General features: G+C 38.2%; 49 protein-coding genes and 1 pseudogene. 11 read left to right on the top strand and 39 right to left on the bottom strand.

The annotated features are described in order from the left end of the window. Positions 1-94 precede the first annotated feature (94 nt). The 3 genes and pseudogenes from HC000_RS06825 to HC000_RS06835 form a co-directional block, all read left to right on the top strand. Positions 95-853, top strand: a pseudogene (locus tag HC000_RS06825) (RidA family protein); the annotation flags it as partial. Positions 854-1,262: 409 nt separating this feature from the next. Then, on the top strand, positions 1,263-2,750 hold the full coding sequence (locus tag HC000_RS06830) for a bifunctional 2-methylcitrate dehydratase/aconitate hydratase (protein WP_179807275.1): 1,488 nt from the start codon (positions 1,263-1,265) through the stop codon (positions 2,748-2,750). A 106-nt stretch (positions 2,751-2,856) separates the two neighbouring features. Next, positions 2,857-3,060: a hypothetical protein gene (locus tag HC000_RS06835; protein ID WP_011328442.1), complete on the top strand. Its 204-nt coding sequence runs from the start codon at positions 2,857-2,859 to the stop codon at positions 3,058-3,060. A gap of 59 nt (positions 3,061-3,119) precedes the next feature. On the opposite strand, the gene HC000_RS06840 is transcribed toward HC000_RS06835, so the two are convergent. The 4 genes from HC000_RS06840 to HC000_RS06855 form a co-directional block, all read right to left on the bottom strand. Beyond that, positions 3,120-4,094, bottom strand: coding sequence for an aldose epimerase family protein (locus HC000_RS06840; RefSeq protein WP_179807276.1), 975 nt, complete (start codon positions 4,092-4,094; stop codon positions 3,120-3,122). A gap of 135 nt (positions 4,095-4,229) precedes the next feature. Then, entirely contained in the window at positions 4,230-5,792 is a 1,563-nt protein-coding gene (locus tag HC000_RS06845; protein ID WP_179807277.1) for a sodium/sugar symporter, read from the bottom strand. A gap of 41 nt (positions 5,793-5,833) precedes the next feature. Beyond that, positions 5,834-6,979: a galactokinase gene (galK, locus tag HC000_RS06850; protein ID WP_179807278.1), complete on the bottom strand. Its 1,146-nt coding sequence runs from the start codon at positions 6,977-6,979 to the stop codon at positions 5,834-5,836. Beyond that, a complete protein-coding gene (locus tag HC000_RS06855) occupies positions 6,979-8,022 on the bottom strand; it encodes a UDP-glucose--hexose-1-phosphate uridylyltransferase (protein WP_011328446.1) in 1,044 nt (347 codons plus the stop codon). Before HC000_RS06855 ends, galK begins: the two co-directional genes overlap by 1 nt. A 145-nt stretch (positions 8,023-8,167) precedes the next feature. Between HC000_RS06855 and HC000_RS06860 the strand changes: the two genes are divergently transcribed. Further along, on the top strand, positions 8,168-9,184 hold the full coding sequence (locus tag HC000_RS06860) for a LacI family DNA-binding transcriptional regulator (protein ID WP_179807279.1): 1,017 nt from the start codon (positions 8,168-8,170) through the stop codon (positions 9,182-9,184). Positions 9,185-9,274: 90 nt separating this feature from the next. On the opposite strand, the gene prpF is transcribed toward HC000_RS06860, so the two are convergent. From prpF to HC000_RS06885, 5 genes are all read right to left on the bottom strand, one after another. After that, positions 9,275-10,441: a 2-methylaconitate cis-trans isomerase PrpF gene (gene prpF, locus HC000_RS06865; RefSeq protein ID WP_041454466.1), complete on the bottom strand. Its 1,167-nt coding sequence runs from the start codon at positions 10,439-10,441 to the stop codon at positions 9,275-9,277. 14 nt (positions 10,442-10,455) lie between these two features. Continuing rightward, a complete protein-coding gene (acnD, locus tag HC000_RS06870) occupies positions 10,456-13,065 on the bottom strand; it encodes a Fe/S-dependent 2-methylisocitrate dehydratase AcnD (RefSeq protein ID WP_011328449.1) in 2,610 nt (869 codons plus the stop codon). Positions 13,066-13,199: 134 nt separating this feature from the next. Continuing rightward, positions 13,200-14,324, bottom strand: a complete 1,125-nt coding sequence (gene prpC / locus HC000_RS06875; protein ID WP_086994992.1) for a 2-methylcitrate synthase — start codon at positions 14,322-14,324, stop codon at positions 13,200-13,202. Between the two features lie 22 nt (positions 14,325-14,346). Beyond that, complete coding sequence (prpB, locus tag HC000_RS06880; protein ID WP_011328451.1) at positions 14,347-15,219, bottom strand: methylisocitrate lyase; 873 nt, start codon at positions 15,217-15,219, stop codon at positions 14,347-14,349. Positions 15,220-15,290: 71 nt separating this feature from the next. Next, positions 15,291-15,989 (bottom strand): GntR family transcriptional regulator, encoded by a 699-nt coding sequence (locus HC000_RS06885; protein WP_011328452.1) that lies wholly within the window; start codon positions 15,987-15,989, stop codon positions 15,291-15,293. Positions 15,990-16,252: 263 nt separating this feature from the next. On the opposite strand from HC000_RS06885, the gene rsmF reads away from it, so the two are divergent. Then, positions 16,253-17,701: a 16S rRNA (cytosine(1407)-C(5))-methyltransferase RsmF gene (gene rsmF, locus HC000_RS06890; protein ID WP_041454719.1), complete on the top strand. Its 1,449-nt coding sequence runs from the start codon at positions 16,253-16,255 to the stop codon at positions 17,699-17,701. Positions 17,702-17,929: 228 nt separating this feature from the next. On the opposite strand, the gene HC000_RS06895 is transcribed toward rsmF, so the two are convergent. From HC000_RS06895 to HC000_RS06960, 14 genes are all read right to left on the bottom strand, one after another. Further along, a complete protein-coding gene (locus tag HC000_RS06895) occupies positions 17,930-18,652 on the bottom strand; it encodes a VpsP family polysaccharide biosynthesis protein (RefSeq protein WP_179807280.1) in 723 nt (240 codons plus the stop codon). Then, positions 18,645-19,373 carry a CpsB/CapC family capsule biosynthesis tyrosine phosphatase gene (locus HC000_RS06900; RefSeq protein WP_179807281.1) on the bottom strand — a complete coding sequence of 243 codons (729 nt, stop codon included), beginning with the start codon at positions 19,371-19,373 and terminating at the stop codon, positions 18,645-18,647. The genes HC000_RS06895 and HC000_RS06900 overlap by 8 nt, the downstream gene beginning before the upstream one ends. 3 nt (positions 19,374-19,376) lie before the next feature. Beyond that, a complete protein-coding gene (locus HC000_RS06905; protein ID WP_011328456.1) occupies positions 19,377-21,590 on the bottom strand; it encodes a polysaccharide biosynthesis tyrosine autokinase in 2,214 nt (737 codons plus the stop codon). Between the two features lie 20 nt (positions 21,591-21,610). Continuing rightward, complete coding sequence (locus HC000_RS06910; RefSeq protein ID WP_041454467.1) at positions 21,611-22,132, bottom strand: polysaccharide biosynthesis/export family protein; 522 nt, start codon at positions 22,130-22,132, stop codon at positions 21,611-21,613. Beyond that, positions 22,129-23,346 carry an outer membrane beta-barrel protein gene (locus HC000_RS06915; RefSeq protein WP_179807282.1) on the bottom strand — a complete coding sequence of 406 codons (1,218 nt, stop codon included), beginning with the start codon at positions 23,344-23,346 and terminating at the stop codon, positions 22,129-22,131. Before HC000_RS06915 ends, HC000_RS06910 begins: the two co-directional genes overlap by 4 nt. Beyond that, complete coding sequence (locus HC000_RS06920; protein WP_011328459.1) at positions 23,330-24,733, bottom strand: undecaprenyl-phosphate glucose phosphotransferase; 1,404 nt, start codon at positions 24,731-24,733, stop codon at positions 23,330-23,332. Before HC000_RS06920 ends, HC000_RS06915 begins: the two co-directional genes overlap by 17 nt. 1,112 nt (positions 24,734-25,845) lie before the next feature. Then, the gene (locus HC000_RS06925) at positions 25,846-26,802 is read right to left on the bottom strand and encodes a phosphoribosyltransferase family protein (RefSeq protein WP_011328461.1); all 957 of its coding nucleotides are present in this window, start codon (positions 26,800-26,802) and stop codon (positions 25,846-25,848) included. 197 nt (positions 26,803-26,999) lie between these two features. Beyond that, positions 27,000-27,728 (bottom strand): WecB/TagA/CpsF family glycosyltransferase, encoded by a 729-nt coding sequence (locus HC000_RS06930; RefSeq protein ID WP_089368434.1) that lies wholly within the window; start codon positions 27,726-27,728, stop codon positions 27,000-27,002. Between the two features lie 12 nt (positions 27,729-27,740). Continuing rightward, positions 27,741-28,538: a glycosyl transferase gene (locus HC000_RS06935; RefSeq protein ID WP_011328463.1), complete on the bottom strand. Its 798-nt coding sequence runs from the start codon at positions 28,536-28,538 to the stop codon at positions 27,741-27,743. A gap of 36 nt (positions 28,539-28,574) precedes the next feature. Further along, a complete protein-coding gene (locus HC000_RS06940; protein WP_011328464.1) occupies positions 28,575-29,762 on the bottom strand; it encodes an EpsG family protein in 1,188 nt (395 codons plus the stop codon). A gap of 53 nt (positions 29,763-29,815) precedes the next feature. After that, positions 29,816-30,730, bottom strand: coding sequence for a glycosyltransferase (locus HC000_RS06945; protein WP_179807283.1), 915 nt, complete (start codon positions 30,728-30,730; stop codon positions 29,816-29,818). Between the two features lie 34 nt (positions 30,731-30,764). Continuing rightward, on the bottom strand, positions 30,765-32,042 hold the full coding sequence (locus HC000_RS06950; protein ID WP_011328466.1) for a flippase: 1,278 nt from the start codon (positions 32,040-32,042) through the stop codon (positions 30,765-30,767). Positions 32,043-32,261: 219 nt separating this feature from the next. Next, positions 32,262-33,290, bottom strand: a complete 1,029-nt coding sequence (locus tag HC000_RS06955) for an acyltransferase (RefSeq protein ID WP_179807284.1) — start codon at positions 33,288-33,290, stop codon at positions 32,262-32,264. A gap of 61 nt (positions 33,291-33,351) precedes the next feature. Then, positions 33,352-34,218 carry an ATP-grasp fold amidoligase family protein gene (locus HC000_RS06960; protein ID WP_179807285.1) on the bottom strand — a complete coding sequence of 289 codons (867 nt, stop codon included), beginning with the start codon at positions 34,216-34,218 and terminating at the stop codon, positions 33,352-33,354. A gap of 594 nt (positions 34,219-34,812) precedes the next feature. Between HC000_RS06960 and HC000_RS06965 the strand changes: the two genes are divergently transcribed. Genes HC000_RS06965 through HC000_RS06980 form a run of 4 tightly spaced genes read left to right on the top strand, consistent with a single transcriptional unit; the run spans position 34,813 to position 39,448 of the window. Next, positions 34,813-35,511 (top strand): transglutaminase-like cysteine peptidase, encoded by a 699-nt coding sequence (locus tag HC000_RS06965; RefSeq protein ID WP_011328470.1) that lies wholly within the window; start codon positions 34,813-34,815, stop codon positions 35,509-35,511. Next, positions 35,495-37,501, top strand: a complete 2,007-nt coding sequence (locus HC000_RS06970) for an EAL domain-containing protein (RefSeq protein ID WP_011328471.1) — start codon at positions 35,495-35,497, stop codon at positions 37,499-37,501. Before HC000_RS06965 ends, HC000_RS06970 begins: the two co-directional genes overlap by 17 nt. Before the next feature lie 25 nt (positions 37,502-37,526). After that, positions 37,527-38,069, top strand: coding sequence for a hypothetical protein (locus HC000_RS06975; RefSeq protein WP_011328472.1), 543 nt, complete (start codon positions 37,527-37,529; stop codon positions 38,067-38,069). Between the two features lie 53 nt (positions 38,070-38,122). Continuing rightward, complete coding sequence (locus tag HC000_RS06980; protein ID WP_179807286.1) at positions 38,123-39,448, top strand: O-antigen ligase family protein; 1,326 nt, start codon at positions 38,123-38,125, stop codon at positions 39,446-39,448. On the opposite strand, the gene HC000_RS06985 is transcribed toward HC000_RS06980, so the two are convergent. The 14 genes from HC000_RS06985 to yceD form a co-directional block, all read right to left on the bottom strand. Next, positions 39,445-41,304, bottom strand: coding sequence for an alkaline phosphatase D family protein (locus HC000_RS06985; RefSeq protein WP_179807287.1), 1,860 nt, complete (start codon positions 41,302-41,304; stop codon positions 39,445-39,447). The two genes, HC000_RS06980 and HC000_RS06985, sit on opposite strands and share 4 nt — an antisense overlap. A gap of 4 nt (positions 41,305-41,308) precedes the next feature. Beyond that, complete coding sequence (locus HC000_RS06990) at positions 41,309-42,088, bottom strand: YchF/TatD family DNA exonuclease (protein ID WP_011328476.1); 780 nt, start codon at positions 42,086-42,088, stop codon at positions 41,309-41,311. A gap of 9 nt (positions 42,089-42,097) precedes the next feature. Further along, a complete protein-coding gene (locus HC000_RS06995; RefSeq protein ID WP_011328477.1) occupies positions 42,098-42,424 on the bottom strand; it encodes a PilZ domain-containing protein in 327 nt (108 codons plus the stop codon). A 10-nt stretch (positions 42,425-42,434) separates the two neighbouring features. After that, complete coding sequence (locus tag HC000_RS07000; protein WP_179807288.1) at positions 42,435-43,349, bottom strand: AAA family ATPase; 915 nt, start codon at positions 43,347-43,349, stop codon at positions 42,435-42,437. Position 43,350: 1 nt separating this feature from the next. Beyond that, positions 43,351-43,977: a dTMP kinase gene (tmk, locus tag HC000_RS07005; RefSeq protein ID WP_179807289.1), complete on the bottom strand. Its 627-nt coding sequence runs from the start codon at positions 43,975-43,977 to the stop codon at positions 43,351-43,353. Positions 43,978-43,983: 6 nt separating this feature from the next. Continuing rightward, positions 43,984-44,970, bottom strand: a complete 987-nt coding sequence (mltG, locus tag HC000_RS07010) for an endolytic transglycosylase MltG (RefSeq protein ID WP_179807290.1) — start codon at positions 44,968-44,970, stop codon at positions 43,984-43,986. Further along, the gene (pabC, locus tag HC000_RS07015; RefSeq protein ID WP_089368443.1) at positions 44,964-45,788 is read right to left on the bottom strand and encodes an aminodeoxychorismate lyase; all 825 of its coding nucleotides are present in this window, start codon (positions 45,786-45,788) and stop codon (positions 44,964-44,966) included. The genes mltG and pabC overlap by 7 nt, the downstream gene beginning before the upstream one ends. 59 nt (positions 45,789-45,847) lie before the next feature. After that, positions 45,848-47,086: a beta-ketoacyl-ACP synthase II gene (gene fabF / locus HC000_RS07020; protein WP_179807291.1), complete on the bottom strand. Its 1,239-nt coding sequence runs from the start codon at positions 47,084-47,086 to the stop codon at positions 45,848-45,850. A gap of 208 nt (positions 47,087-47,294) precedes the next feature. Further along, a complete protein-coding gene (gene acpP, locus HC000_RS07025; RefSeq protein ID WP_006792304.1) occupies positions 47,295-47,531 on the bottom strand; it encodes an acyl carrier protein in 237 nt (78 codons plus the stop codon). Positions 47,532-47,781: 250 nt separating this feature from the next. Continuing rightward, positions 47,782-48,528: a 3-oxoacyl-ACP reductase FabG gene (gene fabG, locus HC000_RS07030; RefSeq protein ID WP_011328483.1), complete on the bottom strand. Its 747-nt coding sequence runs from the start codon at positions 48,526-48,528 to the stop codon at positions 47,782-47,784. 11 nt (positions 48,529-48,539) lie between these two features. Then, positions 48,540-49,466 (bottom strand): ACP S-malonyltransferase, encoded by a 927-nt coding sequence (gene fabD / locus HC000_RS07035; protein WP_011328484.1) that lies wholly within the window; start codon positions 49,464-49,466, stop codon positions 48,540-48,542. A 57-nt stretch (positions 49,467-49,523) separates the two neighbouring features. Next, complete coding sequence (plsX, locus tag HC000_RS07040; RefSeq protein WP_011328485.1) at positions 49,524-50,561, bottom strand: phosphate acyltransferase PlsX; 1,038 nt, start codon at positions 50,559-50,561, stop codon at positions 49,524-49,526. Between the two features lie 11 nt (positions 50,562-50,572). Continuing rightward, positions 50,573-50,743, bottom strand: a complete 171-nt coding sequence (rpmF, locus tag HC000_RS07045; protein WP_011328486.1) for a 50S ribosomal protein L32 — start codon at positions 50,741-50,743, stop codon at positions 50,573-50,575. Positions 50,744-50,752: 9 nt separating this feature from the next. After that, on the bottom strand, positions 50,753-51,277 hold the full coding sequence (yceD, locus tag HC000_RS07050) for a 23S rRNA accumulation protein YceD (protein ID WP_011328487.1): 525 nt from the start codon (positions 51,275-51,277) through the stop codon (positions 50,753-50,755). Between the two features lie 131 nt (positions 51,278-51,408). Between yceD and HC000_RS07055 the strand changes: the two genes are divergently transcribed. Continuing rightward, positions 51,409-52,017, top strand: coding sequence for a Maf family protein (locus tag HC000_RS07055; protein ID WP_058373622.1), 609 nt, complete (start codon positions 51,409-51,411; stop codon positions 52,015-52,017). Here HC000_RS07055 and HC000_RS07060 read toward each other — a convergent pair. Both HC000_RS07060 and rluC read right to left on the bottom strand, forming a co-directional pair. Next, complete coding sequence (locus HC000_RS07060) at positions 52,014-52,682, bottom strand: HAD-IA family hydrolase (RefSeq protein WP_244181032.1); 669 nt, start codon at positions 52,680-52,682, stop codon at positions 52,014-52,016. The genes HC000_RS07055 and HC000_RS07060 overlap by 4 nt on opposite strands. Continuing rightward, positions 52,679-53,638, bottom strand: a complete 960-nt coding sequence (gene rluC, locus HC000_RS07065; RefSeq protein WP_011328490.1) for a 23S rRNA pseudouridine(955/2504/2580) synthase RluC — start codon at positions 53,636-53,638, stop codon at positions 52,679-52,681. Before rluC ends, HC000_RS07060 begins: the two co-directional genes overlap by 4 nt. Positions 53,639-54,412: 774 nt before the next feature. On the opposite strand from rluC, the gene rne reads away from it, so the two are divergent. Continuing rightward, the gene (gene rne / locus HC000_RS07070; RefSeq protein WP_179807292.1) at positions 54,413-57,628 is read left to right on the top strand and encodes a ribonuclease E; all 3,216 of its coding nucleotides are present in this window, start codon (positions 54,413-54,415) and stop codon (positions 57,626-57,628) included. Positions 57,629-57,671 lie beyond the last annotated feature (43 nt).

Raw genomic sequence — 57,671 nt, forward strand, 5'->3', positions numbered from 1 at the left:
AAGATACATCTAAGTCAGCTAGTATGGCGAGGAAAAAGAAAATGGCAGGGCTAGACGATGATTACCGCTCAACCCTGTTAGAGTCTGGGATTAAAATGCGCTAGCCGTGCCTGTCGATCCTAAATCGGGAGAAATAGTAACAGGTGGTATAAAAAATCAAACTAAACAGTGTTTAAGCAATATTAAAGCTATTTTAGAGAGTATTGACGTACCCTTTGACGACATAGTTAAGGTAAATATATTTGTTAAAAATCCGGCAGATATTGACGCAATAAACGAAATTTATACAACCTTTTTTCCAGACTCAGCTATTGCCAGAGCTGTAGCTTACGTACCAGCTAGATCAACCATGGTTGTTGCAGCACTGCCTATGGATGCTTTAGTACAAATTGATGCAGTTATATCCCATGGTGATGGCACACCACCACAAGCAGTTGAGGACAGACACGGCATTATTATTAGAGCAAGTAATACCAAAAATGCCCCAATTAATGCTCTATCTACACAAACAGTGGCGTTTTCGCACTACAACCATATTTCAGCACAATTACCCATTGATGCAAAAACGGCTAATCTTGTAGCTGATGACGTAACAACACAAGCAACACAGTGCTTAAACAATATTAAAGCCATTGTAGAGAGTATTGATCATGTTATGGACGACCTTGTAAAAGTTAACATTCAAGTTAAAAACATTAGCGATATTGCCGCTATTGATAAAGTGTACGCCAGCTTCTTTAAAGGTGATTTGCCAGCAAGAACTGTGGTAGGCGTATCAGCTATCCCTATGAACGCGCTAGTACAAATTGATGCGGTAGTGTCTAACGCTGAAGGTACGCGACCTAAGTTATAATTGTAAACTTGGGTTTATAAGCAATGGTGATTAATCACCAACTAAATACAAACATGACTTTAAACGTTAAGTTTGCATAAATAAGGGCAGCGCAAAATCCACTCGGATCTCTACGCTGCCCTTTTTAATTTTTGCGTCTCCACTATTATCTTGAATTTAGGTAATTAAATACAGATTACACAATATTTAATACAAAAGCGCCCAATATTTCTGTGTACATAATAATTTCACCTAGTCATAAGTGTATTTTAAATATACGACATTATGTTTACCTGCTTCCCTATTAGCTGGTAACGCCTCGTGCTATGGTTGAAACGTAAACTAGTTAAAAATAAAAGTGTTTAATAAATATGTATTAAATACTCAGTGCACATTCTAATCGTTAACATTAAACGAATAAGGATAAAAAATGAGTAATAATGTAGATATTAATAATCGCCCTGATTACGACCATGTAATACAAGATATAGCTGATTATGTATTAAATTATAAAGTAAGCAGCAAGGAAGCACTCAATACTGCCCGTAACTGTTTAATAGACACTTTAGGGTGTGGGCTATTAGCGCTGCGATTTCCTGAATGCAGCAAACTCCTCGGCCCTATAGTAGCAGGTACTATTGTGCCTAATGGTGCACGCGTACCGGGCACATCTTTGGTACTCGACCCTGTAAAAGCGGCATGGGATATTGGCTGTATTATTCGCTGGCTCGATTATAACGATACTTGGTTGGCCGCCGAATGGGGTCATCCGTCAGATAACTTAGGTGCTATTTTAGCCGTTGCTGATCATCTATCTCAAGTGAGACTGAGCAAGGGTGAACAACCTTTAAAAATGCGCGAAGTGCTAGAAGCCATGATCATGGCGCATGAAATTCAAGGCGTAATAGCGCTAAAAAATTCGTTTAATCGGGTGGGTTTATGCCACGTATTATTAGTACGGGTTGCATCTACTGCGGTTGCCACTAAAATGATGGGCGGCAATAAACAACAAATTATGGCCGCTATATCACAAGCTTGGGTAGATGGCTCAGCGCTGCGTACCTATAGGCATGCACCCAATGCAGGCTCTCGTAAATCATGGGCTGCTGGCGATGCAACTTCCCGAGCTGTTCATTTAGCTGATATATCTATGCGTGGTGAAATGGGCATTCCAAGCGTGTTAACAGCCCCGCAATGGGGGTTTTATGATGTCTCTTTTTCTAAAACCAACAAAGACCAAGCACTTAAACCTGAGGCCGAACGGCAGTTTTTACTCACCCAAGACTACGGCAGTTATGTTATGGAAAATATTTTATTTAAAATATCGTTTCCTGCTGAGTTTCATGCCCAAACAGCCGCTGAAGCGTCGGTTATTTTACATCCTCAGGTAAAAGATCGGTTAGCTGATATTGATAAAATTGTTGTGCGTACTCACGAGTCGGCCATTCGTATTATTTCAAAAACGGGTTCCCTTGCTAACGCAGCCGATCGCGATCATTGTTTACAATACATGATTGCAGTGCCGTTAATATTTGGCAATTTAACCGCTGATCATTACGAAGACGAATTTCATAACGCACACCCGATTATTGATGAGCTGCGCAACAAAATGCACATTGTAGAAGATGCACGCTTTACCAAAGAATATTTAGAGGATGATAAACGCTCTATCGCCAATGCTATTCAGGTATTCTTTAAAGATGGCAGTAGCACCGAGGACATAGTTATAGAATACCCTGTGGGTCATCGTCGCCGTCGTGAAGAAGGGATACCACTATTGGAGCAGAAATTTAAAGCTAATTTAGCATCCCGCTTTGAGAATAAACAATGCCACACTATTTTCACGCTTTGTAAAAATCAAACAGCGCTTGAGGCCATGCCTGTAAATAGCTTTATGGACTTATTTGTTATTGAGTAAGTACACCGCTGGCTGGTTTATGAAAGCGCGTAGATTTAATTATATGGCCAAGTAGTTAAGGCCATAACTTTAAAAGTCACAACTCGCGCCAATAAGAGGATTTAATATGACTGAGCAAAATGAACACAGTATCGCAAACTTTGCAGCGTTAAAAACCGCCATAGTAAATGCAGAAGAAGAGTCAGTAAAAGCGCTATTAACAAAGCAACCTATGCAAGATCTTGAAAAAAGTTACCTAATCGATTTAGCCAAATTAAACAGTAATCAGGCTATTTTAAAGATACTCGAAGATATTCCCGTTAAAAAATAGCTCATAGCCCTTATACTAAATAGCGAATAAAGCTGTGCTATCTATTAGCACAGCTTTATTTAAATATTTTCAAAGTGATAGCTAATATATTTATTATAAACTTCGCCCGGCTTTAGTATTGAGTTTTCAAAATCTGGAAAGTTTACTGCATCGCTATAATTTTGAGCTTCTAAACACACCCCCTGATCAGGGCTTAATGGTGCGGCTAAAAATGCACCAGTATAAAGCTGTATAGATGCTTGGTCGGTGTACAACGACACTTTAACTTTATTGCGTAATGAGCTTAATACCGCTGCAGCTTTGTTTGCTTGTGGCTGATTTATAACAAAACAATGATCAAACCCTGTTGGTCCTGTTAGTTGTGGGTGCTGAGCTGACTGCAGACGCTGGCCAATAATAACCGGTTGGTCAAAACAAAAGTCACTATTTTTGACACTTAACACTCTACCAGTTGGTAAGCTGTTATTGTCACGCTCTAAATAGCTGGCCGCATTTATTTGTAACGTGAGTGGCAAGCAATTTTGCTCACCTAAATTAAAGTAGCAATGATTAGTTGCGTTAATAGGGGTTGCTTTATTTGTGGTTGCGCTAAAACTCATAGTCAACTTATTATCATGTGATAAATGATAACGTATTTGCATTTCAACCTTGCCAGGAAAACCTTGGTCGCCATCTTCTGAGCTTAAGCTCAAAATCACTTCGTTGGCAGTACTCGATTGCACTTGCCAAAAACGCAGAGAAAAGTTATCCGCACCGCCATGTAAGCAATTTTCACCATCATTTTTATTCAGTAAATATTGCTCACCTTCAAGCTCAAAACTAGCACCACTAATACGATTAGCAACGCGACCACAGGTAGCACCTAAATAATAAGTATCGGTTAAATAACGACTGCTATCGGCATACCCGACTGTCATTTCTGTGGGTGTATCGTTTACCGGAAATAAAATAGATTTAACCCGCGCGCCATAATTTAATATTTCGACCCGCATGCCTTGCTCATTGCTTAATATATAACTGTGTAATTGATTCATTTACTGTTTTCTTGTTATGTCTATTAGAACACAAAAAAATCAAAGCAACCTAAGCTGCTTTGATTCACTATATTTTGCGTTAAACACGTGAGCAGATAGCTATGGCTGTCATACTCACTGAGTAAGCATTCTGCATTACCACCAAGTAGTATACAAAGCGATTAAGATGATAACTACACCCAATGCCGCTATGTTGAAGTTGCTTGAGGTTTTAAAGTTAACATCGTCTAGGCTAACGCTACTGTCTTGGCCTTTATCTGGCTTAGCTAATGATACAATTACACACAATGCTAAACACAGTAAAAATACTAAGCCTACTCTGTCCATAAATGGCAGCGCTACCCAGTAAACTTTTAACAGGATTGAGAATACAGCCGAGCCAATTGCCGCAGCTAACGCACCCGCTGAACTGGCTTTTGACCAAAACATACCCATTACAAAAATCACTACAATACCTGGAGTAAAGAAACCGGTGAATTCTTGAATATATTGAAACGCTTGATCGAACTTACCTAATAATGGCTCTGCCACAACCAAGGCTATAGCTAAAGATATTAATGCAGCTGAGCGGCCTATAAATACATAATGTTTTTGTGATTTACCTAGTTTTAACTTGCTGTAAATATCCATAGTGAAAATAGTTGAAATACTGTTAGTCATAGAGGCAAGTGATGAAACAATTGCCGCCACTAATGCAGCAAAAATAAGACCTTTAATACCTGTTGGCATTAACGCCATCATAGATGGATACGCTTGATCTGGCGTGGTAAGTTGCGGGTATAAAACAACCGCAGCAATACCTGGCAACACTACAATTACTGGCATTAGTAATTTTAAATAGGCAGCAAAGGCAATACCTTTTTGTGCTTCTTTAAGGTTTTTAGCGGCAAGTGCGCGTTGAATAATATATTGATTAAATCCCCAGTAGCTAATGTTCATTATCCACAGGCCACCAATTAATACAGATAAACCAGGTAAACTCATATAATGCGGGCTATCTGGGCTTAAAATCATATCAAAGTGGTTTGGAAGCTGATCAGTTAAAACGCCAAAGCCTGCTATTATTCCGTCGCCATCTGCTACTGCATCAAGTGCTAAGTAACTTAAAAATAAGCCACCAAATACCAGCAGTACTACTTGTAAAATATCGGTATAAGCAACAGCTTTCAAACCACCATAAAGTGAATAAGCCACTGAAAAGAGTGCTAAAAAGATCATCCCGTACATCCAGTCAACACCGGCAACGGTTTCTATTGCTAAACCACCAAGCCATAAAACAGCGGTTAAATTTACAAATACATATACCGCTAGCCAAAACAGCGCTAACACTGTTTTAACTTTGCTATCAAAGCGTTGCTCTAAATATTGCGGCATAGTAAATATTTCATTTTTAAGAAATATCGGCAGCATATATTTACCTACAATAATTAAGGTAATTGCCGCCATCCACTCATAAGATGCAATAGCTAAACCAATCGCATAGCCCGAACCAGACATGCCAATAATTTGTTCTGCCGATATATTTGAGGCAATTAATGATGCACCAATTGCCCACCAAGGCAGTGCTTTACTAGCAAGAAAGTAGTCTTCGGTATTTTTACTAGCACCTTTCTCCTCTCGCGAGATCCACAGCGCGAGTACTAATAACCCCACCACATAAGTAACAAATATGGCAATGTCGAGCGGTTGTAATTTCATAGCTTTAACCTTGTTGTCTTATTGATTTTTATTGTGTTTTATTAATTACTAAAAGCACCTTGAGAAGCCAGGCATACGTAAACGTCTGCTTGAAGCCCTGTTTTTGCATAATAATGTGTATCAATAGTGTTACGTACTTGCTCAACTAAATGATCCGGTGTTAAAGCAACGATACAACCACCAAAACCACCACCGGTCATACGCACTCCGCCTTTATCGCCTAAAACTTGAGCAGTAATATCTACTAAAAAGTCTATTTGAGAGGTAGTAATATCAAAATCATTTTTCATTGATAGGTGCGATTGTGCCATAAGTTGGCTCATGGTTACCATATCATTGACGTTTAGCGCTTTGAGAGCTAGTTCGGTACGGGTATTTTCAGTGAGTATATGTTTAGCGCGCTTATATATTAATGGCGGTAAATTAGCTTGCTCTGCTTCTAGTTCCTCAAGAGTAACATCGCGCAATGCCGGTTTATTAAAGTGCTTTGCTGCAGCTTCGCATTGCTCGCGTCGGGTATTGTATTCGCTGTCGACCAGCCCTCTTTTAACATTAGAGTTAACAATAACTAACGACATTCCCTTTGGAATCACAGCATATTCAAAGGTTAAACTTCTGCAATCGAGCAACATGGCATGCCCTTGCTTGCCCATCGATGAAATTAATTGATCCATAATGCCGCAATTACAGCCGACAAAATTATTTTCAGCACTTTGTCCCATAAGTGCCGCTTTAACACCATCGAGCGGAATATTGTTTAATGTTGCAAACGTTTTTAAAAGAGCAATTTCAAAACTAGCTGATGAACTCAAACCTGTACCTTGTGGCACATTTCCCGATACCACTAAGTCGGCGCCACTAATATTTGGATAGCTTTGCATTAATGCTTGCAGTGTGCCGCGAATATAATTAACCCACATTTGTTGTTGGCTAAATTCTATTTTATCTAGGCTAAAACTATTGGTTTCGCTGTTACAATCAATTGCTAAGACGTTAATGTTGCGATCAGCTCGTGCTTTTGCAGCAATGTCGGTGCCAAAATTAATCGCAGCAGGTAGCACAAAACCATCATTATAATCTGTGTGTTCACCAATGAGGTTAACGCGCCCAGGTGCATGAAATAGCTGTTCTGGCGGGCAATTAAAATGTTGTTCAAATTGGCTAATAAGCATTGTAGTTCTTGGCATTACTTAGCCTCCTTATAATGTACGTTTGGTACATCACGTAATCTTTGTGCTGCTTGCTCTGGGGTTAAATCACGTTGTGATTCAGCCATCATTTCGTAACCCACCATAAATTTACGCACAGTAGCTGAGCGTAATAATGGTGGAAAAAAGCTTGCATGAAGCTGCCATTCACTATGCTCTTGCCCATCATAAGGCGCGCCGTGCCAGCCCATAGAATATGGGAACGAACAATTAAATAAATTGTCGTATTTAGTGGTAATTTGTTTTAATGCATCGGCTAGAGTTACCGCTTGTTCTGGGGTTAAGTCGACCATACGTGTTAACGCAAAACGCGGTAATAATAAGGTTTCAAATGGCCAGCCTGCCCAGTACGGTACAACCACCAGCCAATCTTCATTTTTAACAACAACACGCTCGCCCGACTGCGCTTCACGCTGAGCGTAATCAAGTAATAAGTTACTGTTATATTTTTTAGCATAGTCGCTCAGCGCATGTTGTTTTTTATTTACCAAAGTAGGTAATTGCTGCTGCGACCAAATTTGGCCATGCGGATGCGGATTTGAGCACCCCATCATCGCCCCTTTGTTTTCAAATACCTGCACCCAGTTATACTTTTCGCCTAACTCTAAGCACTGGCTTTGCCATGTTTTAACAATGTCGGTAATGGCGCTAATACTAAGTTGCGGTAAGGTTTTGCTGTGATCTGGAGAGAAGCAAATAACACGACTTTCGCCTTGCTCTGTGGCCATTTTAAATAGCGGATCATCTGTTTTAAATTCTGGAGTATCAATTTTCAGAGCTGCAAAGTCATTAGTAAACACATAAGTTTTTTTATAGTTGTCATTAACCTCACCGTTTATACGAGTATTACCAGCACATAAAAAACAGCTTTCATCATGACTTTCTCTAACGTCTTCATCGAGAGTTTCAACTTGTCCCTGCCAAGGTCGTTTGGCACGATGCGGTGAAACTAACACCCACTCATCAATCAATGGATTGTAGCGACGATGTGGATGCTCAGTTGGGTCAAAAATTGTATCCATAAATATCTCAAATGTGGTTTATGATAAAACCGAAAAGGGTAAACGCTTACCCCATTATTTGCAACCTAAAAAATCAACATATACAGCCCACGTTAAATAGTGTAAATTTTATTATTAACAGGATGTAGAAAACGATTACCCGTCAATGACAACAATAAAAGATGTAGCCAGAATTGCAGGCGTTTCTATCGCCTCGGTATCTCGTGTAATTAATAATGGCCCTAAAGTAAGTAAGGCAACCATAGAAAAAGTAAATAAAGTAATGCAAGAGCTTGGCTACACGCCCAATGCTAATGCACGTGCTTTAGTAACCCGAAAAAGTATGACCATAGGCGTGGTGATCCCCGAACTTAGCGATCCATTTTTTGCATCATTAGCCAGCGGGGTAGATAAAGTAGCCCGCGAAAATAATATGCAATTGTTGTTAAGTACCGCAGGACAAAGTGTAGAATCTGAACGCGCTGCTATCAATTTATTACTTGAGCGCCGCTGCCAAACTGTTGTTATGCATAGTAAAATAATTCCTGACTGCGAACTAATTACTTTATGTGAAAAACTCCCCGGCTTAGTGCTTATCAATAGACACATTGAGCAAATAAAACATAAATGTATTTGGTTAGATAACGAAGAAGGCGCAAAAATAGCAGCGCGCCATCTAATGACGCTCAAACATAAAAACATTGCCTGTATAAGCAGTAAATATCAAATTGAAGATCCTGCGCTACGCCTTAATGGTTTTTCGGCAGAACTAAATATGGCAGGTAATCCAATTAGCCCTGCGCTGATTAAATACGCGGAGCCTACCCTACAAGGCGGACAAAGCGCTGCGCAAAACTTATTAGCCTCTGGGCAGCCCTTCAGCGCTATTTTTGTTTATAACGATGCTATGGCTATTGGTGCTATTTCAACACTTGAAGATAATGGCTATAAAGTACCCGGTGATGTGTCGGTGATTGGTTTTGATGATGTGCTGATTGCGCGTTATTCAAGGCCAAAACTAACCACTTTAAACTATCCCATTGAAAAAATGGCGCAGCATGCAGCTCAGTTGGCGTTAACACACTTTAAAAATGAAATAGTTGAAAGTGTCAGTCACAGTGAGCATAAATATTTACCCCGCTTGGTCAAACGAGAGTCAACGAGTATCAAAAATAGCCCATAAACAAAAAAGTTGATGAGTAATACCCTAAAGTATTACCGCATCAACTTATGCATAAATTATAAATAACTTAATCGTAATTAAAACAATGCTTTATTGCGGTACTCTTACCACGCCTTCCATTAGTACCCGTGCACTGCGGCTCATACTGGCTTTAGTTACTTGCCAGTTACCATCCGTATTTGTAGCGTGTGCGCCTACTTTTAAGGTGCCCGATGGGTGACCAAAGTTAACTTCACTCAATGCCCCGCCACCAGCGGCTAAATTAACTAACGTACCGTCAATTGCCGCAGCGGTACCAATAGCTACTGCTGCTGTGCCCATCATTGCATGGTGTAATTTACCCATAGACATAGCGCGCACTAACAAGTTAATTTCACTGGCGTTAATTTGCTTACCGCTTGACGCTTTGTAATTTTGTGCTGCACCAACAAATGCCACTTTAGGTGTATGTTGGCGTGCTGCTGCCTCATCAATATTTTGTATGAGTCCCATTTTAACTGCGCCATAGGCACGAATGGTTTCAAGCTTTTCAAGCGCTGCTGCATCTGCGTTTATATCATCTTGCAATTCAGTGCCGGTATAACCAATGTCGCTTGCATTAACAAAAATGGTGGGAATGCCTGCGTTGATCATCGTCGCTTTTAAAGTACCGACTCCCGGCACTTCTAGATCATCTACCACATTGCCAGTTGGGAATAACGCCCCGTCGCCATCTGCAGGGTCAATAAATTCAAGTTTTACTTCAGCTGCTGCAAATGTAACGCCGTCTAGCTCAAAGTCACCGGTTTCTTGTACTTCGCCATTAGTCATAGGTACATGCACTAAAATGCTTTTTTTAATATTGGCTTGCCACACACGTACAACAGCAACGCCATTATCGGGTACACGGCTTTTATCAACTAAGTCATTACTAATAGCAAAAGCACCGACAGCTGCGGTTAAATTACCGCAGTTGCCGCTAAAATCAACAAATGCTTTATCTATTGCCACTTGGCCAAATAAATAGTCAACATCGTGATCGGCTTGCTCACTTTTACTTAAAATAACCGTTTTACTGGTGCTAGATGTAGCACCGCCCATACCATCGGTTTGTTTGCCGTACGGATCTGGGCTGCCAATAACGCGCAGTAATAAGTTATTACGTGCCTCACCTGCCACTTGGGCAGGCTTTGGCAAGTCACTAAGGTTAAAAAACACCCCTTTGCTAGTACCGCCACGCATGTATGTGGCTGGTACTTTAATTTGTGGTTTAAACATAATTAACCCTGCCCTTATGCTGTTTTTGTAGCTTCTAAAAAGTCTTGTGCAAAGCGTTGTAATACACCACCTGCAGCATAAATAGACAGCTCTTCTTGTGTATCTATACGACATTTCATTGGTACGTTTAGTACTTCGCCATTTTTACGAGTGATCGACAAGTTAAGTGTGCAACCAGGGGTTGGTTCACCCGTTACATCGTAACTTTCACTGCCATCTAGTTTGAGTGTTTTACGAGTTGTTCCCGCTTTAAACTCTAGCGGTAAAACGCCCATACCCACTAGGTTAGTACGGTGAATACGTTCAAACCCTTCAGCTGCAATTACTTCAACACCCGCGAGTCTTACGCCTTTTGCCGCCCAATCGCGCGACGAGCCTTGGCCATAATCTGCGCCAGCCACAATAATAAGTGGTTGCTTACGCTGCATGTATGCTTCGATTGCTTCCCACATGCGAGTATTTTTGCCCTCTGGTTCTATGCGCGCGTACGAACCTTGCTTAATTTCGCCGCTTTCATCAAGTACCATTTCATTTAGCAATTTAGGGTTAGCAAACGTAGCGCGCTGCGCTGTTAAATGATCGCCCCTATGGGTTGCGTATGAGTTAAAGTCTTCCTCAGGTACGTTCATTTTTAATAGGTATTCACCCGCGGCACTGCTGGCCATTATCGCATTTGAAGGCGATAAGTGATCGGTTGTAATGTTATCGCCAAGTACTGCCAGTGCACGCATACCTGTCATGGTACGCTCGCCCGCTAATGCACCTTCCCAATAAGGAGGTCGGCGAATATAAGTGCTTTCTGGACGCCATTCGTATAGCGGGTCGTTATCTTCACCGTAATCTACGGTTAAGTTAAACATGGGCTCGTATACTTTTCTAAATTGCTCTGGCTTAACGCTTTGCTTAACTACTGCGTCAATTTCTTCATCTGACGGCCATAAATCTTTAAGGGTAACGTCGTTACCTTGCTGATCTTTACCTAGTATATCTTTTTCAATATCAAAACGAATCGTACCGGCAATTGCATAAGCAACAACCAAAGGCGGCGATGCTAAAAACGCTTGTTTGGCGTAAGGATGAATACGGCCGTCAAAGTTACGGTTACCCGACAGTACCGCGGTGGCGTATAAGTCGCGATCAATCACTTCTTTTTGAATTACAGGGTCAAGCGCGCCACTCATGCCATTACACGTAGTACAAGCAAAACCAACAATACCAAAACCTAGCTGTTCAAGTTCAGTAAGTAAGTTAGCGTCTTCTAGGTACGATTGCACGGCTTTAGAGCCCGGTGCTAATGAGGTTTTTACCCAAGGTTTACGCGTTAACCCCTTGGCGTTAGCATTACGCGCAAGTAATGCCGCGGCAATCACGTTGCGTGGGTTACTGGTGTTTGTACAGCTGGTAATAGCGGCAATAATACACGCACCATCTGGCATTAAGCCTGCTTCGTTTTCAACTACGCCTGAAATACCTTCTTTAGCTAAATCGCTTGTAGATACACGGCGATGTGGATTTGATGGCCCAGCAATGTTGCGCCCCACACTTGATAAATCAAACTTAAGCACGCGATCGTACTGCGCTGTTTTTAAGCTATCGCTCCACAAGCCGGTGGTTTTAGCGTAGTTTTCTACCAGTGCAATTTGCTCTTCTTCACGACCCGTTAAACGCAAATAATCTATGGTCATATCGTCGATGTAAAACATCGCCGCTGTGGCACCAAATTCAGGCGTCATATTTGAAATAGTTGCACGATCGCCCAGCGTAAGTGCATCGGCACCTTCACCGTAAAATTCTAAGTATGCTGATACCACACGCTGCGCGCGTAAAAATTCAGTAATAGCCAGTACGATATCGGTAGCGGTAATACCCGGTTGGCGCTTACCTGTTAGCTCAACCCCTACAATGTCTGGCAGGCGCATGTACGAAGCGCGCCCTAGCATTACGCTTTCTGCTTCAAGGCCACCTACACCCACAGCAATAACACCCAGTGCATCAACGTGTGGAGTATGGCTGTCTGTACCTACTAAGGTATCTGGGAAGGCAATACCATCGCGGTTTTGAATTACCGGCGACATTTTTTCAAGGTTAATTTGATGCATAATGCCGTTACCTGGCGGGATCACATCAATATTTTTAAACGCTGTTTTGGTCCAGTTTATAAAATGGAAACGGTCATCGTTACGTCTGTCTTCTATAGCACGGTTTTTTTCAAATGCATCGGGATCAAACCCTGCATGCTCTACCGACAAAGAGTGATCTACAATTAATTGCGTAGGTACAACTGGGTTTACTTTAGACGGATCGCCACCTTTAGCAGCAATCGCGTCACGCAGTCCAGCTAAGTCAACCAGTGCAGTTTGACCCAAAATATCGTGACACACTACACGCGCCGGATACCAAGGAAAGTCTAAATCTTGTTTGCGTTCAATCAACTGGTTTAGTGCATCGGTAAGCATTGCTGGATCGCAGCGGCGCACTAAGTTTTCGGCAAATACACGTGATGTATAAGGCAGTGTTGCATATGCACCTGGTTTAATTGCATCAACAGCTGCTTGAGCATCAAAATAATCAACGTTTGAATTGGGTAAGGGTTTTCGATATTCAGTATTATTTATTATAGTCATTAAAATATTCGCTAATTTGGTGACGGTGGTTGTGCACTACTAGCTTATTTAAGGAGGGAGTGAAAAGTGATGAGCCTTAAAATAGTGTGCAGCAAATAAAAAAGGTGAGCACTTTACGTGCCCACCAAATAATTTTAACGTGATTCGATAGGTGTGTAGCTACGTGCATCTGGCCCAGTGTAATCAGCACTTGGACGAATAATACGGTTATTTGCACGTTGCTCTTTAACGTGTGCTGTCCAACCTGTTACGCGGCTCATTACAAATATTGGCGTAAATAATTTAGTCGGAATATCCATAAAGTGATACGCCGATGCGTGGAAGAAATCAGCATTACAAAATAACTTTTTCTCGCGCCACATTACTTCTTCACAACGAACAGACACAGGATAAAGTACATCATCACCTACTTCTGCTGCGAGCTTTTCAGACCACTTTTTAATAATTACGTTACGTGGATCTGATTCGCGATAAATAGCGTGGCCAAAGCCCATAATTTTATCTTTACGCTCAAGCATGCCCATAATTTCTTGCTCTGCTTGATCTGCGCTGGTGAAGTTTTCAATCATATCCATTGCCGCTTCGTTAGCACCACCATGTAATGGCCCACGTAACGTACCTATGGCACCGGTTACACATGAATGAATATCAGATAGCGTTGATGCACACACACGACCAGTAAAGGTTGAGGCATTAAATTCATGCTCTGCGTATAAAATTAGTGACACATTCATTACTTGAGCAAATAGCTCAGACGGGGCTTTATCGTGTAATAAGGTTAAAAAATGCGCGCCAACTGAGTCATCATCTGTTTGCGTTTCAATGCGTACGCCATCATGCGTAAAGCGATACCAGTAACAAATAATACTTGGAAATACTGCAACCATGCGGTCAATCGCATCATTGGCTTCGCTAAAATCATTTTCCATTTCAAGGTTACCCAGCATAGAGCAACCTGTGCGCATCACATCCATTGGGTGTGCGTCTTTTGGAATGTTCTCAAGCACTGTTTTAAGTGCTTGTGGTAAGCCGCGTAAGCTTTTTAGTTTAGCTTTGTATTCTGCAAGCTCACCGGTTGTTGGTAATTCGCCACGAGATAATAAAAACGATACTTCTTCAAACTGCGCTTTTTCAGCAAGCTCGCTAATATCGTAACCACAATAAGTTAAACCTGAACCTGTTTGGCCTACTGTACATAATGCAGTTTGACCTGCTACTTGACCGCGTAAACCTGCACCCGCTAATACTTTAGTACTCATAATTTATCTCCTTAAATTGTTATTATTTAGTTGATGAAAAAAGGTTATCTAGGGTATTTTCATAGGTGTGATAATCTAAAAAATCATAAAGCTCAGCACGGGTTTGCATATTTTCAATTTGGCTTTGTTGCGAACCTTCATTTAAAATTGAGCTATATACATTATAGGCTGCTTTGTTCATCGCTCTAAATGCGCTTAATGGGTAAAGCACCATTTCAACGCCTACATCGCCTAACTGCTCTTTAGTATAAATAGGCGTTTGACCAAACTCAGTAATGTTAGCCAATACAGGAACGTTAATCGCTTTTGTAAATGCTTGGTAGTCGGCAAGGTCGTGCACGGCTTCTGCAAAAATGGCGTCTGCACCGGCTTCAACACACGCTGCTGCGCGCTCAATAGCGGCATTTAAACCTTCTTTTTGAAACGCATCGGTACGTGCCATAATGTAAAAGTCACTATCGGTTTTTGCATCTACAGCAGCTTTAATACGGTCAACCATTTCACCTTGGCTAACTATTTCTTTATTTGGGCGGTGGCCACAACGCTTTTGCGCTACTTGGTCTTCAATATGGAAACCGGCAGCGCCTGCTTTAGTCATTTCTTTTACTGTACGGGCAATATTAAACGCACCACCCCAACCTGTATCTGCATCTACTAATAAAGGTAAGTCGCTTGCACCGGTAATACGGCGAATATCTTCAAGCACGTTATCAAGGCTAGTCATACCTAAATCAGGCATACCAAAAGAAGCATTGGCAACACCAGCACCCGATAAGTAAATTGCCTGATGACCCATTTTTTCAGCCATCATTGCTGTGTACGCATTAATAGTACCCACTATTTGTAATGGGTGATTATTGGCAATAGCCTGTTTAAACTTTGATCCTGCTGACATTCGTTTCTCCTAACTTTGAACGGTGGCTGCTCTGGGGCAGTTTTGATATTTTAAATACTAAAACGATTTATTTAACTGGCTTTAGTTTGCGCTGCAAGTAAATCAAATTTAGTTTGAATATTGGCTTGTGAAGCACTTATGTGGCGCTTCATCAACATTTCGGCTAATTCACCATCGTGGTTTTCAATCGCATTAATAATAGCTAAGTGCTCATCAAATGCTTTTGATACCCGCGGACCAACCATACCCATTTGTACACGGTACATTCTTATTAATTGATAAAGGTCGTGGCATAGCAAATGAATCAAGTGGGCATTTTTACTGCCTTTAATAATGCGGTAATGAAAATCTAAATCACCTGCTTCTTGATAGTACGACTCGCCTTCTTTTACTCGTTGCGTTTTTAAATGCTGATTAAGTAATTGCTTTAAACCTTGGACTTCATCGGCTGCCATATTGTCGGCAGCAAGACGACACGCCAAGCCCTCTAAGGCACTGCGCACTTGATAAACTTCTATCAAGCGATCTGCTGTTAACGATACAACTCGGCAACCTATGTTGGCTTTACGCTCAACTAAATAACAGCTTTCTAAACGATTTAACGCTTCACGCAGCGTTGCACGGCTCACTCCATAACGCTTTGCCAGTTCTGGCTCAGATATTTTACTGCCTTGTGCTATGCTGCCCTCTACTATTTCTCGGCGCATATTTACAAACACTTGATCTGATGCGGTTGTAATAGGTGTTTCATTTAACAGGCTTTGCGTCATAGGTTACTATTAGATTGTCGACAATTTATAAAGCCACTATGAACTCACTACCACTAAGTGTCAACCCTAAAACAGTATGTAAAACTTAAAAAACACACTTATTGTCGACATCATTAGCCTAAAGTATAATAATTATCTGCTCTAAAGTGATAAACCACTGCTAAGTGTCGACACCAATAAAAACTAACTTTTTACCTGTTAAGCACTGAAACACACTTTAAGAAATGTTATTATTTGTCTTTAATATAACGACTGGCCAAACCGTGGACGCAAATACCTTTATCCCCGAGCACTTTATCGATGATGTAAAAACCTATTTACCTGCACACCTAGATATAGACGACTTTATTAATGCTTGCCGGCGGCCACTACGAAAATCTATTCGTGTTAATACCTTAAAAATATCTGTTACTGAGTTTAAGCAATACGCTAAGCAAAAAAATTGGCTACTCACTCCTATTCCATGGTGCGAGGAAGGTTTTTGGTTAGAGCGCCCTGCCGCAGAAGAGCAAAACCTAGCACTTGGCAATACCGATCTTCACCTTAGCGGTGCTATGTATGTTCAAGAAGCAAGCTCTATGCTGCCCCCCATAGCACTAAAACAAAGTATAGAGCACACTAATTACGTTCTTGATATGGCATCTGCACCTGGTTCTAAAACTTCGCAGCTTGCTGCACTAATGAATAACCAAGGGGTGTTGGTTGCAAATGAGCTTTCGTCATCACGCTTAAAAGTACTTAGCGCTACTTTAAAACGCATGGGAGTAGGTAACTGTGCGTTATCGCATTTTGATGGGGTAATTTTTGGTAATTATATGTTTGAGTGCTTTGATAGCATTTTACTCGATGCCCCCTGCTCTGGCGAAGGCACGGTACGAAAAGATGCAGATGCACTAAAAAATTGGTCAATCGACTCTAATATTGAAATTGCCCAAGTACAAAAAGATCTAATTAAAAGTGCATTTTACGCCTTAAAGCCCGGTGGAACCTTAGTGTATTCAACCTGTACGCTTACTCCACTTGAAAACCAACACGTGTGCGACTTTTTACTCAGTGAATTTGGCGACTGTATAATACCCGAGTCTTTAAGTGATCTATTTCCTGGCGCAAGTAAAGCAACTACGCCAGAGGGGTATTTACATGTGTGGCCGCAAACGTTTGACAGTGAAGGCTTTTTTATTGCCAAATTCAAAAAACAAGCAAGTAGTGACAACCCTAATCTAAAAGTCAAAAAAGGTGCTTTTCCGTTTCAGCAATTTGAGAGCAAAAAAAGTGCTGTTTTTATGCAAACACTTAAGCAACAATTTGGTTTAAATACCTTACCGGGCATATTAATGCAGCGCGATAAAGAGCTGTGGTTATTTCCGCAGGAGTTTGAAGCTGTGCAAAACAAAATTAAATACGCCCGTTTAGGCATTCAACTTGGTGCCATTCATAATAATGGCGTGCGTTTAGCCCACGAGTTTGCAACCGCATTTGGTAAGCAGTGTAAAAGTAATGTGTTGCCTTTAACCGACACTCAAGCTAACGACTACTTTCAGGGTAAGGATATTCGCTTAGCTGATGTAAGCCAAAATACAGGAGAAGTTATTTTAACTTTATGTGGCTGCCCTATTGGCTTAGGTAAATGGCAAAAAAATAAAGTTAAAAACTCACTCCCACGCGATCTAGTACAAAATACGCAGCTAATAACATGGGCACAAAGCAATTAAACAGCGTTTAATGTAAAATGTGAGTATTAAAACATGTATACATTTTTGAATATAATTGGGTTGTTAAAAGTACTTAAATTCGGATAATAAATGTGCGGTTTTAATGATTTTAGCTATACTTATATGTACTTTCTTCTTCTCCCTATAATCAAGAAAGCGTCTTCAGTTAACGTAAGGCTCAACTAAGAGCCATTTTATAGCCCAGAGTTTTTATAACTCTGGGCATTTTTATTTGCCACTACCACAATGTTTTTTAAATATATAACTTTTGCGAACAGAATCGAAATCGCCACCAAATTGTAACGATAAACACAATATGGGTAAGCTATTACTTTGTTTTGCAATATCAAATACTTGATTGAATTTATAGCCATATTTAACTGCTAACTTCAATTCGTTAACATATAAAGCTTTGTATTGTGGAGTTAGCTGCGACCAATGAATCAACGCTATTTGAATAATACCTAAATGTACATCAAGCTTATAAGGTCCTACTTTTTTTGCTTGTTGAATATAATCATAAACCTGCTCTGTGGGCCCATCTTGATAACTCACCACTTGCGCCAATGCTATCCAAGTTTCTGCCCATGTTTGCCTTAATTCAATAGACTTTAAAAGCGCTTGTTCGGCTTGTTGGTAAGCCAGCTGATGTGTAGGAGCATTAATTACAGTCGGCTGATTTAAAATACTTACTGATAATATTTTTATATACGCATTCAAGTGCCAATAATGAGGATGGCTTGGCTCAAATTTAGCCGCTAAAGTAATAGCTTTTTCGGCCTGCTTTAATTCTGAGCGCTTAATTGGAGAGGACAGCTGTTCCAGCGTATTTCTAGCATTAAAATACCAAGCATTGGCGCGTATGCTTTTTATACTGTAATAGGCAATAAACAAGGTTATAAGCGCTAAAACAATAATAGGGATTAACCTATTTAATTTAAAACTAATCACAAAATAGTGACTCAGTTAAGCGCCAAGGGTTAGTTACAAATAACATATGTGCTTTATCCTCCCCTACTAAATTACTCACAATGTGTTTTGCTTTACTAAGTATTGGCGGCCTACGTTTTACCGAATGCGCATCAGAGGCAACATAATTAACTAAATTACCTTTAAGCATGTCATTGCTAATTTGTTTTGCTTTATCCCCCCACCCCCCTTCAATACTTGAAGCGGTTAATTGAAACTCACAACCTAACTGCTTTAAATGTTCTATATAAAAAGGATTAGCCTGAATATCACGGTTACGTTCAGGGTGAGGTATAATCACTTTAATATTTTGTTTTGTTAACCAGCCAATAAACTTATCGTAGCCTGGTGGTACATGAGAATGTGGTAGCTCTAACAATAAGTAATTTGCTCCGGCTAAATTCCCAATGAAGGGCAATTTATTTGCCTTTACCAGTGCCATTAACTCTATATCAAGGCGTACTTCTGCCGCTACTGCTAGCTTTATAGTAATTTGAGCCTGTTTTGCATGCTCTTTTAAATCAGCTAAGTCTCTGCGAAGTTGTACCGCGGAGTTATCAAATCGCCCTATATGAATATGCGGAGTAATCACCATATGTGTTATTCCATCACTTTGCGCTAGCTTTAATAATGCTAAAGATTCATTTAAATTTTTAGCACCATCGTCAATACCGGGTAAAATATGCGAATGAATATCAATCATAATTTAGCCATTAGGTTGAGGTTTTTCTGGCGGTTGTGAGTAATCATAATAATCATAGTATCCGTAGCTATGCTCATCTTTAGTTTTGCTCATATCTACTTGGTTAAGTATAACGCCTGCCACATGTGCTTTTACCTCAAACAAACGCTCTAACCCAGCTTTAATCGGTTTTACTCTTGTTACGTCTGCTCTCACTACATACACTACCGAATCAACACTTTGTGCAATTACTAATGCGTCACTAACCGCTTGTGTTGGGGGAGTGTCAATAATGATGTGATCGTACTTGGTTTTTAAAACCTTTAATAACTCATCAAACCGGGCGCTAGAGAGTAACTCTAACGGATTTGATGGTATTTGCCCACTTGGCATAATAGCAACACCAGAGCGCTCATCTAAATGAACGCACTCAGAAAACTGCTCTGTGCCAGTAATTAAATTGCTTAAGCCTGGGTGAAATACGGGTATATCAAACCGTTTTGCTAAGCTGGGTTTACGTAAATCAGCATCAATCAGTAAAACGCTCCCCATTTGCGCAAGCGATAAGGCTAAGTTAGCTGATGTTGTGGTTTTCCCTTCACCTGGGACGCTTGATGTAACTGCTATTATTTGATGATTTCGGTCTAACTGAGTAAGCAATAAGCTTGTTCTAAATGTACGCACAGATTCTGCAAAACGACGGTATTCATCCTCTAAATATGCGTATATCGGAAACGGATTCTTTCTCGATATTTTAACTTTGGGTAATAAACCTAGCATGCGTTGCGCTAGTTTACTTTCAACGTCATTTTTTGTTTTTACCGTATCGTTTAATGCATCAAATATAAAGCTCATCACTACTGCAAAGGCAAAGCTAGCTATAAATGTAATTATTACAATAAGCTTTTTATTGGGCTTACTGGGATATTTAGGTGTGTATGCTCTATCGGTAAAGCGAGCTGCTGCTGAGGTGAAGTCGCTGGTTACTTCGGTTTCTTTAGAGCGAGATAAAAATGTATTAAATATATTTCGGTTAGTTTCAACTTCACGTTTTAACTGATTATACTGCGTTTCTTTGCGTGTAATATATTGATAATCATCTCGGATTTTTTTTAGATCAGCTTCTAATGTATTAACGGTTCGAGTTGTTCTGTTTAACTCTTTTTCGATACCTGTAACTAGGCCTTTAATTTGCTTATTTAAATTAGCTTTTACAGTTGCAAGTTCAGCTTTAGCAGAAATCATTTTTGGGTGCTTATTGCCATATACTTCGCCCAAGTCACTCACTTTTCGCTCAACAAGTACTAACTCGCGCTTTACATCTTGTACTACTTTATGTGATGTTATTTCGGGCATACTACCTAAAAATTCTATATTATTATTTCCGTACTCCTTGATTACTCTGTTTATACTCTTTAAATTATTTCTTGCGGCTCGAGCATCAACTAACTGCTGAGACATTTGCTCTAGCTCTTGTGTCACTAGCCCCGCAATACCTTCTATATCAACTAATTGCTGCGCCTCTCGGTACGCCTGCAGTCGAACCTCTGAATCATCTAATTGGATCCGTAACTGTGACAAGCGTGTGTTTAACCAGCTTGTTGCCTGTTGCGTTATCCCCATTTTGGCGCGCATTTGGCTGTCTATGTATACCTCACCTACCGTATTTGCTACTAAGGCTGCAAGTTTAGAATCACTCGACTCAAAACTCACCCTAACTAATTGCGTTTTACGAATTGGTGAAACTATTAATGCTTTATTAAATATACTAAGCAAATCTTGCATTTGTTGCTCAACTTGATCTTCATACGAGAGCGCAGCAACTTCTTTTTTATTTAAAAAAGGCAGCAACTCTTTAATTAGTATATTAACTTCATTAAATATTGAAGGTTTTGGAATAAAGTCAGTGTGTGACTGCAGATCTAGTTTCGTAATAACTTCACGTGCAATACTGTCTGATTTTATTACCTCAAATTGAGTTAAATAATATTCTTTTTGGTTTGAGTCTAAACCATATATTTCTTCAAAACTAACCGCTTTAGCCTGCTCAGCTTCAATTAATAACGTTGCACTTGCTTTATATTTAGGTATTAAAGTTAACGTAATCATTATCGCTAATAATGTAATAACTATCGCAAAGCTCAAAATTCGCCACTTTGCTTGCTTAATAACATTAAAGTTAATGCCCAACTCAATTACATCATCATTATTATTTAATTTTTCTGATTTTTGATTCATTCATCACTGCCTTTAACGGCTTAAAACAAGCGCTGTTCTATTTTAATGGTGTCGCCCGCTGCAATTTGACTGTTTAAACTGCCTCTAATTTGTTGCTCTTTGGTTTGTTCTTTAAAAATATATATTTTATCTATCGATGCTCGCTCTGTTAATCCACCGCCAAGTGCAATCGCTTGATTTACTGTCATTGCCGGCTGATAAGGGTATGCACCTGGGTTATTTACCTCACCATGAATATAAAAAGGTCGATATTGTGTAACTTGCGCATACACATTGGGGTTAACTAAATAGTCAGGCTGTAGCCCTCTTATTATTATTTGTTCAACCTGTGATGTATTTAGGCCAGCGAGTTTAACTTTTCCCAAAAAAGGGTAATTAACTTTGCCACTGTTACCTAATAACGCCGTCACATCTAAATCTGGTTGGCCAAAAACTTTTATTTCAATTTTGTCACCTGGCCCTAAAGTATAGTTTTGCGCATTTTGGCTAAAACTATTAAAACTTAATAAAAAAGCCAGGCAAACAAGCATCCAAAATTTCATCGATTAGCCTTTAAAACAAAGGTAAAATTAATCCCGACAATGACACGATCATATTCAATCGTATTTTGATTAGAGTTTTTATCTATAAAATCAACGTAACTAGATACCATCCCAAAGTTACTAACCAAATAGTTTAAACCTAGTCGAGCCGCTGTTGTTTTATCTTGTCTGCCAACATCCCCAGTGTATTGCTCATCTGCATAATTTAAACTTGCCAACGAACTAAAGTAATTACTCCAATTGTGATCCCAGGTAATGTTATAAACACTCTCTTTAATATAATCACCTGCTACTAAGGGATCTTTAGCTGAGCGGCTAGTTAAAAATTGTAACGATGAATAAGTAAGTGGTTGCCAAAGTACTGCGGCTTCCCAGCTTAAACCGGTAAAATCTTCACGTAGGTCAGAAAAAAAATCTTTGTCTTGATAACCGACTTTGAAGGTACCGGATGTTACCGCCGTTGCCTCCCACTCTATTCCCAGTAATATTTTTCTGTCATCTGAATCTCGTGAAATACCATTGGCTTGCAAAACATCATAGCGGTACTTTTCTTGTGTTAGCTCCAAAAAAGTGCGCGTTGCTGCAAGCGTATTGTAGTAACCGGTTATTCCCACTAAAGTTTTATCATAATCGCGATATTGAGATACAGGTCTAAAATTTTGGTATTTTTTATTGAAAAAACCAGCAATAAGCGCAACTTGAGCTTTAGAGCTTTTTGCGCCATATTCATAACGCGTTGTTACATTTTGCTGTTGGTACTTTACTAATTCATTAACAATATCCCCCAAACCTTCGGTTAAACCACTTCCTCTGGGTTCATATAACCAATCTGCATCACCTTTAATATCGAGTCTATGCTGTTGGGTAAACTCTTTATGAACGCTCGCTGCTGTGGTCACTTGAGTGAAGTTATCTGTGGTATCTTTATTATGAAAGGACGTTATTGTTCCAACATTAAGCTTATAATTGTCTGGGCCATCTTCAATTACAGCCGAAATGTTAGGTGATATATTCCATATTAACCGCGACTCCTCATTAGTTGGTGTTCTAAAAAAGTTATTATTAGTACTCACTCCTGTTTGTAGTGTAGGCGTTATTTCGGCACCATCTTTTGTAATAATACTACCTGGTTTTAGGTTAGCCGCTGCATAAGGACTGCCCCCAATACAAACAACGAGTAGGCAAGGGGCAATTGTATTAGTAGGCATTTTCATTCTTAAATCCTTTAAATATTGTTATGATTATTATTTTTATATCAAATAGTAATGACCAGTTCTTAATATAGTGTAGGTCATACTCTACACGTTTCGCCATTTTTATTAACGTATCTGTTTCACCACGCCAGCCGTTAACTTGCGCCCACCCTGTAATGCCTGGTTTGGCTTTGTGCCTAAACATATAAAACTCTACTTTTTTTCTATACTCTTCGTTGTGCGCAACCGCATGAGGTCTTGGGCCAACAATGGACATGTCACCTTCAAGTACATTTAAAAACTGAGGAAGTTCATCAAGACTCGTACGTCGCAAAAATCGGCCTAACTTTGTTATCCTCACATCATTTTTTGTAGCTTGAGTTACCACTTTGCTGTTTTCTGTGACTGTCATTGAACGGAATTTCCAAACTTTTATTTTTCGTCCATCAAGTCCATAACGATCTTGCTTAAATATTACAGGACCAGCTGATGTTAATTTCACTGCCGCGGCAATAACTAATAGTAATGGCGAAATCAATAACAATATAATCATTGAAAACACAATATCCTCTGTACGCTTAATAAACTCATGAGCACCAATGCATGGCGACTCAAACACACTCAAAGTATCAACTTCGCCAACATGTTCAATACGCGCATGTATAAGATTAGAAAGCAAAAAGTCAGGTATTATATGCACATCAACTGTGGTATCACCCAGCTGCAATAAAATGTCTGCAATACGTTTTTCTGCTTTCATGGGAAGAGCAATATATAACACATCAACTCTGCCCTCTCTTGCTAAATCCACAGCTTTTTGTATGTTGCCTGCAACATCATGAGAGGCTAATTTACTAAATAAACGCTCTGGGTTTCTATCATCAAAAAACCCTAAAAACTTAAAGCCTAACTCATCATTTTTCTCAATTTCATCATATAAGTAAGCAGCGGTTTCTGTAGCACCAATGATGGCTACATTGCGTAAATATGAACCAAATTTACGACGATTTCGCTTATACAAGTACACAGCTAAGCGCCATAAATATAAATAAAGCATGCTTAATAAAAACCACAAGCTAATGCCAATCCGAGATAAGGATTCTGAAAACTTAAAAATAAATGATATAAAAAACAAACAAGCGAATGAAACTAATAAAGCGCCCCAAACACACAACATCATTACCCTAAACTTCCCTGCTCGCCACGATCTATAAGTAGAAAATATTTCAGCGCAATATAAGTAAATTAATGCAACACTTAGCACTGATACCATATAAAAAGAGCTTAGATTAAAGTTATAAAATAAGGCGGAGCATTGAAAAGCAAAAAATAATGCAAAAATATCGAAGAGTCTATAAAAGCAGGCATCTGACGAACCTGATAACTTAAATGTCCTTGAAGAGCTCATAACTATTAATTCCTATTAATTGGTCTCAGGTAAGAAGAAGCATCACTAGACTATGGAATTAATACTAAATTAACATCTCAAATTGCACAATTAACATACAGGCGGGTTTACTAATATACAAAAGGTTAAAGCTATTTTATTAAACATATTTCTTAAAATATAAATGTATCTAAACTACAACTCCTCATCTAAACAACAGCCCTTTTTTATGTAATCATGCTTAGATATTTAAATAAACAATGCATGAATCCATCTGGTTAATATTATGAGTAGGGTATACGTAACTTACTCTCTCAGTAAAAACTATGCCGATGAATAAAAGCTAATAGCATAATATTACAATAAATTTTGCACATTTTTGGCTCTGTTCTTGATGTGTAATTTGCCCTACAGCTATTTTTAATTATCATCTACTTAGTTTTAGCAACTACATTCATTTACCAACAACATAATAGCAACCTATTACCTTGGGGCTTAATTACTGTTTACTTGAAGGTTTTAATAGTTTTATTTATAGCCAATAAAATAAACAACTTAATAAAACAAACACAAAATAAACAAACATAAAACAAAAACAAACATAAAAGATCGCTTTATACAGCCTGCTTATCAGTGTTTAGGTTTAAACTGCGACTATATAAAAACTACTATCAACCAAACCCTGTGAAATAGTACATTTTTACCCTAGTGTAATTCTTTAGAAAAATAATAGACTGTACAAAAAGTAAGAGAGCAGACCGCTAACTGGTTTAGATAATAATTAATAACACAACCGAAAACACGTTATAAGTGTTTGCTTCTAGATTTAATACAAGCATGGTGTATCTTTATTATTTGGTGGTTTTAGGGTAGCCTGTGGTCACATAATACTGCACACGGTGGCAATGACTAACCAGTAAGGCTTACACAAACGTTTGGCGTTAGTTAATAAACAAAAAACGCTAAGTACTGAAGAGCTTAAGCGCAAACAATATCAAGCCTAAATACGGTGAATACTGAAAACTTAGCTTTTATATTTTGAGTTGATGGGAGCCCTACACACTTGCAAATTAACAATAATATAAGCTAGGCTCTATTTATCTAAAGAACAAGATAAGTCTTTGTAAATAAAGTTAATATAATTTTTTAATCTGATTTTTTATGCCACGAGGTATAAACGAAGCCAACCGTTCTTTTAAGCTTGTAACTGCTTCATGCTTTAGATTATAAAAGCCGTTGTTAATTATTTGGTTACTAGCTGCACAAAAAACTGGTTTTTTAGTGATATGATTAATTTCAATACTTTGCTTATAGTCGCTTTCAATAAAAAGCTCTGCACTACTTTTTTGATAAAATAAAGCTTTATGCTTTGCATGACTAATTTGCTTTTGTCCTCCTTCTTTACCAGGTAAATCTTGCATAATTAAATACTCGTATTCTACTTTATACTTTTTTAACCATATCTCAGTCTGTTCTCGATACTTTTCTGACCGGCTGGTAACAAGCGCATAAACTTTTCTAGAGGGTATAAATAATGGCTGTGCATTTAAAATAAACTCAATGTACTTTTCGGCATCATTAGTTTGCTCTTCAGTAGGGTCAATACACAAAACACCATCTATATCTAAACAAGCAGTCGTTAAAATTGGATGATGAAAAATGTTCCATTCAAACACCCTTGGTGATGGTAGGTACTCTAGAAAAAAATCAACATCATTTCTTTGTTTTAGCGATGAGTAAATTGCACATGTCGTAATTTTACTGTGTAAATATGTGGGAATTAAAGCCATATCAGCTTTAATCGAGTCACCTTTTGCAATACTGTCATCCACTAATAATATTTTTTGTGCGTTTTGTGGGTATTTTAAATATTGATTTTTACTTTTTCGTGTACTTCCTGTTTTGAGCTCTGAATTATTAATTAAAGAAATCAAATCCGTACAATGAATATTCAAATACAATGCCAGCATATTAGCTGGTGTTAAACCACTTCTTGGAAGGCCTACAATTAAATCAAAGTTTAAACTCTGTATTTTAGGCAAGTGTTCTTTTATATCCTGACTTAAATGACAATAACTTTTATAATTCATTAGAATCACCCTCCCTTAAAAACATTTTACCTAACATACTAAAATTATTATTAATTACATTGCTTTTATTAAGGTTAGTACAATTTATCGCAATAATGTAGATCTCACGTCAAAAATAGCCATCAAATTGTTATTATATCTTTGATTTAAGCGTTAGCTTCACGCTAATAGAAATTAACTTTTACCACTCCCTTTAATTACAAAACTCTTTTAGTACTGGAGCGATATACATTTAAAAAAAACAATGGGATCCCGACAACATAACGAGAAAATAACCTTTTAGGCTCTAGAGCAAATCTGTATAGCCACTCAAAACCAAGCTTTCTAAATATCGTCGGTGCGCGCTTTACCCTACCCGCTTGAAAATCCAATATTGCACCACCACATATTATTATCATTTTATTTTTGCTCTGTAGTTTTAGTTGTGTAGCTATCAGCTCTTGCTTAGGCATACCCATAGCAAGAACGACTACGTTAAGACTCTCAGTTTGATACTGTAAATTGTGCTCAAGATAACAGTCGACATCTTTAAACCCATTTAAACTATAATATTGGGAGGTGTTAAAAAGCGAGGTTGCACCTATATCTAACCAAGGTTGCTGAGTACCGTACGCAAAAAGGGTCATTTCCTTGTTAGATAAATATAATTGCGAGATTAATCGCGGAATAAAGTCTGTACCATTTAAGTTAGATTGAGGGTCAATATTGTTGTACAAGCACGCTAATTCAACCCCTTTACCGTCTCTGAATAAATAATCTAAATCGAAAAAGTTAGCTTTTATAGCATCACTACTACTTATTAAGTTATATGCATACTGATTTAAAAAACCGATCGAAATTGCTTTATCCGTATTTGTGATACGCTCTAAAATACTGGCTAAAGATACCTCATTGACTAAAGTTAATGACTTTAAGATAGGGTCCATCGCTTTAAGCTCCTATTTTATTACTTTAAAGTCAGCAAACTTTATTTTTCTTTGTGAATAATAAAAAATACCAACCATAAGCTTTCGCAAATAGTGATAGTAAAGAGCAGTACTTTTTAGTTTGTGGTTATTTAATACCGCGAAAGAGCCTTGAAAATACTTATATCTAAATTCTGGTAATGGATCACGATGGCCAATAGCTGCAGAGTTCATAAAAAATATAACCTTACTAATAAGTGAAGCTTTTATTGCAAAGTCCAAATCTTCACCTCCATTATTTTTAGCGCCGACGCCAAAGTTTTCATCAAACAGCCCTACTTCATTAAATACTTTAGATGCATAAAATGTAGTGTTAGATGATGCGTATCGTATTAAGTTTGACGAATTATGTTCATTAGAAGTAAAGGGGCTAATACTTGGTGCTGATGAAAATTGAGTATAAAACAATTCAAATCGACTGAGTGCTTGTAGTTCATTAAAGCTATTCCAAAACCCTTCTGGGTACCAACAGTCATCGTCTGGGCAGGACACGAAATCAAAATCATTCAATGAATACCGACTGTTCACTTCTTTAATAAGCTTATTTCTTGCCTTTGATAACGACACAATATGACTTTGACTAATTGTGATTAGCGTATAGTTACTAGCTAGCCCAAGTAAACACTCTTCACTGTAGCCATCTGCACTTTGTAATAGTACATAGTGTACAAATTGAATGTTTCTTACACTATTTATCGATAGTATTAGTCTTTTTAAGTCTTTGATATTTTCGTCATTACATATACATGTTGTTAATAATAAAATTTTCATTACAATCCCTATAAGTAGTTATTACATAATATGAAGTTAAAATTTTATAAAGAAATAATGGTGGAACATTCCGTTAAAATCGAAATCAGAAATATAAATTCTGTACCACAAAAATAAAATAAACGCGATTAAAGATAATGAAAAAAACAGTAGCTTTAGCCTGACAACACGTAGTATTAAAGAAAATATATATACCAAGCCAATCCATCTAAAATAATCAAAGTAGGCATAATAGCGTAGCTGTAAGAAGTTTGTTGTATGCATAAAACAAATTAATACGATAATACCTATATAATAAAACCACATCTTATCAAATGTCGATTTACGCCTAACCATATAGGCGAATATAGAAAGCAGTACGATAGCAACATCTAAAAGCTTAAATAGTATTCCTGAACCTCTATCATCTAATTCTTCATAATTGGTAAATGTGGCGTAATAAACTAAAAGGTATAATATTGATATTGCCGCAGAGCCCATAACGACATATAAAATTTTGTATCTATTACTTCTTTCATCGGAGGCCGTAACATAATAAACAACAAAATAAATTGCACAAACAACCACGGCTGCATTATGTGTTAATGATGCGATGACACCAAAAAAAATGGCGAAGCGTATTTTGTCAAAATATAAAAAAAACAGAGTAATAATTAAGAAAGAACCTGAGCAATAATGCCGTATCATGTTAAACATGTTTGTAAATTTCATTGAATAAAAAATAAAAAACATCAGCGCTAACGCAATTAACACCTCACTAAATTTAGCTGAATCTAATATCTTGTAAATAACAATACATGCTGGTAAATAGATAAATAACGTAATCGTATACGTATAAAATATATAATTGCCATTCGTTAATTTTGAAAAGAAGTAGGAATAGCCATGATAAATCGGCTCCGATATTTTCGGTTGTACTAAAAAGCCATCATTAATAAAAATTGCATAATCTTCATCAAAAATACTCAAAAAACCATATTGATAATTATTGAATGCAAACCATTGGGTTGAATACCAGCCTAAGTCATTGCCTATCCCTAAAAAATCGCCAAATGCCCATGCTTCTTTGTGTAAATTCATATTGCAAAAAAGCAAAATAAAGCTAATAAAAAAAACGTAAAGCCACTCAGATCTTTTAGTTGTTAAATACGTGAATAAAGCAAAAATTCCTATATAAAAAGGCGCTAGCAGTGAAACTAATGATACAAAAACAAGAATCAACATTGTTCTATTTAACAGAAAAGTTTTATTGTGATAGATCAAAATAAAGCTTCCTTTTACTTTGAGTAATATTGATATTTCATCCCAAACTTTACGAGTAACTTAAATGATTCATAAAGTTGTTCGCTTGTTCTTGAGCGCCATACTATTTTTGTGAACAAAAATTTAAATAAAGAGAAATTGCGCCCATGTTCAAGCCAGTAATTATGATAGTCAATTGTGCTCCACCTATAATTCAAATCGTTTTGCTCTGAAGCTGACAACGTGACCTTATTACTTAGCTCTTTTTCTAATTTACACCTGAGCTGTACGCCTGCTATTGGTCGAGTACCTGTGGTAATACTCGCTCCATTGTGGATTGTATGCACAAAGACATTTTCAGCAAATACGCACACACTATAATTTTGAATAAAGGCCTTTAACATTAAGGTATGATCTTGTAAGTAAGGTGTATCATAAAACCCACCTATGGCTTCTAAAACACTTTTTTTAATCATTATCATTGAAGTATAACAACTCCCAGATAGCAAAAAGGTCTTAGCGTCATGGCCTACAAACTTATCATCGTTTGCTAAAACACCTTTACCATTTTCTTCTACTTGCATATGGCTACAACAGACAGCAGGCTGCTCTTGTTGGTGTTTAAAAAAGTTAAGTTTTTCGAGTAATTTCCCATCTATAAAAAAATCATCATCGTCTAAAAAAGTAACATACTCGCCATTGGCTTGCTTAATACCAACGTTTCTGGCAATCCCTGCTCCTGAGTTTTTTTCTAATGGTATGTATTTTATTTTTTTAGAGACAATTAAATCCTCTAAAATAGACTCTGTATTTAGCTGATGCTCTGACCCTTTACCATTATCATCAACAACTATTACCTCACAAAGTGAGTTTATAAGTGCACTTTGTATTGCATTTCTTATTTTTGTGACTCTTCCATAAGTAGGAATAATGATGCTTAACTCAACCATTTAGCTTAATCCTTTTAATTTTTATAAATGAAATTTAGCATAACCAAGTTTTTAACTTTGTTATTTTATATACATCAATCGACATCCAAATATTCCACAGCACTAGACTCATGCTTACAGCTAAAGCCGCCCCAATTGCTTGATAGATAGGCACTAAAATAAATAACAACAACACGTTTATTAATAATGTAGCCAACAATGCTTTTAATGAACGTTTTTCATTTCCTGTCATATTCAGCACTAAACCAACAGAGCCAAAACAAATATTAATTATTTGGCCAATACATAAAATAATAAGAATTGGATGGGAAGCCAGATATTGCTCTCCAAAAAGTATTCTTATAAACCAATCCCCAAAAAAAATTAAAACAACCGCTATTGGTATTGAAAAAGTGGCGCTTAACTTTACACTTTTAGTTAGTAAAGCCTGTGTTGACTGTATATCGCCACTTCTATACAACCTAGCAACTTTAGGGCCTATAATATTGTTTACCGCTGCAAACCCTAAGGTAACTAATGTCACCCCTTGTAAAGCTACCTTAAAAGAAGCGACAGACTCTTTATCATCAAAGTAGCCTAAAAATACGTTTGCAAGCTGTGCATTCATGGTGCTAATAAATATCATTAGCGTAAACGGGAGTAATGCAATATGCCATTTTTTAAAATAGTAAGTAGGTTTAACATGGTTAAGGTTATTCGATCGCTCTTTAAATATTAGCCCTAAGCCTAATAACAGCGTTAATGCCGATGTTATTAACTGTACTTTTATAAGCAGTAAACTGGTGAACTCAGTTTTTGATACAATAAAATATAAGTAAACTAAAATGGCTAAAAATGGCATCAAAATAAACTCTGGAAATAAGCCTAGAATTGGTTTTCTAAAACCGTTTAAAATAGCTCCTTGCTTTGCAGAAAAGCTTTTTATAGGGATCAAAAAAATTGCAAACCAAAGTAAACTAGCAGTCTGGGAACTTATTAAGCCTAAATATAAAATAAGCATGGTCGTAAGCATCACAAGCGCAGAAATACTGATAATAAATGCCGATGACCACCTGAGTAACCCCTTTAATTCTCCCCATTTACCTTCTAATTCAGCATGTGCAATTTCACGGATCAATAATTGTGGTAAACCTGCTATAACAGGTATTGTGACTATGGCAATAATTGATAAAACATAGGTATATAAGCCATATTGCTCAGGTCCTAAATAACGGGCAAGTATTACGCCTGCTATAACGGATAAAGCACGGCTTATCATTTGTAAACCGGCTGTGCCTAAAAACTTATTTAAAATAGCTGGCGATTGGCTCAAAAAACTTACCTTGTAATAATAGAGTCATATTTATAACTTCAATAAATCAAAATTTTAAAATTCAATAACTAAATAAATTAACTGACTGACTGTTTTAGATTTATAAAGATCTCAGTGTAGTAACCATATTAGTAATGTGTACTGCTTTATTAAAATTCACTAATCACTGCTACGTAAAAAATGCGCACATAATTAGTACTCATATACAAACATCGTTTCCTATGTCGACTTTTGTGCATATTTAACAGTACTTTTTTGCCCTAAAAAAATTCGTGATGCGTAATTACTTTTTGATAATACAATTTCAACTGCAATCGGACCAAAGATCCCAAAGAACATGCCAAATACAATATTAAGCTCTGTCGATTGCACACCTAAATAAACTAGTAACATTCTAGATAAAACCAAAAAGTAAACATGGTATAAGTATATTGAAAATGAATATTTACCAATAAACACAAGGGGTATAATCTTTATTTTTGCAAAGTAAAATAATGAACAACCAACAAAGCCAGTTACTAGCCCCATTAGGCTGTTTCTTTCAAAGTTACTCTGGCTTTGTAGTTGTAAAAATTTATACAACATAAGGCCAGCAAACAAAGTTAATAATATTGTAACTAACTTTATATTTAGCTTTTCTTCGCTGTGTCTTTTTGAGCTAAGTAAGCACCCTAACGAGAAGAAAGGTAATAAAAAGAAAAATCCAGATAATGAAAAAAAATAAATTTCTGTAGGCATAAATACGCATAAAATAATCCCCGTAAATAGCGCAAATATGTATTTATTTTGAGTTGTAGTTTTTATAAATGATGATAAGCCATAAAATAAAAACACCAAAAACATTGCTTGTAAAAACCAAAAATGAAATTTACTTTCCCATATCACGCTAAAGTAATAAGTAATATTGGTTATTTCTATTTTTTGATTTGCTCCTAAAGTATGTGCCTGAATAAATAGATAAATTGGGCCTACAAAAATTAGAGGAATGATTAGTCTAAAGTACTTTCCTTTTAACATAGAAAAAAATTGCTCTGATGTCACTCCTCTAAAAGAGAAAATAACGCCGCCTAAAAATGCAAATAATGGCATTCTGACATTTTCTAACATTAAGTTAAAAAAATAAAAGTCGTTATTTTCGGGTAACTTTAAACCTGATATATTTGGTTCACCTATTAAGTGATTAAGTACTAATAATAAACAAGCCCACCCTCTGAGTGTTTCTAGACTGAGAATTTTTTTTATTTTCATCTTCACTCCCTTAAAGTAAAAGCGTGAACCATTTATTAAATATACTTATTCTCTTAATTTATTAACCATTGTTTTTAAAAGCTAATTTCATTTTACTTGCTAACTCCCTATCAAACTGTTCAGGCAGGAATTTAATGTACCCATTCCCAGGAGTAAACGTTAATTCACCAAAATATATTTTATCTTGAATATAGAGATCAACTCTTACAAAAGAAAATGAGCTACTCAATGCTTCTACAATTACAACTGCCTCTGCAAAATTTTTTGGTTTGAGTTCAACTTCTCCAATATCACATCCAGCCCTTAAGATTGGAAGTGGTTGCCATAACCTTGAATAGTAGTTGTGCGTTTGCTTATTGCTTGCCCTTTGTGAAATTACCTGCACAAATTCAATTGCGCCCTCTATACAATAAAATTTATAGTCTTTTAGGCCATCTGTTGATTCAATAAACTCTTCACAAATAACTAGCTGCTCAACGTTTTTATACTGTTTTTCTTTACTTATTGCATAAAAATCAGACTTTAGCCATTGTGTAATTAATTGGCGAATTTCAGCATTACAATGATCATTTTTATTATTGATAACAAGATTATAGCCACTACCGTTATTTAGTTTTATGACAAATTTATCTGGCATTTCGGTTAAATTAAAATCTTCAGCTACGGTACAAGTTTTTAGTAAGGTTGGAAGATATTTTTCACCGCATTTATCAGCGACAAATGCTCTAACTTTATATTTATCCACAAAAATAGAAAAATCAGTTAGTTTCTTACTTAGTTTCCAGGAGAAAATCCTATCGCTAAAAGTAAGCACTTTCTTTTTTGAATAAAATTTACGGTGAAGCTTTAAATATTCATATCGAATATATATAGAGTCAGGTATCAATACCTTTAATTTATTTTTCAACAGTTTCAAAAATAAACCCATCCGTTGACTCTCTTAAATTTACTAAACGTAAAATAATTTTTCTAACTCCAAAATTGGAGCTACCATCAAACTCACTTGGTTTTAAATAGAACAATTCATCTTATAATAGATCAACTTATAAGATTAAACTTTTAATTTACTTAGTAAAACAGATCTCAAAAAACTCGTAAATATTGTATTTTCATGTGCACCGAGATTGTGTTTAATATTAAGCCTCTCATGTATTACTTAAGCTTTAAGTAATTAATATATATGGTTTATCAATGGTATAACTTAACAATGTAGTGTATTTGCTACATAGCACTTTATATCAATTGCCATACAATTTAATAAAGTCAAAATTTAGTGCCAATTTTTATTATATCCAACGAGCAATCTTTAAAACTTTTAACGCATATGTTGGGGTCACTAATCGCGATTTCGTACATTTAAAGTACAAAACAACGCAATTTAATAAACATTAAACCACACCTTTTAATTAGTCAATGCTAACAAATTGTTTCATTAAAACTTATTTAACCTACTTTATTGCTAGTTTCGGTTTTAATGCTAATAATATAATAAGTGTCGCATCTAAATTTTAAGGAACTACTTGTGCGTTTGGGGTGCTGCATTGTTATCTTGTTATCTTTTTATGTTTACTCACAAGACACAATCAATTACTTGCGTAATAGCGAAATAATTGAACGTGCAAAACAACATTATGGTAAAGATGGACATAATCGCATAAAGCAATGGCTTAGGTTTATTGATGCATCGATTGATAAGAATGAATGGCGGCAGGTACATCTGGTTAATAATTTTTTTAATGAACATATAAAATACAAAACAGATAATGAGCTTTGGAATAAAAATGATTATTGGGCTACACCAATAGAAAGCTTGGGTGTAGGTATGGGGGATTGTGAGGATTACGTTATAGCTAAATACTTTACTTTAATTGCGCTTGGTATTCCTGAAGAAAAAATAAGGTTTATGTATGTGCGTCAACACACCATTAATCAGCCCCACATGGTACTGATATACTTTCCTGAAGCTGACCAAGTTCCTTTTGTTTTGGGTAACTTTAATACCCAGTTACTCCCCGCAAATAAACGTCACGATTTAACACCTATATACAGTTTTAATGGCCAAGGTTTATGGTTAGCCAAAGCAAAAGGGCTTGGTAATAAAGTTAAAAATAGTAGCGGTGTGTCGGCTTGGGATACTATGCTAAAAAGAATTGAAAAAGGTGAGCTTGCACTCGTAAATGGAATTGATACAGGAGATGAAAATAATGTATCACCCTTTTAAACAAGGTATGAGTCTTAAAATACAGATCTACGGGCTAATAATTTGTATTTCCATTTTATCTTTTTTTGTAAGAATTATTATTGATGTAGATACAACCCGAGACTATTTACAAACACAAATGGCAAGCCATGCAAAAGACACAGCTACAAGCCTAGGACTTTCTATCTCCCCTTATTTGGATACAGATGGAATCATAATAGGGCAAACTATGGCAACCGCAATATTTGATTCTGGTTATTATAGTAAAATACGCTTTATTAATACGAAACATGAAACGCTATTCTCATTAGAAAACCCTACCCATGTAGATTCTGTGCCTCATTGGTTTACAAACACTGTAAAATTAAGCGCGCCTACAATGCAATCTGAAATAAATACGGGTTGGATCATTGCTGGTACACTTGAAGTTACCAGCCACTTAGGAGAGTCATATTTAACTTTATGGCTACACACAAAGCGTAGCTTTTATAGTTCGCTCATATTATTAATTGCTTCACTGCTGATCACTTATTTTATTTTACAAACAATATTCAAACCTTTAAAAGCAGTTGAGAAGCAAGCACTGCTTGTTACTCGCAAACGCTTTACACTCAATAATAAAGTGCCGTTAGCCCACGAATTGCGCATAGTAACCAAAGCAATTAATAATATGGTGCTTAATTTGCAAAGTACATTCGACTCTTTAGCTAAACAAACCCAAGCGCTAACAAACGCCGTGTATAGTGATCCACTAACAGGGTTAGGTAATCGCAAATCTTTTGAAAACTATTTTAACGCCGTTACCCACTCCATTACCTCTGAGCGTCCAATGACAGCAACAATGGTCACACTTCCCTCGCTAGTAAACATTAATCGAACACTTAGCTATCAAAGGGGTGATGAGTATGTGACTGACGTTGCTAAAATATTAAAACTCTCTTTAGCTGAACTAAATAATTATAGGTTATGCCGAATAAATGGCAGTACTTTTGTTTTTATTGCGCCATACGATATTACTTTTTTATATAATTTACACGCTAACCTTATTGACCTGTTTAGCCAAAAACAGCACAGCTCACATAATAATGGTTATGCCCGCTTAGCTTCTATAAATGTTGAAAAAAGCTTAACACTGAGTCATTTACTTTCGTCATTAGATACCAAATGTACTATTGGAGAAAGTACGATTGACGCTAACATTGATAATAAAATAGTCTTTAGTGTTGAAGAGTGGCAAAAAATAATTCAGAGCATAATTAACTCTGGGGAAGTGAGCTTTTCAGTACAGCCTGTGAAAAAAAGTAATACCGAGTTTACACAGTGCTACTTTGAGGTATTTGCGCACTTTATCTATAACAATGAAAAAATAAACAATAGTCACTTATTCGCTATGGCCGAAAAGTTAAATTTGACAGAAGAACTGGATAAAAAATTAATCCGTGATTTTATTAATATTAAAATGCAATATCCAGAGGATAAATTCGCATTAAATATAAGTAAGTCCTCATTATATTCACCGGAGTTTATACAATGGCTAGGTGCGTTTTCTCAACACTACCCCTGCCTCAAAAACAATCTTATTTTTGAGCTTCATGAATTGAGCTTACTAAGTAATATACGCGTTGCTGCACTTCATATTGATGCGATAAAAGAGGTTGGTATTAGTGTGTGTGTAGAGCACTTTGGCACCAGTTTAACCTCTTTTAAGTATTTACATGGTCTTGATATTGAGTATGTGAAAATTGACGGTAGCTACATTCAAGATTTAATTGATAATCCGCAAAGTCGCTTTTATATTCAAACTGTAAATAATATTTGTCATGGCTTTGGTATTAAAGTCTTAGCGTGTTTAATTGAAAAGCCCGAAACATTAAACATACTCGAAAGCTTAGGTTGTGATGGTGTTCAAGGGAATTTAATTTGCTCCGCCTCACAAGTAATCAACATTATTGATGAAAACACAAATAAAAAGTTTACTTTTCATCCAAATGTATTAGAATTTTGTAAGTAGCCTATTTTTTAAACAAGGGTCGATCATGAAATCAATTATCTTATTTGGACTAATAGTAGGGCTGTGTGTATTTTATGTACCGCAAACTTATGCACAAACTAATACATCAAAATCTGTTCAGTCTGCAGGGATAGACAACTTGATTTCGATTTTAAGTAATGCACCAATAAATGTATCTCCTGAGCAACTGCAACAAGACTTAGTTGCCGCCATTAAAATTATTTGTAAAAACAATATAAAAAACCAACTAGACAAAACCTTGCCACGAGGCAATTGTAGTAACGCTCAGGTTGATCAAATGATTACTGCCGTTATTGCTGCTTTTGGTGTAGACAGCCCTATGGTTGCTACTTTATTAGCCGCACTTTCTGCATACGGAGTAGATTCAGACACTATTACACTTGCTGCAATTAATGCGGGCATAGATGCTACTATTGCTTCACAAGCCACGGCAGCAGGCCCTATCCAAGCACAACCTAATCCTCCTATTAGCTTACCTGTATTGCCTACACCTCCTGGATCGGGTGGTACTGGTGGTGATACTGGTATATCTGAAGTTGGTAACTAACTTTATTAAATATAAATGCAGCCTTAGCGCTGCGTTTATATTTTGAGATGGCTGTGAATCGCTTTATATTTTTTGTTATATGTTTAATTATTTTTTTACTCCCCCTACCCCTTGGCAGTTACCGCCCATGGGCAATATTAGCTATAGGCGTGCTGATTAGCTTTACGTTTTTATTGCATTTATTTAATAGTGCTATTAAAAATAAACAACTGCTTTATCCTCCTTTATACTCTTGGCCTATATTTATTGCTCTTGGCGTTGTTGTTTTAGTTTGCACAATACAGCTATTTAGTATAAGTGTTGATCCGTTTCAAACTCAGCAAATGTTAATTAAAACCTGGTTTATGCTATTATTTTGCTGGTTAATTTTTATTTACTGTAACCACTCCCTACGAATTAAAAAACTAGTTTACACTGTTATTTTTGCTGGGGTTTTTCAGGCCTTATATGCAAGTTATTTAAGCTTATCACCCGATATTATTAGCCCATTATTTAGTTATAAACATACCGATCGTGCTATTGGTACTTTTACTTATTCTAACTTTTTAGCCAACTATTTAGCGCTGTGCTTATGCTTAGGCATAGGTGTGTTGATCAGTGAGTTAAAACGCTCTGCTAACGACAATACACAATCACTCGCACAAACATTACGTGACTGGGCTGGTATATTATTAAGCTCTAAAATTGTATTACGCGTATCATTAATTATTATTATTGTTGCCTTAATATTAACTCGCAGCCGCATGGGTAACTCGGCATTTTTTATCGCTTTAATGGTTATGAGCTTATTGGCTTTATTTATTTACAGACAAAAGCCCAAAGCGTTTAAACACCTTATTATTAGCTTTTTTATTATCGATTTAATTATTATTGGTGCAATATTTGACGTTGAAAAAGTAAAACAGCGTATTAGCGAAACCAGTATACACTCAGAAACGCGTGACGAAGTGGTACGCGACTCTATACCACTTATATTAGATAAACCATTGCTGGGATCAGGTGGGGGTACTTTTTACACTGCTTTCCCTGCGTATCAATCAGAGCCCTTTTCTGGCTACTACGATAATGCGCATAACGATTATATACAATTTGCTGTGGAGCTAGGTATACCGGCAACATTAGCACTTGGTTTGCTGATACTTTATTGTTTATGGCTCTGTATTGCGACCATGCGCCAACGCAAAACCGCACTTTATCAAGGAGTAGCATTTGGCTGTGCAGTAGCTATTATTACTATGCTACTGCATTCTTTAGTCGACTATTCGCTGCAAGCAGGCGCTAATTCAATGCTGTTTATGGCTATTTTATGCTTAGCTATTTTAACTAATAAATTACCTGCGCCTAAAACTATAAAAAAAAGACGTAATCAAGCCGACTAGTGCTGTGCTAAATCAAACTCTGTTAAGTGACCGTCGCCATGAATAAGCTGATAGCGGGCCAAATTACCTTGCTCTAGCGTTATTAAGCTAATAGCTGAATCGCTCACTAAATACTTTTGCCCATCGCCTTTGGTTTGGTGTTTATCAACCTCTATATGCCAACGTTTAGTAAAGAAATTCAGCGGACTTTTCGGGCTATATAAAATTGAATCGAGTTTATCGAGTATATTTATTAATTTACGCGGAAATTCGTTTTTTATACCACTGGCAGTCAGCTGCCACACTCTATTAGGATGATCGCCAAAACGTTTTTGCACCGAAAAACAAAAGGAGTAATGTACATCACCAGATAAAATTAGCGTTTCGTTTGGGGTATCGTCTCTTCTAAAAGTATCGAGCAATTTTCTTGCCGAGCCTTCGTGAGCCATCCAGTTCTCTACGTCTACCGTGAGCGGTTGGCCGCACATATTAAATAGCGCTTGAATAGCTTCAATCGATTTAACGCCAAATACTGGCGCAGGCGATACAATAATAACTTGATCATGGCTCAATAAGCTCTGCTCAAGATCAGTAAGTCGCTCCCAATCAAGTAGACCAGAGGGCTCATTAAAATTTTGCTCATTACGCCAACGATGTGTGCGAGTGTCGAGCACCACCACTTTAGGAACCGTTGTCAGTTCATAATGCCAATGACTAAATTCTGTTAGTGTTTTATCAAATGTTTTAAATTGCCAAATATTACTACTCACTAAGCTGTGCTTAAACGCAGCGATTAATGTGCCCGTTTTAGTGAGTGCATCATTTCCCATCCCTTGAAACAACCAGTAACTAATTAAACCATTGCTTACAATACGTTTACTCACTGGGTTTTGACTAATCGCTTGCTCCCATCCAGCTGTCAGGTTCCAGTCATCGGTTACATCATGATCGTCAAATATCATTAATGTAGATACATTGGCAAACAACCGCTCTACATCACTCAATCCTTTTGTATAATCAATCAGTGCTGATTTTTCGGCGTTAAAAATAGTCTTGTTTTGCTCGTTTTGACCTGCATACGTTATGCTTTGTATATCTACACATTGCCAAGCTGCAGCACTAAAATTTAATAAATAAAGTGCTATATATTCTTCAAAGTGAATAAGGTGATTGTGGGCTTTTACACTTGAAAAGTGAGGTTCATCTTTTTTCAGCCAGTAACTAACACCTAACTTTGAGCGTTTTTGCCAAGGTGTTTTTGGTAAGAACAAATGGCGATTATAAAGCTGCTCATTTATATCGTTCGGTAGCTCAACTGTAAGTGGTTGCTCTTTATAAATACCTAAGGCTTCAATTAACTGATGAATGGCTAATAACATAGGTCCTGCTACGTCATCGGCATAAACCTGATCACCGCTCAGTAATAGCAATTGTGCACCTTGGTTGTTATTACCGCGCTGAGTGTTTTGCCAATGACTTGCACAGACTAAACTGTCTTTTGCGGGATGATGTGCATTACGACATGATCCGTGCAAAATATCACTGAGTTTATTGGGAATTACAAATGCAGGTGTTGCTTGATTGCTATAGCACCAAGGCGATAAATCAATTGGAGTATCGTCAACTATAAGTTCGTAGCTTAATAAGCTGTCAGGAGGAAACTTATGATTTATTGGCTTTATAATGACGAAATGCAGATATAAGTGCTCGCCGAGAGAAACGCTGTGCTGATCGCTGTAACATTCATAATTTAACAGTTCAATGCGACAGTTTACAGGCTTAGAGGTAGCAAACTGAATGCATACACTGGTTTGCTCTGCACGGCGCACCATAGGCCCCATTAATAAAATAGGAAGTTGCGCCGTGTGAGTTTTCATGTATTTAGCCTTTGGCTGCTAATTTAAATAAAGAGTAAAAGTTCTCTGTAGTCGCTTTTGCCAGCTCGTTAAAGCTAATTCCCTTTAATTCACTAATGTAATAAGCCACATCTTCTACATATGCTGGCTGATTAGTTTTTCCGCGATACGGTACTGGTGCTAAATATGGAGAGTCGGTTTCTATTAACAAGCGATCGAGCGGTATTTGTTTTACCACTTCTTTTAACTCTACGGCATTTTTGAAGGTAACAATGCCCGAAATCGAAATATAAAAGCCCATATCAATGGCTTTTTTAGCCATATCCCAATCTTCAGTAAAACAATGTAGTACACCACCACAATTTTCGGCGTTATGCTGTTTCATTAAATTAATGGTATCGCTACGAGCGTCACGAGTATGAATAATTAATGGCTTTTGTAGTTGATTTGCTACTTCTATATGACCTACAAAGCTTGCCTGTTGTACGGCATGCGTGTCTTTTGCGTAGTAGTAATCAAGTCCTGTTTCACCAATGGCAACGACTTTATCGTGCGACGCTAAATCGATTAATTGTTGCTTATTAAGCGCATCTTTTTGATCAAGTGGATGTACGCCACACGAAGCTGACACATCATCATAATGCTTAATTTTATCAAGCATATTCGGGAATTGATCAAGTGTTACGCTTACACATAAAAAGTGTTCAACCTTTTTTGCACGCGCTTTATCAAGCACTTGGTCAAGGTTTAAATCGAGCTTATCAAAATCAAGGCGGTCTAAATGGCAATGAGAATCTACAATCATGGTACTACTTTACATGGTATAAGTTGGATTACCGGAGTTTAACATAGTCCCCAGTAGTTTTTCGATCTTGGCGTTTAGGTTTGTTTTATCATCTAAAAAACTAATACCTATGCCAGGCGGGTTAGAGCTTTGCGCTCCTTGTGGTGTGATCCACGACACTTTCCCGGTCACAACGTCATCCTCTAACGCATCTGGAAGGGTAACTCGTAAAGCGAGTGAATGCCCTACTTCGTAACGCATATTAGTGCGTACAAATAAGCCGCCTTTTTTTAAATAAGGCATATAACAGCAATATAATTCATCTAAATCGTCTATATCTACTAATAGCTCTTGCATGCTCAGTCCTTTAATTATTTCGCAGTACGGACGCTAATCTCGATACTGCTAGCGGTAAATTTAGCCCGAGTATTTTGGTATTATTTTGTAAAAACTCGTTTAGAGCATGTTGCACATTTTGATAAGCGTCAAAGCTCATGCCTTGCATAAGCTGTTGTTTTAATTGCTCGCTTAAAAACAACGTAAATATACGAATAAGCTCAGGCTGTTTATTTATTATTGCTATTAACTCAGTAAAATTATGACTTTGTTTAAACTCAGTTGCAAATTTATAAAGTGTATTTATATTTTTTAGCTGATTTTGCTCTTGCCAGTATTTAACTTGCAGTGGTTGGCTGTAAAACAGCGGCAACCAGGTGTAATTAGTTATTTCTAGCGATTCTAACCATTGCTGAGCAAGTGCTAAGTTTGTTACTTTTACATCCGTTTTTGCACAGCGACTTAAAACAGTGGCTGGCAATTGTGTAGCTTGACTGGTTGTGAGAATTAAAAACCGGCTTTGACTTGGCTCTTCTAGCGTTTTTAATAACGCATTTGCAGCAGCGGTAGTCATTTTTTCGCAGTTTTCGATAATAGCGACTTTATTACCATTTTGCGCTGCCGAATGATGCATAAAATTACTAATACCACGTATGTCGTCTACGCCAATACTCTGCCCATCAACTTGCGTTAAGCGCTTATCAGGGTGAGTACCTGCCTTTATTAATAAACAACTTTTACACTGTCCACAAGCCGATAATACACTTTTTTTTGCCGCAACTTGCTCGGCTATATTGTTGCACAACAATGCATTGGCTAACTGGTTTGCAAAAGCAAACTTGCCAACACCAATAGGACCACTAAACAACTGCGCATGATGAAAGCGCTGTGCTTTAAAACTTAGTGTTAAGCGTTGCTCTATATCGTGTAGCCAAGGCAGTGTCATATTATTTTTGCTCTGCAAAAAATGTGCGTAATACATTCGTTATATCACGATGTACGTGCTCAATGCTTTGGTTTGCGTCAACAGTTTTAATGGACTTGTCGTCATTAGCAAGTTCTAAGTAACGCATCCGTGTACGCTGAAAAAACTCAATCGCTTCTTGTTCTATTCTATCTAATTGGCCTCGACCTTTAGCGCGTTCAAGGCCAATAACCGGATCAATATCTAAGTAAATGGTTAAATTGGGTTTTAGCCCTTTTAATACCATGGAAGAAAGTGATGCAAGTGTATTAGCACTAATACCACGCCCACCACCCTGATACGCCTGCGATGACAAGTCATGACGATCGGCAAGTACCCATTGCCCTTGCTCAAGTGCTGGGTTAATAACATTATGCATTAGCTGCGAGCGTGCAGCGTACATAATTAATAACTCAGTTTCGAACGCTATTTCTTCGTCATGTTGTGCTTTTACTAATGTACGTAACGACTCAGCAAGCGGCGTACCACCGGGTTCACGCACATTAATAAAATCAATTTTTTTGCTGTTTAAAAACGACTGGCACAAAGCAATAGCGGTAGATTTACCGGCCCCTTCTAACCCTTCGATTACTATAAATTTAGGTTTCATAAAAAATTAGTTCTTTTTGTTTAATATATACGTTTTAACTGCCGCATTGTGTTGCTTCAATGTGGTTGAAAATTGATGACTGCCATCACCTTTTGAAACAAAGTAAACATACTCAGTTGTGGGTGGATTAACCGCGGCTAAAATAGCTGCCTTTGATGGCATGGCAATGGGTGTAGGCGGCAGGCCATTAATACGATAGGTGTTATAAGGCGTGTAGTTACGCAAGTCTTTGCGTTTAATATCGCCGTCAAAGCTCTCCCCAATGCCGTAAATTACGGTTGGATCTGTTTGTAGACGCATATTAGTATTTAGTCTGTTTACAAATGCAGAGGCGATTAATGGCCGCTCACTGGCAAGGCCCGTTTCTTTTTCAATAATGGAGGCCATTATCAGTGCTTCGTACGCTGTTTTATAGGGTAAATTTTGTGCGCGCTGCTGCCAAGCAGTATCAAGGGTTTGCTGCATTTTTTGGGCGGCGCGTTTTAGCACACTGCTAATTGTGTCGTTATTATGATAGTGATAGGTTTCGGGAAATAACCAGCCTTCTAAGTGCATATCACTGCCAAGTATTTGCTGACTTAGTTGCTGCTCTTTTAAATCATTTTTTAAGTTATTGGCATTTTTAATAGCAGCTAATACTTCGCGCAGCGCTTGGCCTTCAATAATTGTAAAACTAAAGCTAACTTGTTGGCCGTTATTTATTTTTTTTATATTGCTAATAATACTATCGCTATTAAGTGCGTAAAGCCCCGTTTTTAAATCTGTGAGTGTTGGGTCTAGTTTAGCAAGTAATTGGTAACGCCAGCAGTTTTCTACCCAGTTATTGGCTTGCCATTGCTTACATAACTGATTAAAGCCAGTACCTTTTTTCACTTCAAATTGGGTGTTATTCGCTACTTTTAATGGGCTATGGAGCGTTGCTTGTAATTGCTGATAACCAAAAACACTGGTAATTATAGCTAATAATAATACCGATAAAGTAACTTTTAACACTTAGCCTCCTTGGCTAATAATTTATTTAATAATAACTGGCTATGCACAATATCAAAGCTACGCTGCTCAAGACGATTAATAGGCACTACGCCCATTAAGCTATTACAGATAAAAACCGCATCTGCTTCAAGCAAGTCTGCAATACTTACGCACTTAAAATCAACGGCTAATTTATCACATAATGATTGTAGATAAACCCCCTTTATCCCGCACTCATTAAGGCTTGGGGTAAATAATTTATTTTGCTTAATAGCAATAATATTTGCTGCAGAGGCTTCTATCACATTGTTGTTATAATCAAGTACAAGCACATCGTCACAAGGTTGCGTTTGCAGCGCTTTTTTTATTAATACTTGTTCAAGGCGGTTTAGTGTTTTGAGCCCTGCAAGCAAGGGTTGTGCGGCTAGTTTAATGGGGCTGATGTTAAGGCTTATACCCTCATTTGCCAGTCTGCTGTAATTTTGAGGATACTCTAAAACACTCAATAACACGGTTACATTACAGGTTTGCGGCAAACCATAACCGCGCCCTCCTTCGCCTCGCGTTATTACAATTTTAAGCACACACAACGTATGCTCCGCTATACTTTTAGCTATGTGAGCTTCAAGTTCAGCAATATCTACTAATGGAAAACCAAGTCGTGCAGCACATTCAATTAAACGTGCTTTATGATGTGACCAATGCTCTACTTGCCCATTTACTACTTTTGCAGTTGTAAAAAAGCCATCACCATAATTTAAGCCACGATCGTACGCGCTTATAGTGCTGTTTTTAACTGTTGTAATAATAGTTTGTGTGTTTTTTTGTGTTTTTTGCATATAAAAAAAGCCCAGTTAAACAACTGAGCTCTTATAGTCTGGTCTGTTGTTAAAAAAGATTATACCTTTTTAAACAGTAACGAGCCATTAGTACCACCAAAGCCAAACGAGTTACATAGTGCAAACTCTAATTTTGCATCTCGGGCAGTGTGCGGTACATAGTCTAAATCGCACCCTTCATCTGGGTTATCAAGATTAATTGTTGGGGTAACTTTTTGATCGGTTAACGACAATATTGAAATAATCGACTCAACCGAACCAGCAGCACCTAATAAGTGACCCATCATAGATTTAGATGAACTCACCATTACGTCTTTTGCTGCACTGCCAAAAACACTTTTAACGGCCGAGGTTTCTGCTTTATCGCCTGCATGAGTCGATGTACCATGTGCGTTAATGTAACCAATTTGGTCCGCATTTACTTGCGCATCGTTTAGCGCATTTTCCATCGCTAATGCTGCGCCTGCACCATCTTCTGGTGGTGAAGTCATATGAAATGCATCACCACTCATACCAAAACCAACTAGTTCTGCGTAAATTTTTGCACCACGTGCTTTTGCGTGTTCGTATTCTTCAACAACCACAACACCCGCGCCATCTGATAATACAAAACCATCGCGGTCTTTATCCCAAGGACGCGAAGCCGCTTGTGGATCATCGTTGCGTGTTGAAAGTGCACGAGCAGCATTAAAGCCCCCCATACCAATTGGTGTACAGGCTTTTTCAGCACCGCCAGCTACCATAGCATCTGCATCGCCATACGCTATCATACGGGCAGCATGGCCAATATTATGCAAACCCGTAGTACAGGCTGTAACAATAGAAATATTAGGGCCACGTAGTCCATTCATTATTGATAAATGACCAGAAATCATATTAATAATGGTAGAAGGTACATAAAATGGGGATAACTTACGCGGTCCACTATTAAGTAGTTTTATATGGTTTTCTTCAATAAGCGTTAAACCACCAATACCTGAACCCACTGCTACGCCAATACGCGTCGCGTTTTGTTCAGTTACTTCAAGGCCTGAATCTTTAAATGCTTGGATCCCCGCGGCAATGCCGTATTGAATAAATAAATCCATTTTTTTAGCATCTTTTGCTGGCATATAAGCCGATGCATCAAAATGATTGATTAGACCCGCGAAATGCGTACCAAATTTTGATGTATCAAAGTGTGTGATAGTTTGAATACCACTTTTGCCATCTAATAAGCCCTGCCAGGTTGATTGCACATCATTACCTAGCGGCGTCAACATTCCTAAGCCAGTTACGACAACTCGACGTTTAGCCACGGTTTGCCTCCAATAAGGTGTTTTATAAGGGGATAATAATACCCAAGCAACTTCAAAGTACTCGTCTCAAATTAGATTTAAAACGCATAATACCAATAAAATCAGTGTAAATTAGATTGATGTTTAGCTTTGCTTTGAATCATATACTTTGAAGTGGTTTGGATATAGAGATTAAGAGCAGCGAATGCTGCCCTTAATATGCGATTAATTACTCAGCGTGAGCTGTAACATAATCGATAGCAGATTGTACTGTAGTGATTTTTTCAGCTTCTTCATCAGGGATCTCAGTATCAAACTCTTCTTCAAGAGCCATTACTAATTCAACTGTATCAAGAGAATCTGCACCTAAGTCATCTACGAAAGAAGATTCATTCTTCACTTCTTCTTCTTTAACACCTAGTTGTTCGATGATAATTTTCTTTACGCGTTCTTGGATATCGCTCATTCTTCTTTCCTTTATTAAAAACGCCAATGCGTTATTTTCAGATTGCGGCGTAGTTTACGTCGCATAATTCTCTGATTCAATCTTTTGACCATAAATAATTGTCTGGTCAAACCTCTTGAGTGTACGTTTCGTCTTTTATCGCTTATTTTAACCACGATTTCAAGTATGTTTAAAGCAAGATTGCCAATAATTCAATCTTTTTTGGCAATTTAATTACTTATATTTAATTACTTTCTTTGCACATAGGCTATTAAACCATGTACATCGCACCATTTACATGCAAAGTTTCACCCGATACATACGCAGCCGCATCTGACGCTAGGTAACATACAGCAGCAGCAATTTCATCTGGTTGCCCTAAACGCCCTGCTGGTACATTTGCCAGTGTGGCTGCTTTTTGCTCATCCGTAAGACCATCAGTCATATCGGTTTGAATAAAACCAGGCGCAACTACGTTTACCGTAATACCACGCGACGCTACTTCGCGTGCCAGTGACTTAGAAAAGCCAATAACACCGGCTTTAGCCGCTGCATAGTTAGCTTGCCCAGCATTACCCATAGTGCCCACTACTGAGCCAATATTGATAATACGACCGTTCTTTTTCTTCATCATTGGGCGTAATACTGCCTTAGATAAACGGAATATAGAACTTAAGTTAGTGTCGATAATATCATCCCACTCACTTTCTTTCATGCGCATTAATAAATTATCGCGAGTGATGCCGGCATTATTTACCAATACGTCAACATCGCCAAAATCAGCTTTAATCGCCGCCAATGTCGCCTCAATAGATGCAGGATCAGTTACGTTTAACGCATAGCCTTTACCGCTTTCACCTAAATACTCGCTAATTTTAGCAGCGCCCGACTCACTGGTGGCCGTACCCGCTACTTTTGCGCCTTGGGCAACTAAAGTAGTTGCAATGGCTTTACCAATACCACGGCTAGCGCCCGTGATCAGGACAACTTTGCCCGCTAATGAAAATAAATTAGTCATATTTTATACTCTTATTTTGCAGCATCAATTGAGGCACAGTCGTTAACTGAACCACAGATCATTGCTTTATCAATTCGTTTTGCAAGGCCAGTTAATACTTTGCCTGGGCCAAATTCGTAGCTTTGCGTTATACCTTGTGCAACTAATGCTTGTACTGTTTCAGTCCAGCGTACTGGGCTGTATAACTGGCGTACTAATGCGTCTTTAATTGCATCAGCTGACGTTTCAGCTTTTACATCAACATTATTAATAACAGCGCATTTAGGCGCGTTAAATGTTAACGCAGCTAAATCAATAGCTAGCTTTTCAGCGGCCGGCTTCATTAGCTCACAATGCGATGGTACGCTAACAGCAAGTGGCAATGCACGTTTTGCACCTGCATCTTTACACGCTTGAGAAGCGCGATCTACAGCCGCTTTATGGCCTGCAATAACAACTTGCCCAGGAGAATTATAATTTACCGGAGAAACCACTTCACCCTGCGCTGCAGCGGCGCAAGCCGCTTTGGTTTCATCGTCGCCTAAGCCAATAATAGCAGCCATTGAACCCACACCTGCAGGTACGGCTTCTTGCATATATAAACCACGGTTTTCTACTAGCTTTACCGCTTCACTCAAGCTTATTACTTCGCTACATACTAATGCTGAGTACTCACCTAAGCTGTGTCCAGCCATAACAACATCTGCATCTGGGTTAGCTGCTAACCAGTCACGGTAAATAGCAACACTGGCTGTTAATAATGCAGGTTGAGTGCGGTGAGTTTGATTTAGCTTTTCTTCTGGGCCATTAAGAACCAGTTCTGCTAGGTCATATCCTAACGCCGCTGACGCTTCGCTAAAAGTTGCTTTAACAATGTCTGAGCTTTGGAGTAACTCAGTTAACATGCCAACACTTTGTGAGCCTTGACCTGGAAATAGAATTGCAATTTGTTGTGCCATATTTTGCTCTTTTTAATTAAACAAATAAATAATGTTATAAACACGGCAACTCAATTACTACTCGTTCACCGTGTCTTTAGAATGTATTTTTTCAAAAATTGCGGCTATTTTGTCAGGAAGTTGGCGTTCAACCTCCTTTACCGCTTCATCAATTGCTGCTTGAAATGCTTTAGCTGAGGCATTTCCATGGCTTTTAACCACAATACCGCGCAATCCTACCAGACTTGCACCGTTATACTGGTCGGGGTTCACCCTTTTATAGAGTTTTTTTATTATAGGACTCAGCATAAACGCCATGCATTTATATACGAGGTGCTTTTCAAGCGCGGCGGTAAACTTATTCATTATAAGTTTTGCAATCCCTTCACAGGTTTTAAGCGCCACATTACCCACAAAGCCTTCGCATACAATAACATCGGCTTTTCCGGTAAATATATCGCTACCTTCACTGTAACCAATATAGTTGATTAAAGGGCTTTGCTGCATTAATTGTGCAGCTTGCTTAATATCTTCATGGCCTTTGATATCTTCAGAGCCAATATTTAATAAACTTACTTTGGGATTATCGCAGCCAAGTGCTTGCCCTGCGACTACCGACCCCATAATGCCAAATTGATATAAGGTTTGCGCATCGCAATGTACGTTAGCACCCAGATCGAGTAAATAAACAGGGTTTTTTCGCTCTGTAGGTACCGCAGAAATAAGTGCTGGACGTTTTACACCAGGAAGCATTTTTAACACGTAATGTGCCATAAAGAATAACGCGCCAGTATTACCTGAACTTACGCATGCTTGAGCCTCGCCCGATTTAACTAAGTTAAGGGCAACGCGCATAGATGAATCTTTTTTGGAGCGTACAGCAACACCGGGCTTACATGCATTTGTAACAACTTCGCTACAGTGGCGAATAATAAGTCGAGGGTGTGCTAGTGAATCGAGTGATTCGAGTTGTTTTGATATGACTTGCTCATTTCCGCATAAAATTAGCGTTAAATTAGCATGAGCATTTACCGCGTTAACGGCAGCGGGGATAGATGAACGGGGGCCGTAATCGCCCCCCATCATATCTAACGCTATGGTTAGATTATTCAGCATAAAGAAATCTCTTATTTAGAAATTACTTGAACGCCTTTGTAGTAACCATCTGCAGTCACATGGTGGCGACGATGAGTCTCACCAGATGTTTGATCTACAGTTAAGCTTGGACCACTAATCGCATCGTGTGAACGGCGCATGCCGCGTCTTGCACGAGACTTTTTGCTTTTTTGTACAGCCATAGTCTTCTCCTAAGAATCTTTCTTAAGTTGTTTCAAAATATCAAATGGATTAGGTTTCTCATCTTCCGCCTTTAAAACACCAAAGCTGGCAGGCTTTGCTGAATAACTGCATGAAGCTTCGTTGTGGGTAGAGACTAATGGAACTGCTAAAATTAATTCGTCTTCAATTAAATTAAAAACGTTAATTTCACCATTTTCATCAAGCGCTACTTCATCGTAGTCTTCTGGAAAAATGTCTGATTCTGTTTCATCACCAACTGGTGAATAAACAAAATCTTGCACCAAATCCAACCCTAAATCACCATTACAACGTTGACAAGTGACAGTTACGTGTGTGGACAAATTGCCTCTAATCACAACAAAACCTTGGTCGTCGTTTTTGCAATGAATTTTTACCGCTATTTCACCTACTTCTTCCTGCACAACTTCTCGTAAACGAGTTAGTTTCTCAAGCGGTACAATGCCGTCATACTTTAAACGGTGTTGCGCTGCTTTGCCTGGATGAAGAGTGATGGGAATTTTCACCTTTTGCATAGGGGCTGCATCATATAGATAGTTAGTTGGTTAGTCAAAGTAAAAAACCATATTTACGTGGTTTTTCACGTGTTTTACTCACGGATCTGATTTATCCTAACTCAATCTGATTTTGGTTAGGAAAACAATCTATGAAGTACCCACTTATATTAGCCTCAAGCTCACCCTTTAGGCAGTCTTTATTACAAAAATTCAATCTACCATTCGATACATTTTCACCGAATGTTGACGAGTCAGCATTAAACAATGAAACCCCTGCACAACTAGTTAAGCGTTTAAGTGAATTAAAAGCCCGCGCAGCTAGTAAACACTTTAGTAAAGGCTTAGTGATTGGCTCAGATCAGGTTGCTGTATTTAATGAGCAAATTTTAGGTAAACCTCATAATAAACACAATGCCGTAAAGCAGTTATCCCTTTTTAGCGGCCATAGTGTAACATTTTTAACTGGCCTGTGCGTTTACGATCTTACATCTGGGGAGAGTAAAACCTGCATTGAACCATTTAATGTTACTTTCAAAACACTCACTGATGCGCAAATAAGTGCTTATTGCGATGCTGAGCAGCCCTATAATTGCGCAGGCAGTTTTAAAAGTGAAGGCCTAGGGATTTGTTTATTTGAAAAATTAACTGGAGACGATCCCAACAGTTTAATTGGTTTACCACTGATCAAACTCAGCCAATTATTAGCTGAGTTTGGCCTTGATGTGCTAAGTGCGCAATCAAATACCCCCCTTAGTTAATGCTCAGGCAGCAATAACTGTTGCAACTGCTGATAACTATCAACAGTTGCAATCGGGTTAAACTCGCTAAGTTGCTTTGCGTTATGTACACCCATAGTGACACCTATGCTATCCATACCCGCGGCTTGCGCCATTGCCATATCAATTTTTGTATCGCCAATCATAACCGCTTCATCGGCGCTTATGCCAAGCTCTGCTAATAATTGAAACAACATATCGGGCGATGGCTTAGAGCTTGCGTCATCACTACTACGCGTTGCACTAAAATAATGCCCTAACTCACTTTGATGTAATAAACGATCGAGTCCTGCGCGCCCTTTACCTGTTGCCACGGCTAAAATAATGCCACTGTGCTGTAGTGCTAATAGCACTTTTTCTACATCGGCAAATAATGGTGTAGCCGTAGTATCTGTTTGGTAATGCTGCTTATATCCACTAATTAACGCTTGGTGCTGCGCTCTATGCAGCGGAAATAATACCGCAATGGCTTTATCAAGCGACAAACCTATAATGCTTTTTGTTGCTTCATTGCTTGGCGGTTCTATATTTAACGCAACGGCACTGCTGCAAATACAATTAACTATTTTAGTTATTGAATCCATTACTGTGCCGTCCCAATCAAAAATAACCAGCTTGTACTTTTTGAGCGAACTGACTGCTATCACGTTTTATTAGCACGCAATTTAACTAAGCAATTAGCCAGTGCTTTATCAAGCGGTGCTTCTACGCGCATGGTTGTTTCGTTTTTAGGATGATAAAAAGTTAAGTCATGAGCATGTAAAAACAAACGATTTAACCCTGTTTTACGCATCGAATTATCAAACTCTTCATCGCCATATTTATCATCACACGCAATGGGATGCCCTTTGCATTGTGTATGCACACGTATTTGGTGAGTACGCCCGGTAACCGGTGACGCCTGCACTAACGAGCACTCGTTAAAGCGCTCAAGCACTTTAAAGCGGGTATGTGAGGGTTTACCTTCAGTGTTATCTACACGCACTACGCGCTCCCCAGACTTAAGCGTATTTTTACGCAGCCCTTCGGTAACATTTTTAGTTTTAGAGTCCCATTGGCCATCAACTAGCGCCCAATAGTTTTTTTCCATGGTTTTTTCACGTAACTGCTCATGTAAAGCAGTCAGTACTGAACGGCGCTTAGCAATTAATAAACACCCCGACGTATCGCGATCTAGTCTATGCACAAGCTCTAAACTGCGCTCTTCTGGGCGTAATACTCGCAGCGCTTCAATTAAACCATAACTTAAGCCACTACCACCATGTACCGCCATACCCGATGGTTTATTAATAACAATCAGGTATTTATCTTCAAATATAATATCATTTTCAAGGCGTGTTACTTTATCAAGTTTTGAAGGCACAAACTCTTCTCGTTCTGCCACCCTAATTGGCGCAATACGAAGAACATCTTCTAGCTGCAGTTTATATACCGGCTTAATGCGTTTTTTATTAACGCGCACCTCACCTTTACGCAAAAGTTTATAAATTGCGCTTTTAGGCACCCCTTTTAAATGGGTAATAAGAAAGTTATCAATTCGTTGACCTAAATGGTCTTCGTTGATCGTGACATAAGTTACTTGTAAGTCGTTTTTTTCTGACATTGCCTAATCACTAATTTAAGAAAAATAATTTAGTTGCTAACACAGTTATAATAGTGGGATAATCAGCAGCGCAAATATTTAGTATTTGCAAATAACAACGGTGCTTTTTAACGCAGTAATACATTCGTGATGCACATTCTGGGTAATTGATCATACAGATCCGAGTTAAGTTTTCCAAAGCTTTTATACATACCCAGTCAACACGTGCGATCAATTAGCGGCAATGCGCGTAATATATTGCCAGTTAAGTTTGAACATGAATTGATTTTTAATGCGATTGAAAAAGCAATGAACAGATAATTTGTCTGATAGTGACGACGTAAAAACGTCGTTCAGCACTTGCTCAATTGTAGTACCGTACAGCAGCTTATTTAGAACTAAAAAAATCTAATAAATAAGTCGTCATTAACATTGGCAGCGATTTTTGCTCACAAAAATGGATTTTAGTAGTACATCAGATTGTATTACTCACTTACTTACTTAACGAGCCCTATGCGCCTAAATATGAACGGCATTTAATAAGATTAGTATGACAGGCCAACTTCTGGGTAAAACGTGTATCGTAGCTGAAAAGCCGACAGTTTTAGCCCTGCTATGAATTTAATAGTAATAAATACACTATTGTTTGCCTGCATTTAAAAATACTGCGTACGCAAAAAACAGAGCCGTTCCATTAAAGACCCAGTCGTGAGGCTGCACATTCTAAAAATAGGAATAACTGAACAGACGTGAAAATAGCGTCATGTCAGCGACACAAACTAGTAGAGTAACAATATGAAACGTATGCTAATCAATGCAACGCAGCAAGAAGAAATGCGCGTAGCACTGGTTGACGGCCAGCGCCTATATGATTTAGATATAGAAAGCCCAGGTCACGAACAGAAAAAAGCCAATATTTATAAAGGTAAAATCACTCGCATTGAACCATCTCTTGAAGCAGCATTTGTTGAATACGGTGCTGATCGTCATGGTTTCCTTCCTTTAAAAGAAATTGCCCGTACTTACTTCCCAGCTGGGTATACTTTCCATGGCCGTCCGAATATTCGTGACGTGATCAAAGAAGGTCAAGAAGTTATAGTACAAGTTGATAAAGAAGAGCGTGGCCAAAAAGGCGCAGCACTTACTACCTTTATCAGCGTTGCCGGTAGCTACTTAGTTTTAATGCCTAATAATCCTCGTGCTGGCGGTATATCTCGTCGCATTGAAGGTGATGAGCGTACTGAACTAAAAGAGTCACTTAGTCGTTTAGAACTTCCTAAAGGTATGGGCTTAATTGTTCGTACTGCTGGTGTTGGCAAATCGTTTGAAGAATTAAACTACGATTTAAAAGCCTTACTTGTTCATTGGGAAGCAATTGGTGTTGCAGCCGACAGTGCTAAAGCGCCGTTTTTAATACACCAAGAAAGCAATGTAATATTTCGTGCAATTCGCGACTATTTACGTCGTGATATTGGCGAAATATTAATTGATAAACCACGTGTTTTTGAAGAAGCTAAAGCGCATATTGAACGTTTTCGCCCTGACTTTATGAGCCGTGTTAAGCTTTATCAAGGTGATACGCCATTATTTACGCATTACCAAATTGAAAGCCAAATTGAGTCTGCGTTCCAGCGTGAAGTACGCTTGCCTTCAGGTGGTTCAATTGTAATTGATCCTACAGAAGCATTAACCTCTATCGATATTAACTCGTCTAAAGCAACAAAAGGCGGCGATATTGAAGAAACAGCACTTAATACTAACTTAGAAGCAGCAGATGAAATTGCACGTCAATTACGTCTTCGTGACTTAGGTGGCTTAATTGTTATCGATTTTATCGATATGACACCACCACGCCATCAGCGTGAAGTAGAAAACCGTCTAAAAGACGCTGTTCGTCCTGATCGTGCTCGTGTGCAAATTGGTAAAATTTCACGTTTTGGTTTACTCGAAATGTCGCGTCAGCGTCTGCGCCCTTCATTAGGTGAAGCAAGCCAAGGCCCGTGTCCACGTTGTAGTGGTCAAGGTACGATTCGTTCTAACGAATCAATTGCACTGTCTATTTTGCGTTTAATTGAAGAAGAAGCAATTAAAGACAACACTGCACAAGTTAATGCTCAAGTGCCTGTTGCTGTTGCCGCTTATTTATTAAATGAACAGCGCCGTAGTGTCCATCGCATGGAAAAACAACATAAGTGCGACATAGTGATCATTCCTAATCAACACATGGAAACACCACACTACGAAGTAATGCGCTTACGTAAAGACGAAACGATTGAAACAGTAAGCTATGGACAAATTGTTGCTCCAGAGCCTGAAGCATTTGAAATGTCTAAGTCGCCTGTAGCACCAGTACGTGAAGAGCCAATGTTAAAAGGCGTTGTAATGCCTGCAACACCAGCTCCACAAGCGGCTCCTGCTAACGTTGTTGCCCCTGCTGAAACTAAAGCGCAAAGCGGTTTACTGGATGCAATTGGTAAGTGGTTTAAATCTTTATTCGCCAGCGAAACCGTTGAAGTGAAAAAAGAAGAAACACAAAAACAGCAACAAGAAACGCGCGATAATACGCGTAATAACGATAATCGTCGCCGTAATAACAACAATCAGCGTCGCCGTAATAACCCTCGTTCTAAGCCACGCACTGAGCGTACTGCGGATGAAGAGGTTAAAACTAACTCTGTATCAACACCTGAAGCAGCAACGCAAACTAACGAGAACCAAGAGAGAGGCGAGAATCGCAATAAGCGTCGTCGCAATCCTAATTCACGTAAGCGCCCAGAGCCACGCACTGAAGATAAAGATGCAGTAAAAGTTGATGCACCTGCAAAAGCAGAAGCTGAAACTAAGCCAGTTCAAGCCGAAGAGCCAAAGGATCAAAAACCAAAGGTTCGTCGCCAGCGTCGTAATTTGCGTAAAAAAGTACGCCTGCAAGATGAAAATGCTGAGCAGGTACAAACAACAGATGAAACACCTGTACAAGCTACAGAAAAAGAAACACCAGTAGCCCAAGAGCAAGCACCTGTTGTAGAAAAGCAAACTCAAACAGCGGCAGAAAAAACAGCTCATATTAAAGAAGAAAAAGTTGAAGATGTTGATTCTAACGATGAAACACCTACAACCGAAGACGAGCAAGAGCAAACTCGTACACGTTCACGTCGCTCACCTCGTCATCTTCGTGCATCAGGTCAGCGTCGTCGTCGCCCTGAAGGTGAAGGCAATGAAGCTAAGTCAGATGAAGCACCGGCATTTGTTCCTGTTGCCGACCAAGCTGCTGCAGAGTATGAAGCAGAGCTTAAAGCTAAATCTGCAGCTACACCTGCGGATGCAGCGCAACAAGTTGAACAAGCCGTTGCGGTTGAAGACTTAGCCAAAGTTGAAGCTGTAGAAGAGCCAGTACAAACTGAAGAGCCAGCTAAGGTTGAAACTCCAGTAGCAGCTGAAGAGCCAGCTAAAGTTGAAACGCCAGTAGCAGCTGAAGAGCCAGCTAAAGTTGAAGCGCCAGTAGTAACTGAAGAACCAGCTAAAGTTGAAACTCCATTAGTAACTGAAGAGCCAGCTAAAGTTGAAACCCCAGTAGTTACTGAAGAGCCAACTAAAGTTGAAGCGCCAGTGGTAACTGAAGAGCCAGCTAAAGTTGAAGCGCCAGTGGTAACTGAAGAGCCAGCTAAAGTTGAAGCGCCAGTGGTAACTGAAGAGCCAACTAAAGTTGAAACTCCAGTGGTAACTGAAGAGCCAACTAAAGTTGAAGCGCCAGTGGTAACTGAAGAGCCAGCTAAAGTTGAAACTCCAGTAGTAACTGCAGCACCACATGTTAAAACAGCGATAGCTCAAGGGTCAGCAAGTGCGCCAATGGCACAGCCTACCCCTGTAGCTGATAGCGAAGTAAAACATACATCTGTTGCTATGGCTCACGATAAACGTGAACTAGTGCCAGACAGTGGTTTACGTGCGGGTTCAATCAAACCTGCTGGTCGTGCAAGTTCTACAATGACTAAAACAATGAGTGTTGATTAACAATACTCATTAAAAAGCCCCGCTAGTTAATTATTAACTAGCG

This window comes from Pseudoalteromonas sp. MIP2626, from assembly GCF_013414205.1.
In the GTDB taxonomy this organism is placed as follows: Bacteria; Pseudomonadota; Gammaproteobacteria; order Enterobacterales; family Alteromonadaceae; genus Pseudoalteromonas; species Pseudoalteromonas nigrifaciens.

Bases quoted from the DNA above. Each gene is read 5' to 3' on its own strand.
- HC000_RS06835 (WP_011328442.1), top strand. From the start codon at position 2,857: ATGACTGAGCAAAATGAACACAGTATCGCAAACTTTGCAGCGTTAAAA.
- fabD (WP_011328484.1), bottom strand. From the start codon at position 49,466: ATGGCACAACAAATTGCAATTCTATTTCCAGGTCAAGGCTCACAAAGT.
- HC000_RS06855 (WP_011328446.1), bottom strand. From the start codon at position 8,022: ATGGATACAATTTTTGACCCAACTGAGCATCCACATCGTCGCTACAAT.
- prpB (WP_011328451.1), bottom strand. From the start codon at position 15,219: ATGTCAGCAGGATCAAAGTTTAAACAGGCTATTGCCAATAATCACCCA.
- HC000_RS06900 (WP_179807281.1), bottom strand. From the start codon at position 19,373: ATGATTGATATTCATTCGCATATTTTACCCGGTATTGACGATGGTGCT.
- HC000_RS06945 (WP_179807283.1), bottom strand. From the start codon at position 30,730: ATGGTTGAGTTAAGCATCATTATTCCTACTTATGGAAGAGTCACAAAA.
- plsX (WP_011328485.1), bottom strand. From the start codon at position 50,561: ATGCTGAATAATCTAACCATAGCGTTAGATATGATGGGGGGCGATTAC.
- HC000_RS06930 (WP_089368434.1), bottom strand. From the start codon at position 27,728: ATGGACCCTATCTTAAAGTCATTAACTTTAGTCAATGAGGTATCTTTA.
- HC000_RS06985 (WP_179807287.1), bottom strand. From the start codon at position 41,304: ATGAAAACTCACACGGCGCAACTTCCTATTTTATTAATGGGGCCTATG.
- fabG (WP_011328483.1), bottom strand. From the start codon at position 48,528: ATGACTAATTTATTTTCATTAGCGGGCAAAGTTGTCCTGATCACGGGC.
- galK (WP_179807278.1), bottom strand. From the start codon at position 6,979: ATGCCAAGAACTACAATGCTTATTAGCCAATTTGAACAACATTTTAAT.
- HC000_RS06920 (WP_011328459.1), bottom strand. From the start codon at position 24,733: ATGAGCTCTTCAAGGACATTTAAGTTATCAGGTTCGTCAGATGCCTGC.
- HC000_RS06960 (WP_179807285.1), bottom strand. From the start codon at position 34,218: ATGGGTTTATTTTTGAAACTGTTGAAAAATAAATTAAAGGTATTGATA.
- rne (WP_179807292.1), top strand. From the start codon at position 54,413: ATGAAACGTATGCTAATCAATGCAACGCAGCAAGAAGAAATGCGCGTA.
- HC000_RS06995 (WP_011328477.1), bottom strand. From the start codon at position 42,424: ATGCAAGAGCTATTAGTAGATATAGACGATTTAGATGAATTATATTGC.
- HC000_RS06845 (WP_179807277.1), bottom strand. From the start codon at position 5,792: ATGAAATTACAACCGCTCGACATTGCCATATTTGTTACTTATGTGGTG.
- yceD (WP_011328487.1), bottom strand. From the start codon at position 51,277: ATGCAAAAGGTGAAAATTCCCATCACTCTTCATCCAGGCAAAGCAGCG.
- rpmF (WP_011328486.1), bottom strand. From the start codon at position 50,743: ATGGCTGTACAAAAAAGCAAAAAGTCTCGTGCAAGACGCGGCATGCGC.
- acnD (WP_011328449.1), bottom strand. From the start codon at position 13,065: ATGACTATAATAAATAATACTGAATATCGAAAACCCTTACCCAATTCA.
- HC000_RS06840 (WP_179807276.1), bottom strand. From the start codon at position 4,094: ATGAATCAATTACACAGTTATATATTAAGCAATGAGCAAGGCATGCGG.
- rluC (WP_011328490.1), bottom strand. From the start codon at position 53,638: ATGTCAGAAAAAAACGACTTACAAGTAACTTATGTCACGATCAACGAA.
- acpP (WP_006792304.1), bottom strand. From the start codon at position 47,531: ATGAGCGATATCCAAGAACGCGTAAAGAAAATTATCATCGAACAACTA.
- HC000_RS06940 (WP_011328464.1), bottom strand. From the start codon at position 29,762: ATGTTGATTCTTGTTTTTGTATCATTAGTTTCACTGCTAGCGCCTTTT.
- HC000_RS06925 (WP_011328461.1), bottom strand. From the start codon at position 26,802: ATGAATTATAAAAGTTATTGTCATTTAAGTCAGGATATAAAAGAACAC.
- HC000_RS06975 (WP_011328472.1), top strand. From the start codon at position 37,527: ATGAAATCAATTATCTTATTTGGACTAATAGTAGGGCTGTGTGTATTT.
- HC000_RS07055 (WP_058373622.1), top strand. From the start codon at position 51,409: ATGAAGTACCCACTTATATTAGCCTCAAGCTCACCCTTTAGGCAGTCT.
- pabC (WP_089368443.1), bottom strand. From the start codon at position 45,788: ATGCAAAAAACACAAAAAAACACACAAACTATTATTACAACAGTTAAA.
- HC000_RS06860 (WP_179807279.1), top strand. From the start codon at position 8,168: ATGACAACAATAAAAGATGTAGCCAGAATTGCAGGCGTTTCTATCGCC.
- HC000_RS06910 (WP_041454467.1), bottom strand. From the start codon at position 22,132: ATGAAATTTTGGATGCTTGTTTGCCTGGCTTTTTTATTAAGTTTTAAT.
- HC000_RS06885 (WP_011328452.1), bottom strand. From the start codon at position 15,989: ATGACGCAAAGCCTGTTAAATGAAACACCTATTACAACCGCATCAGAT.
- HC000_RS06990 (WP_011328476.1), bottom strand. From the start codon at position 42,088: ATGATTGTAGATTCTCATTGCCATTTAGACCGCCTTGATTTTGATAAG.
- HC000_RS06915 (WP_179807282.1), bottom strand. From the start codon at position 23,346: ATGAAAATGCCTACTAATACAATTGCCCCTTGCCTACTCGTTGTTTGT.
- HC000_RS06955 (WP_179807284.1), bottom strand. From the start codon at position 33,290: ATGAAAATAAAAAAAATTCTCAGTCTAGAAACACTCAGAGGGTGGGCT.
- HC000_RS06905 (WP_011328456.1), bottom strand. From the start codon at position 21,590: ATGAATCAAAAATCAGAAAAATTAAATAATAATGATGATGTAATTGAG.
- HC000_RS06970 (WP_011328471.1), top strand. From the start codon at position 35,495: ATGTATCACCCTTTTAAACAAGGTATGAGTCTTAAAATACAGATCTAC.
- HC000_RS06935 (WP_011328463.1), bottom strand. From the start codon at position 28,538: ATGAAAATTTTATTATTAACAACATGTATATGTAATGACGAAAATATC.
- prpC (WP_086994992.1), bottom strand. From the start codon at position 14,324: ATGAGTACTAAAGTATTAGCGGGTGCAGGTTTACGCGGTCAAGTAGCA.
- prpF (WP_041454466.1), bottom strand. From the start codon at position 10,441: ATGTTTAAACCACAAATTAAAGTACCAGCCACATACATGCGTGGCGGT.
- HC000_RS06830 (WP_179807275.1), top strand. From the start codon at position 1,263: ATGAGTAATAATGTAGATATTAATAATCGCCCTGATTACGACCATGTA.
- tmk (WP_179807289.1), bottom strand. From the start codon at position 43,977: ATGAAACCTAAATTTATAGTAATCGAAGGGTTAGAAGGGGCCGGTAAA.
- HC000_RS07000 (WP_179807288.1), bottom strand. From the start codon at position 43,349: ATGACACTGCCTTGGCTACACGATATAGAGCAACGCTTAACACTAAGT.